General features: G+C 65.1%; 58 protein-coding genes and 1 tRNA gene (2 of these 59 cut by a window edge). 39 read left to right on the forward strand and 20 right to left on the reverse strand.

The genetic code is table 11. From position 1 onward, the window contains the following. The 11 genes from ACO06X_RS17510 to ACO06X_RS17560 all read right to left on the reverse strand — a co-directional run. Positions 1-138 carry the beginning of a DUF4402 domain-containing protein gene (locus ACO06X_RS17510; protein ID WP_421837463.1) on the reverse strand. The gene continues 360 nt to the left of window position 1, outside the view, so only the first 138 of its 498 coding nucleotides appear in the window; the start codon lies at positions 136-138; its stop codon lies beyond the left edge, outside the window. A gap of 452 nt (positions 139-590) precedes the next feature. Continuing rightward, entirely contained in the window at positions 591-1,121 is a 531-nt protein-coding gene (locus tag ACO06X_RS17515; RefSeq protein WP_421837464.1) for a DUF4402 domain-containing protein, read from the reverse strand. Between the two features lie 77 nt (positions 1,122-1,198). Then, the gene (locus ACO06X_RS17520; RefSeq protein ID WP_298169244.1) at positions 1,199-1,696 is read right to left on the reverse strand and encodes a DUF4402 domain-containing protein; all 498 of its coding nucleotides are present in this window, start codon (positions 1,694-1,696) and stop codon (positions 1,199-1,201) included. Between the two features lie 363 nt (positions 1,697-2,059). Continuing rightward, a complete protein-coding gene (locus tag ACO06X_RS17525; RefSeq protein ID WP_421837465.1) occupies positions 2,060-2,557 on the reverse strand; it encodes a DUF4402 domain-containing protein in 498 nt (165 codons plus the stop codon). Positions 2,558-2,716: 159 nt separating this feature from the next. Then, on the reverse strand, positions 2,717-3,241 hold the full coding sequence (locus ACO06X_RS17530) for a DUF4402 domain-containing protein (RefSeq protein ID WP_421837466.1): 525 nt from the start codon (positions 3,239-3,241) through the stop codon (positions 2,717-2,719). A 35-nt stretch (positions 3,242-3,276) separates the two neighbouring features. Continuing rightward, positions 3,277-3,846 carry a DUF4402 domain-containing protein gene (locus ACO06X_RS17535; RefSeq protein ID WP_421837467.1) on the reverse strand — a complete coding sequence of 190 codons (570 nt, stop codon included), beginning with the start codon at positions 3,844-3,846 and terminating at the stop codon, positions 3,277-3,279. 128 nt (positions 3,847-3,974) lie between these two features. After that, on the reverse strand, positions 3,975-9,062 hold the full coding sequence (locus ACO06X_RS17540; protein WP_421837468.1) for an isopeptide-forming domain-containing fimbrial protein: 5,088 nt from the start codon (positions 9,060-9,062) through the stop codon (positions 3,975-3,977). A 163-nt stretch (positions 9,063-9,225) separates the two neighbouring features. Next, positions 9,226-10,296: an isopeptide-forming domain-containing fimbrial protein gene (locus tag ACO06X_RS17545; RefSeq protein WP_421837469.1), complete on the reverse strand. Its 1,071-nt coding sequence runs from the start codon at positions 10,294-10,296 to the stop codon at positions 9,226-9,228. 74 nt (positions 10,297-10,370) lie between these two features. Next, a complete protein-coding gene (locus tag ACO06X_RS17550; RefSeq protein WP_421837470.1) occupies positions 10,371-10,862 on the reverse strand; it encodes a hypothetical protein in 492 nt (163 codons plus the stop codon). Between the two features lie 19 nt (positions 10,863-10,881). Then, positions 10,882-11,814, reverse strand: a complete 933-nt coding sequence (locus ACO06X_RS17555) for a hypothetical protein (RefSeq protein ID WP_421837471.1) — start codon at positions 11,812-11,814, stop codon at positions 10,882-10,884. Between the two features lie 283 nt (positions 11,815-12,097). Next, positions 12,098-12,403, reverse strand: a complete 306-nt coding sequence (locus ACO06X_RS17560; protein WP_421837472.1) for a hypothetical protein — start codon at positions 12,401-12,403, stop codon at positions 12,098-12,100. Positions 12,404-12,499: 96 nt separating this feature from the next. On the opposite strand from ACO06X_RS17560, the gene ACO06X_RS17565 reads away from it, so the two are divergent. Further along, the gene (locus ACO06X_RS17565) at positions 12,500-13,249 is read left to right on the forward strand and encodes a phosphatidylserine decarboxylase (protein WP_421837473.1); all 750 of its coding nucleotides are present in this window, start codon (positions 12,500-12,502) and stop codon (positions 13,247-13,249) included. Positions 13,250-13,335: 86 nt separating this feature from the next. Next, the gene (locus tag ACO06X_RS17570) at positions 13,336-14,100 is read left to right on the forward strand and encodes a CDP-alcohol phosphatidyltransferase family protein (RefSeq protein WP_421839941.1); all 765 of its coding nucleotides are present in this window, start codon (positions 13,336-13,338) and stop codon (positions 14,098-14,100) included. Here the strand turns inward: ACO06X_RS17570 and ACO06X_RS17575 are convergent. Next, on the reverse strand, positions 14,051-14,329 hold the full coding sequence (locus ACO06X_RS17575) for a hypothetical protein (protein WP_421837474.1): 279 nt from the start codon (positions 14,327-14,329) through the stop codon (positions 14,051-14,053). The two genes, ACO06X_RS17570 and ACO06X_RS17575, sit on opposite strands and share 50 nt — an antisense overlap. Before the next feature lie 891 nt (positions 14,330-15,220). On the opposite strand from ACO06X_RS17575, the gene rpsB reads away from it, so the two are divergent. The 23 genes from rpsB to ACO06X_RS17690 all read left to right on the forward strand — a co-directional run bounded on the left by rpsB (position 15,221) and on the right by ACO06X_RS17690 (position 37,768). Then, positions 15,221-15,988, forward strand: a complete 768-nt coding sequence (rpsB, locus tag ACO06X_RS17580) for a 30S ribosomal protein S2 (RefSeq protein WP_298168423.1) — start codon at positions 15,221-15,223, stop codon at positions 15,986-15,988. A gap of 136 nt (positions 15,989-16,124) precedes the next feature. Then, positions 16,125-17,051: a translation elongation factor Ts gene (gene tsf, locus ACO06X_RS17585; protein ID WP_298168420.1), complete on the forward strand. Its 927-nt coding sequence runs from the start codon at positions 16,125-16,127 to the stop codon at positions 17,049-17,051. A 140-nt stretch (positions 17,052-17,191) separates the two neighbouring features. After that, a complete protein-coding gene (pyrH, locus tag ACO06X_RS17590) occupies positions 17,192-17,917 on the forward strand; it encodes a UMP kinase (protein WP_421837475.1) in 726 nt (241 codons plus the stop codon). 16 nt (positions 17,918-17,933) lie between these two features. After that, positions 17,934-18,491 carry a ribosome recycling factor gene (frr, locus tag ACO06X_RS17595; RefSeq protein ID WP_298168414.1) on the forward strand — a complete coding sequence of 186 codons (558 nt, stop codon included), beginning with the start codon at positions 17,934-17,936 and terminating at the stop codon, positions 18,489-18,491. Positions 18,492-18,535: 44 nt separating this feature from the next. Continuing rightward, complete coding sequence (uppS, locus tag ACO06X_RS17600) at positions 18,536-19,225, forward strand: polyprenyl diphosphate synthase (RefSeq protein WP_421839942.1); 690 nt, start codon at positions 18,536-18,538, stop codon at positions 19,223-19,225. Next, positions 19,212-19,970 carry a phosphatidate cytidylyltransferase gene (locus ACO06X_RS17605; protein ID WP_421837476.1) on the forward strand — a complete coding sequence of 253 codons (759 nt, stop codon included), beginning with the start codon at positions 19,212-19,214 and terminating at the stop codon, positions 19,968-19,970. Before uppS ends, ACO06X_RS17605 begins: the two co-directional genes overlap by 14 nt. Continuing rightward, entirely contained in the window at positions 19,967-21,124 is a 1,158-nt protein-coding gene (locus ACO06X_RS17610; protein WP_298168408.1) for a 1-deoxy-D-xylulose-5-phosphate reductoisomerase, read from the forward strand. The genes ACO06X_RS17605 and ACO06X_RS17610 overlap by 4 nt, the downstream gene beginning before the upstream one ends. A gap of 8 nt (positions 21,125-21,132) precedes the next feature. Then, positions 21,133-22,245, forward strand: coding sequence for an RIP metalloprotease RseP (gene rseP, locus ACO06X_RS17615; protein WP_421837477.1), 1,113 nt, complete (start codon positions 21,133-21,135; stop codon positions 22,243-22,245). A 277-nt stretch (positions 22,246-22,522) separates the two neighbouring features. Continuing rightward, the gene (gene bamA / locus ACO06X_RS17620) at positions 22,523-25,141 is read left to right on the forward strand and encodes an outer membrane protein assembly factor BamA (protein ID WP_421837478.1); all 2,619 of its coding nucleotides are present in this window, start codon (positions 22,523-22,525) and stop codon (positions 25,139-25,141) included. Next, on the forward strand, positions 25,141-25,857 hold the full coding sequence (locus tag ACO06X_RS17625; protein ID WP_421837479.1) for an OmpH family outer membrane protein: 717 nt from the start codon (positions 25,141-25,143) through the stop codon (positions 25,855-25,857). The genes bamA and ACO06X_RS17625 overlap by 1 nt, the downstream gene beginning before the upstream one ends. 11 nt (positions 25,858-25,868) lie before the next feature. Further along, a complete protein-coding gene (fabZ, locus tag ACO06X_RS17630; protein WP_298168398.1) occupies positions 25,869-26,357 on the forward strand; it encodes a 3-hydroxyacyl-ACP dehydratase FabZ in 489 nt (162 codons plus the stop codon). Positions 26,358-26,619: 262 nt separating this feature from the next. Beyond that, complete coding sequence (gene rpmE / locus ACO06X_RS17635; protein ID WP_336896760.1) at positions 26,620-26,844, forward strand: 50S ribosomal protein L31; 225 nt, start codon at positions 26,620-26,622, stop codon at positions 26,842-26,844. A gap of 112 nt (positions 26,845-26,956) precedes the next feature. Continuing rightward, positions 26,957-27,409, forward strand: a complete 453-nt coding sequence (locus tag ACO06X_RS17640) for a MarR family winged helix-turn-helix transcriptional regulator (protein ID WP_421837480.1) — start codon at positions 26,957-26,959, stop codon at positions 27,407-27,409. A gap of 197 nt (positions 27,410-27,606) precedes the next feature. Continuing rightward, entirely contained in the window at positions 27,607-30,003 is a 2,397-nt protein-coding gene (locus ACO06X_RS17645; protein ID WP_421837481.1) for a TonB-dependent receptor, read from the forward strand. A gap of 216 nt (positions 30,004-30,219) precedes the next feature. Next, positions 30,220-30,296: transfer RNA gene (locus ACO06X_RS17650), tRNA-His, on the forward strand. 146 nt (positions 30,297-30,442) lie between these two features. Further along, entirely contained in the window at positions 30,443-31,171 is a 729-nt protein-coding gene (ccmC, locus tag ACO06X_RS17655; protein ID WP_298171115.1) for a heme ABC transporter permease CcmC, read from the forward strand. Positions 31,172-31,181: 10 nt separating this feature from the next. Further along, on the forward strand, positions 31,182-31,322 hold the full coding sequence (locus tag ACO06X_RS17660) for a hypothetical protein (protein ID WP_298171112.1): 141 nt from the start codon (positions 31,182-31,184) through the stop codon (positions 31,320-31,322). Further along, positions 31,319-31,789, forward strand: coding sequence for a cytochrome c maturation protein CcmE (gene ccmE, locus ACO06X_RS17665; protein WP_421837482.1), 471 nt, complete (start codon positions 31,319-31,321; stop codon positions 31,787-31,789). The genes ACO06X_RS17660 and ccmE overlap by 4 nt, the downstream gene beginning before the upstream one ends. A 97-nt stretch (positions 31,790-31,886) precedes the next feature. Next, positions 31,887-33,836, forward strand: a complete 1,950-nt coding sequence (locus tag ACO06X_RS17670; protein ID WP_421837483.1) for a heme lyase CcmF/NrfE family subunit — start codon at positions 31,887-31,889, stop codon at positions 33,834-33,836. Next, positions 33,833-34,390, forward strand: a complete 558-nt coding sequence (locus tag ACO06X_RS17675; RefSeq protein ID WP_421837484.1) for a DsbE family thiol:disulfide interchange protein — start codon at positions 33,833-33,835, stop codon at positions 34,388-34,390. The genes ACO06X_RS17670 and ACO06X_RS17675 overlap by 4 nt, the downstream gene beginning before the upstream one ends. Before the next feature lie 233 nt (positions 34,391-34,623). Then, positions 34,624-34,974: a cytochrome c-type biogenesis protein gene (locus ACO06X_RS17680; protein WP_421839943.1), complete on the forward strand. Its 351-nt coding sequence runs from the start codon at positions 34,624-34,626 to the stop codon at positions 34,972-34,974. Further along, positions 34,971-35,663 carry a tetratricopeptide repeat protein gene (locus ACO06X_RS17685; protein ID WP_421837485.1) on the forward strand — a complete coding sequence of 231 codons (693 nt, stop codon included), beginning with the start codon at positions 34,971-34,973 and terminating at the stop codon, positions 35,661-35,663. Before ACO06X_RS17680 ends, ACO06X_RS17685 begins: the two co-directional genes overlap by 4 nt. Positions 35,664-35,821: 158 nt before the next feature. Further along, positions 35,822-37,768, forward strand: coding sequence for a potassium transporter Kup (locus ACO06X_RS17690; RefSeq protein ID WP_421837486.1), 1,947 nt, complete (start codon positions 35,822-35,824; stop codon positions 37,766-37,768). Between the two features lie 36 nt (positions 37,769-37,804). Here ACO06X_RS17690 and ACO06X_RS17695 read toward each other — a convergent pair whose 3' ends face one another. From ACO06X_RS17695 to ACO06X_RS17725, 7 genes are all read right to left on the reverse strand, one after another. Beyond that, on the reverse strand, positions 37,805-38,110 hold the full coding sequence (locus ACO06X_RS17695) for a hypothetical protein (RefSeq protein ID WP_421837487.1): 306 nt from the start codon (positions 38,108-38,110) through the stop codon (positions 37,805-37,807). A 122-nt stretch (positions 38,111-38,232) separates the two neighbouring features. Continuing rightward, entirely contained in the window at positions 38,233-38,805 is a 573-nt protein-coding gene (locus ACO06X_RS17700; RefSeq protein ID WP_421837488.1) for a urate hydroxylase PuuD, read from the reverse strand. Between the two features lie 112 nt (positions 38,806-38,917). Then, the gene (locus tag ACO06X_RS17705; RefSeq protein WP_421837489.1) at positions 38,918-39,565 is read right to left on the reverse strand and encodes an inner membrane-spanning protein YciB; all 648 of its coding nucleotides are present in this window, start codon (positions 39,563-39,565) and stop codon (positions 38,918-38,920) included. Continuing rightward, a complete protein-coding gene (gene ftsY, locus ACO06X_RS17710; protein WP_421837490.1) occupies positions 39,562-40,515 on the reverse strand; it encodes a signal recognition particle-docking protein FtsY in 954 nt (317 codons plus the stop codon). The genes ACO06X_RS17705 and ftsY overlap by 4 nt, the downstream gene beginning before the upstream one ends. After that, positions 40,512-41,702 (reverse strand): MiaB/RimO family radical SAM methylthiotransferase, encoded by a 1,191-nt coding sequence (locus tag ACO06X_RS17715; RefSeq protein ID WP_421837491.1) that lies wholly within the window; start codon positions 41,700-41,702, stop codon positions 40,512-40,514. Before ACO06X_RS17715 ends, ftsY begins: the two co-directional genes overlap by 4 nt. A 10-nt stretch (positions 41,703-41,712) precedes the next feature. Continuing rightward, positions 41,713-42,522, reverse strand: coding sequence for a diaminopimelate epimerase (gene dapF / locus ACO06X_RS17720; RefSeq protein ID WP_421837492.1), 810 nt, complete (start codon positions 42,520-42,522; stop codon positions 41,713-41,715). Positions 42,523-42,569: 47 nt separating this feature from the next. Beyond that, a complete protein-coding gene (locus tag ACO06X_RS17725; RefSeq protein WP_421837493.1) occupies positions 42,570-44,225 on the reverse strand; it encodes a putative bifunctional diguanylate cyclase/phosphodiesterase in 1,656 nt (551 codons plus the stop codon). Positions 44,226-44,526: 301 nt separating this feature from the next. On the opposite strand from ACO06X_RS17725, the gene ffh reads away from it, so the two are divergent. Genes ffh through rimM form a run of 3 tightly spaced genes read left to right on the forward strand, consistent with a single transcriptional unit; the run spans position 44,527 to position 47,059 of the window. After that, the gene (ffh, locus tag ACO06X_RS17730; RefSeq protein ID WP_421837494.1) at positions 44,527-46,035 is read left to right on the forward strand and encodes a signal recognition particle protein; all 1,509 of its coding nucleotides are present in this window, start codon (positions 44,527-44,529) and stop codon (positions 46,033-46,035) included. A gap of 47 nt (positions 46,036-46,082) precedes the next feature. Then, entirely contained in the window at positions 46,083-46,547 is a 465-nt protein-coding gene (rpsP, locus tag ACO06X_RS17735; RefSeq protein ID WP_421837495.1) for a 30S ribosomal protein S16, read from the forward strand. A gap of 8 nt (positions 46,548-46,555) precedes the next feature. Continuing rightward, positions 46,556-47,059 carry a ribosome maturation factor RimM gene (rimM, locus tag ACO06X_RS17740; protein ID WP_421837496.1) on the forward strand — a complete coding sequence of 168 codons (504 nt, stop codon included), beginning with the start codon at positions 46,556-46,558 and terminating at the stop codon, positions 47,057-47,059. Here rimM and ACO06X_RS17745 read toward each other — a convergent pair. After that, entirely contained in the window at positions 47,044-47,250 is a 207-nt protein-coding gene (locus tag ACO06X_RS17745) for a hypothetical protein (protein ID WP_421837497.1), read from the reverse strand. The genes rimM and ACO06X_RS17745 overlap by 16 nt on opposite strands. A 99-nt stretch (positions 47,251-47,349) precedes the next feature. On the opposite strand from ACO06X_RS17745, the gene ACO06X_RS17750 reads away from it, so the two are divergent. The 11 genes from ACO06X_RS17750 to ACO06X_RS17800 form a co-directional block, all read left to right on the forward strand. After that, the gene (locus ACO06X_RS17750; protein ID WP_421837498.1) at positions 47,350-48,288 is read left to right on the forward strand and encodes a LysR substrate-binding domain-containing protein; all 939 of its coding nucleotides are present in this window, start codon (positions 47,350-47,352) and stop codon (positions 48,286-48,288) included. Positions 48,289-48,314: 26 nt separating this feature from the next. Continuing rightward, a complete protein-coding gene (locus ACO06X_RS17755; RefSeq protein WP_421837499.1) occupies positions 48,315-48,878 on the forward strand; it encodes a glycine-rich domain-containing protein in 564 nt (187 codons plus the stop codon). After that, positions 48,875-49,708: a TIGR04222 domain-containing membrane protein gene (locus ACO06X_RS17760; RefSeq protein WP_421837500.1), complete on the forward strand. Its 834-nt coding sequence runs from the start codon at positions 48,875-48,877 to the stop codon at positions 49,706-49,708. Before ACO06X_RS17755 ends, ACO06X_RS17760 begins: the two co-directional genes overlap by 4 nt. 92 nt (positions 49,709-49,800) lie before the next feature. Next, on the forward strand, positions 49,801-51,321 hold the full coding sequence (locus ACO06X_RS17765; protein WP_421837501.1) for a serine hydrolase domain-containing protein: 1,521 nt from the start codon (positions 49,801-49,803) through the stop codon (positions 51,319-51,321). A 47-nt stretch (positions 51,322-51,368) separates the two neighbouring features. Beyond that, complete coding sequence (locus ACO06X_RS17770) at positions 51,369-51,686, forward strand: hypothetical protein (RefSeq protein ID WP_421837502.1); 318 nt, start codon at positions 51,369-51,371, stop codon at positions 51,684-51,686. A 5-nt stretch (positions 51,687-51,691) separates the two neighbouring features. Further along, a complete protein-coding gene (locus ACO06X_RS17775; RefSeq protein WP_421837503.1) occupies positions 51,692-52,057 on the forward strand; it encodes a type II toxin-antitoxin system VapC family toxin in 366 nt (121 codons plus the stop codon). Continuing rightward, the gene (locus tag ACO06X_RS17780; protein ID WP_421837504.1) at positions 52,057-52,389 is read left to right on the forward strand and encodes a hypothetical protein; all 333 of its coding nucleotides are present in this window, start codon (positions 52,057-52,059) and stop codon (positions 52,387-52,389) included. Before ACO06X_RS17775 ends, ACO06X_RS17780 begins: the two co-directional genes overlap by 1 nt. A gap of 10 nt (positions 52,390-52,399) precedes the next feature. Further along, entirely contained in the window at positions 52,400-53,140 is a 741-nt protein-coding gene (trmD, locus tag ACO06X_RS17785) for a tRNA (guanosine(37)-N1)-methyltransferase TrmD (RefSeq protein WP_421837505.1), read from the forward strand. 2 nt (positions 53,141-53,142) lie between these two features. Beyond that, entirely contained in the window at positions 53,143-53,523 is a 381-nt protein-coding gene (gene rplS / locus ACO06X_RS17790) for a 50S ribosomal protein L19 (protein WP_292946215.1), read from the forward strand. A gap of 122 nt (positions 53,524-53,645) precedes the next feature. Continuing rightward, complete coding sequence (locus tag ACO06X_RS17795) at positions 53,646-55,919, forward strand: DPP IV N-terminal domain-containing protein (RefSeq protein ID WP_421837506.1); 2,274 nt, start codon at positions 53,646-53,648, stop codon at positions 55,917-55,919. Positions 55,920-55,957: 38 nt separating this feature from the next. After that, on the forward strand, positions 55,958-56,343 hold the beginning of the coding sequence (locus ACO06X_RS17800) for an aspartate-semialdehyde dehydrogenase (RefSeq protein ID WP_421837507.1). 640 nt of this gene lie beyond the right edge of the window; 386 of the gene's 1,026 nt are visible here — the first part of the coding sequence; its start codon is at positions 55,958-55,960; the stop codon falls past the right edge of the window.

Consider the following 56,343-nt stretch of genomic DNA (forward strand, 5'->3'; position numbering starts at 1 on the left):
TGAAGTGTGGGTGAGCACGATGGGTTCGACGACAGTGGCGGTGGCGCTGCCCGTGGCGCTCGAGGTGTTGCCCGAAGCCGCGAAAGCCGGGGTGGCCGAGATCAGGGCGATGGCCGAGGCGAGAATGATCTTCTTCACGTAAATGCTCCCGAATAGTGGCCGTGGCGCCTCCCCCCTGGGCTGCGACACGACCGCAAACTGCGGTACTGCGAATTCGGGCTGGATCGCCGTTATTCGGTACGTAGTCGTACGTATTCGGGGCGAGTTAATGGGTAGTTATTTGCATTTTTACTTAAAACCTGTCCCAGAATGAGAATGTACACCACTTGGTAATGTCTCTTTATTCGTAATTAACCAAGCAAGTGGCGGCTGTAAGTTGAATATCTGCATTTAGTCATGCATGCGCTGGCCATGCCGAGGCACCTCGTTGCGGCGTCCAGGTGACGGAAAAATTGAGAAATATTTTTTGCCGCCCGCGATTTTTGCGTAACCTGAACGCCCGGCGCGGCCTTCTTGCGGCGCCGGACACGCAAAAAAGCCCGCGGCCGATGCGGCGCGGGCGGTGGGAAGGCAGCGCGTTTCGCGCGGCGTCAGTTGTAGGAAGCGGTGATCTGATAGGTGCCGTTGTAGGTGCCGACAGTCTGCGCTGCGCCCACGGCAAGCGTGCCGCCTACCGCGATGTCGAGTGTGCCGACCGGCGATCCGGTCAGCGCGCCAACGGTGAACAGGGTGATCGTCATCGATCCGCCGCTGCGCGTCACGGTCGCGGCAGCCGGCAGGGTCACGAAGAACTGGCGGCCAGGTTCGCCGGTCACGCGGAACTTGCCGGCCTGGGGGCCCGAACTGCCTTGGGCGATGGCGGTGTTGCCCGCCATACCACCGCTGGTCGAGACCACTCCAGCCGTGCTCACGGTTACCGTGCCCGCCGCAGTGGGGCGGGCCATCACGCCAAAGCGCAGGGGCGCTGTGGCGACGATGCTGATCGGGGTGATCACCGTGGCGCTGGCCGTTCCGGTCATCGTCGCCGTTCCGCCAGGCGCCGCCAATGCCGGGTTCGCAGCCGGGAGCGGCGCGGCGAGCACGGTCAATGCGGTCAGAAAGGGTCGGATGCGAAGGGTCATGAACTGGCCTGGTCTGGACTTTGTGCGCCGAGAGTCCGGCTGCCGCCCTCAAGGCGACAGCCGGCGCAATCCCGGGCTCAGTTGTAGGTGACGGTCGCGGAGTAGGTGCCGGTATAGGCCCCTGCAGGCGCCGTGCCGGTCACGGTCAGCGTGCCGCCGACGGTGAAGCTGGCGGTGCCGGTGGTGCTGAGCGAAGCCGTCGCGGCCGAAGCCGTGGTGGTGAAGGCGAGGTTGGTGGCACCCGAGGTCACGTTGCCGCCAGTGGTCGTGATCGAGAACGAGCGGCTGGCATCGCCGGCAACGGTGAACTGGTCGGCCGAGTTGGTCGAGCCGGGCACGAAGGTCACATCGCTGCCGACCGAGCCGACGCCTGCGGCGGTGACGGTCACGCTGCCGCCGGTGCCGGTGGTGAAGCGGCCGAAGTTCAGGCTGGCCGAAGCCGGGTGGGTCAGCACGATCGGCGAAACGATGGTCGCAGTCGCGGTACCGGTGGCGGTCGACTGGTTGCCCGAACCGGCGAAGGCGGGGGTCGCCGTGGCGAGGATGCCGATAGTGGCGAGAATGATCTTCTTCACGTCGTATGCTCCTGATTTTCAGTTTCGCCCCGCAACGTCCCGGTCTTGGAGCTGGTAAACGCGGTTTCATCAGGGCTCTCGGTTTCCCGTGACCTGATAGGTAAATGTCCTAAGGAAAGATGGTTAACAAACCGTTTGCCTGCGAAACTCTTTGCAAAGAATTTGCGCTATCGACTTGAATTCCGCCGTCGCGCGTCGCTGGCTATTAAATTGAAAACAAATATGATTTGGCCGATCAAGTGCCGACCCTCGACGCAAATCAGACAGCTCCGCCACCGCGTGCCGCCTGGTAAGAAATGCCGATTTCGGGTTAACCCTTTGCGCGCCGTGCAGCCGCTTTCACAGCGGGCTGCCGCGCGGGGATCAGTTGTAGGCGACGGTCGCCGAATAGGTGCCGGTATAGGCGCCGGTCGGGGCCGTACCCGTGACGGTGAGCGTGCCGCCAACCGTGAAGCTGCCTGTGCCTGTGCCGCTGAGCGTGCCGGTCACGGCCGAGGGCGTGGTAGTAAAGGCAAGGTTTGTTCCGGCCGAGCTCACGGTGCCGCCGGTCGTGGCGATCGAGTACGAACGGTTCGCATCCCCCGCGACGGTGAAGCTGTCGGCCGCGGTGGTCGATCCGGGAACGAACGTCACGTCGCTACCGACAGAGCCGGTGCCGGTGGCCGTCACCGTTACCGTGCCGCCGGTGCCGCGCGTGAAGCGGCCAAAGTTGAGGCTGGCCGAAGCCGGATGGTTCAGCACGATCGGCGCGACGATCGTCGCGGTCGCCGTGCCGGTTGCTGTCGACGTGTTACCCGATCCGGCAAAGGCCGGATTCGCCGTGGCAATCGTGATCAGCGCTGCGGGAAAAACTCTCTTCACCGGTTAAACTCCTGGTCCCGTTGCCCCGCACCGGAGATACGGCGAGGCCTGAGGGGCCGGGGTTTCCCAGCGCCCTCATACGTACAAATCCTAAGTATGTATGGTTAATGAAAGGTAAGTGCCGGGAAAAGGGGTGCCGGTGGCCGCAACGGCGCGCGATCAGATGTAGGTGACCATGATCGTCAGGGTGGCGCGGTAGTGCGCCGGTGCCGTGCCGGCGGGCACGTTGAGCCGGCCGCCGACGCCGATGCGATCCTCGCCCTTGTCATCGAGCTGGCCGATGCTGGTCACGCTGCCGGCATGGCTGCCCAGATGCACGCTCAGCGCATCGATGGCGAGGGCGGGGGCGCTTCCGCCGCCCAGGAGCGTCCCGGTAGCCGTGATCGCGGCAGGCGCGCTGACGGTGTAGCTGCGGCCGGCCTCGCCACTGACAAGAAAGCGGGCCGGCGCGATTCCGGCGCAGGCACCGCCGCCTGCGCAGGCCGGCGATGTACCCCCGGCATACGTGGCACCGCCTTCGGCCCCCACGGTGATCGACCCGCTGGCCGTGCGCGAGGACGTGAGCGAGCCGAAATCGAGGTCATTCAGCGAAACGGCGATGATCGGCATGACGATCACTGCCTGTGCCTGCCCTAGTGCCGTGGCACTCTGCCCGGTTGCCGCCAGCGCCGGGGTTCCGATCACGGCAGCGAAAGCCGCGAGAAGGTGCCGGCCGCGCATCACAACTCGGCCAGCAGGGTCACGACAATCGGCACCGGAATCGCAAGCTGCGCGCCGCCTGAAGTGCGGGCGACCTGCAGCGTGCCGCCAACGCGGAACGTGCGGCTGCAGATCCGGCGCTGGCAGCCCGTCAGTGTCACTTGCGCCGTCTGGCCGGGGAGCAGGGCATTCACGCCCGGCAGGTCGGTATCGAAGCTGGCGATCGTGCCGGTTACCCCGCCGCTTACCTGGCTCGCCGTGCCGGGAACCAGCACCGCGATCAGCAGCGAATAGTTGGTGTTGGCATTGTTACCGCGATCGTAGGTGACGGTAAACTGCGCCGGGCCGGGTGAAGTTCCTGTAAGCGGAATGATGGCCGAACCTGTAACCGACCCGGTTGCAGAAACGGTGCGTGTGCCGGTCGTATCGGTAAAAAAGCTGCCAAAGCGCAAGGCCTGGTCTGCGCTGACCGTGACCGAAGGCGCAGCGGCGAGGGCAGGGGGCGAAAAACCCGCAAGGCCCGCGCCCAGAACGGCCGCCGCCATCCAGCGGATCGTTCGGTTCAGGGGGGCGATGCGAACGCGGTGCAAGCGAGCCAATCCTCCGCAAGACAAGGAGCGAGGCTATGGTTGATAAACTTGTACCGGCACGGCGGCAATACGCGGGAAGGCGCAGTCCCCGGTTGGAACATGCTAAGTTAGTTCATTAACGGAGATACTTACCGGCCGATCCCCAATGCGGCGAGGCTGTTCGAATCGAACTTCACCCGCATCGTCGCGAACAGGCCCTTGGTGGTGTTCCGCGCGGCGGCGAAATCGCGGTCGCGGAAGCCGGTCAGATTGTAGCCGATCACGACCATCACGTTGTCCGCCGGAACAATGCCGATCTGCGGGCCGATTGCATAGGAGGTCGTGCCATCGGAGAGGCTGCGGCGCACCGTGGCGCTGCCGCCAACCTCGATGCGCTTGCCGATGCCGATCCGCGCATCGACGCCGCCGAGCACGGTCGTGCCGGCAAGGTCAAAGCCCTGATAGCGATCGAGATTGTGCCGCGCGGCGACGAACACGCTGAGCTCCGTGCGCTGGACCATCTGCCCATCGACCCGGCCATTGGGTGCCCAATCGCCCGAGAAGCTCGCAACGATCCGGCGCGAGCGGGCATTGCCATCGACGGTGAGCGCGGTGCCGTCCGTCGCCGCGCCGGTGCCATTGCCGTTTGCGGCGGTCACGCCCGAAATGCGGTCGCTGCGGAATTCGAACTTGCTGAGGAATGCGAAGGCAGAGGTCGCCGGGCGGTGCGCGATCGAGATTGCCGCGCTGCCCACTTCGCTCGTCGCGCCGCTCGCATCGCGCATCGTCGAGTAGGTCACCGCGCCGCCCACCACACTGCCTTCGCCCATCTGGCGGATCATGCCGAAGGTGAGCCCCTTGCGCTTCGAAAGCTCGCCATTGCGCAGCTCGGCCCGCGCGGTCGCGCTCCAGCGGCCCGAGCGCCATGTCGCGCCAAGCGTGTAGGCGGTGAAGTCCTCGGCAATGGTGGTCTGGTTGCTCCCGCCGACCACCGCAGTGCCGCCATTGGTGGCGAGTGCGCTCTTGCCGCCGATCACCTTGTTGCCATCGATCGTCGCATCGAGCGTCAGGGCCTTGCTGATCGGCAGCGACTGCGCGAGGCCGTAGGCAGCGAAGGCGCGCCGCCCTTGCTCGGTGATCGCCTGCTGCTCGCCGGTCGCGGCCAGGCCCTTGGTCGCCTGCTGACCGATCACCGTGGCGATCTTTGCGCCCGTCCACGGCTGAACTTCCAGCCCGCCGCGCAGTGTGCGCGTCTCGCCCTGGCTGCCGCCTCCGATTTCGTAATCGCTGATCAGGCGCACATCGGGCGTGATCGCATAGCGCATACCGATCCGGTAGCGCGGCGCCTGATACGAGGTCGCGTCGCGGCTGCCGATCGAGATCGACCCGGCTGCGTTCAGTTCCAGCTTGTTGTCGAACATGCGCTTGGTGCTGCCAGCCTCGATCAGCGTAGTGCTGCCGCCCTTCGCGCCGGTGGGGCCGGCCGCGGCGCCCTCTGCCAGCGTTTCGCTGTAGTGCGCCACGCCGAGCCGCATTTCGGTGCCGGCCGAGTTCCACGTCGTGCCCACCTGGATCGCGCTGCGGTGCGAACCGTCGATCAACGACTGGTCGCGCCACGCCGCCATGCTCACCAGCCACTTCTGGGTCAGGCGGTAGCGGGTATCGAGCCCGATCTTGCGGCGGCCAAGCTCGCCGATGCTCACTTGCCCCACACCGAAATTGGCATCGAGCGAGCGGATATAGGCCAGCACGTCGAGCCGCGCGTCATGGCGCTCGGCCTCGATCAGCCATGCGGCCTTGGTGCTGCCGCCGGTCGCATGGCTCATCGCCGCTTCGGCGCGCACTTCGGTCTTGGTGCCGATGTAGACTTTGGCATCCACCGCGCCGAGATTGGTGCGCATCACCGCCGCGCCCGTGTTCGCCGACGCATCGCTGATCGCGGTCGCGCCGAGGCGCACCTTCTCCGACTTGTTGCGCCATTCCGTACGCGCGCCCGCATTCCACGCCCCGCCGTTCAGGGTGTCGATTTCATAGTCGACCACGATCTGCTGCGGATTGAGGTTGCCATCGCGGCTCAGCACCGGCTGCTTGAAGGTGATCGTGCCTGCCAGCAGGTCGATGTCGTAATCAAGGAAGCGCGTCATCACCTGGCTCGAAACCACGACTTCTGACCGGAAGCGGTCGCGCACTTCGATCGTCACCGTTTCGCTGTTGGGCACGATCGCACGACTGGAGAGGCGATAGGGCCCGCTGATGCCGCCGCCGGGGATCTGGTCGCGGCGGTGCGTGGTGGCGACCTTGGCGGCATAGGCTTCAGTGCGCATCTTGCCGAGGCGCGCCTCGGCCTTCACGCCGGTCATCGTGCGCTGATAGCGGCCGAGCTGGGTGTGCTCGAAGCCGGTGTCGAAATCGCCGAACATCGCGCGCACTTTGGCACTCTCGATGCGGACGTAGAGCTTGTTCACGCTGGCGGCATCGAAGCGGCGGTCCGATCCATCGGCGAAGACGGTGTAGTAGGCCCTGGGGTCGAGCCCGCCGAGCAGGCGCTGCTCTGCGCGCTGCTTGGCGCTGTCATAGGCCACGGTTGCCAGCCATTTGCCCTTGATCCGGCCCTTGGCATAGAACGCCACGCGGGCGTGATTGCCCAGATCGCTGTCGAACTTGCCGGTCCGCTGCATGTGATCTGCAATCGTCTTCGCACCCACAGCACCTTCGGCAAGGCCGACGAGCGTCCATTTCGCTTCGCCCGGCACGACCCAGGTTTCGAGCACCTGCTGGCGCTTCACTTCGCGGTCGGTGAACTGGAAGGTGAGGTCGAGGCTGCCGCTGACCATGGTCGGCGCCAGCTCGATCAGCGCAACGCCGTCATCGCCCTTGACGATCCACGTCGGCGGCGCGCGGTCCAGGCCGGACAGCACGCGGCTCTGCATGGCATCGAGCGCCGCCGCGCTTTCATAAGGCGCGGAGAGCGTGATCGGGCCGGAAATGCCCGCATGAACCGGGCGGCCGGTGCGATCGAGCACGCGCACCGCAACCACGGGCCGCGTTGCGCCGTCCGCGACAAGGTGGGTGCGTTCGAGCACCAGTTCGACTTTCGCCGGCGTCGCACCGAAGTGAACGGTACGTGTCAGCGTCTCCACCACCTTGCCGCTTGCATCGCGCACTTCGGCATCGAAGCGGGTGTCCTCGCCGGGCAGGGGCAAGCCGCGCCACACGCTCATCGCAAAGCCTTCGGGCGAGCTTTGCGCGCCGTCGAACGCGAGCTTGTCGACCGGCTTGCCGTCTATCTTCAGCGCCACCGTCTGCCCCTTGCGGTGGCGGATCACCACGCGCGTTGTCGGCGCGCGCGGGTTGTAGTCGGCCGTCGGGAAGACGAACTCGTTGGGGCCATCGCCCCTGGCAATCCAGTCGGTATCGCCGCCCGCTGCTGTGCGGTCGCTTTCCGCGACGGGCTTGGCAGCCGCTGCTGCTGCTGCCGCTGCGAGCGTCTCGGCAGGCACGGTGGCGGCGAAATTGGCCACGACGAGGCTCCCGCCCTGGCCGATCACAAAGCGGCTGGATGCGCTGCCGGCGCTGCGGGTGGAGCGCGTGCAGTCCACGAACTTGCCGCCCTTGGGCAGCGTAACCGCTTGTGCTTCAACGACATGCGTCCCGGGCATCAGCGCTTCGAAGTGATAGCGCCCTTCCGCATCGGTGACCGCGAAGCTGCCATCTTCGAGCACGAGGCGGACCCCGCCGATGCCGGGGCGCGGCGCGCTGCGCGTGTTCGGCACGTCGCAGCTGCCCAGCGTGATACGGCCGATCAGCGTCATCGTCGCAGCGAGGTTGTCGCGTTCGATGCGGACAGCAGCGCTCGCCGTTGCGGTTAATCCGCGAGCATCAACTGCGTCGATACGGTTAAGTGCATTGCCTGCGGAAGCTTCGGGCCGCACGGTCATGGCATAAGTCACGGTGCGGGTCGCGCCCGGCGCAATCGTGCCGATGGCGATTGTCATCGTGCGGCCGTCCGGCGCAACCGTCACGGCGTCCGTTGCGGCCTTCGCGCCATCGATGCGGATCGTGGCGACGCGCAGACGCAGGTTCGGGGACGGCGTGTCGCTCAGCACGACACCCCGCTTCGCCCGCCCAGTGTCGGTATTGCGCACGGAGATCGTGTAAAACACCGCATCGCCCGGTTGAGCGACCTGGCGCGAGGCGACTTTGCTGAGGCTGACCGCAACCGGTGGTCTGTCCACCGGTATGTCGACACGGACCGGCGCCGGGCTCGAAAGTGCCAGATTCTCACCATAGGATGCTGGCAGAATAACCAGATCGCCCCCATCGGGGCGCCTCAGGCCGGTAAAGTTCTTCGGAGTGAGCGACGATGGCGCTGTATAGGGTTCGGGCGGGATGACGACCAGCCGATAGGTCCCGAGCGGGGCGAGCGGGAAGCGGTATTCGCCTTCCGGCATCTGCCATGTGCGTCCGGCGCCATCGGTGATTACCGATCCGGTAACGATTGTCGAAGGCCAGCTGGTCACGCCGTCATCGGCAAAGACCCGCGCCGGCTGGCCGGTGGCGACATCGACCAGCGTGACCCGCGCGCCGTCGATCGGAGCGGCATCTTCGCTATCGAAAACAAGGCCATAGGGATCGGCAAGCACGTCGACATCGGTCTTGATGACCGAACCATCGCCGCTCGCGCCGTTGTAAGATACGGTCACCTTGTCACCGCCCGAGATGCTGAGGCGGCAATCGCCGTCCCTTGGCTGCGGCGGGATCGCACTGGTCGGAATGGCGCCATAAAACACGCCGCTGTCGGCGGCGGTTTCAGTGATGATAACCTGCTCGCGGTCGCCGCTCGCGGAAGTGATGGTCACGTTGACCGTATCGATCTGCGCGGGATTGAGCGACGCGCGATCCAGGACGAGGCGGAAAACCACAGGCTGGCCCACGATGATGCTCGAGATCGTGACCGGATCGCCCGGATTGGCGCCGGCAACGTCAACCTTGACGTCGGGAAGCGTTCCCGTGCCGCAATGGCCGCTGTTGATCGTGAAAGTGTCGCCGCCGCCGGGCAGGGGCAGGACCGAAATCTTGGGGTTGTCCTTCACCACATCGAATGAAACCGCGTTGGAATCGGCGGTCAGTTCGGCTTCGCCCTGATTCCATCGCGCATGGGCGGTGTTGGTGATGGTCTTCGCCGCGGCGGGAACGCTGGTCGCGATAAGCAGCGCTGCAAAAAGCAGCGCGGCCATCGCCCAGATCCTGTTCCGCAATGCCGACATGGCGTTTGTTCTTTATTTTCAAGACAAAAGGAGGGTGGGGCGGCGGCATACCCCCCAGGTTGCCCTGGGCTCTGCCGCCGCCTGAATGTCCTGCGTGCTCGATTTCTTGAGGGGGTGCCTTCCTAGGGCCCGCTCAATTAATCGTGGCTTGGAACACCACCGTCTTGGTTTCGCCGCCGGCAACCGACGCCAGCGTTCCGGCGACCGTGTTGGACGACATCGTCCCCGTGCCGGTCGTATCGGCAGCGCAGGTCGCCACGCCGCTGACGATCGTCGCGGTGCCGTTGGTCTTCACGCCGAACGCCGAATCGTAGGTCAGGTTCGCGGGAATGGGGTCGTTCACGGTGATTGAAGTCGCCGTGGCGCTGCCCGAGGCGTTGGTGATCGCGATGCAGTACTGGATCGTCGCGCCCGGGATCATCTTCGGGTTCGTTCCGCCGTTGATCGGATCGCTGATAATGCGCGAAGACTTGATCGCACTGAGTGTCGCAGCGGAAACGGTGTAGTCGTCCTTGGCCGCGAACGAGGCGTCACGCAGCGAGTCGCCCGCGCCTGCGCCATCGGCGAACACAGTATCCATGCCCGCCGTGTTGGCACCGCTGGTCTGAACAAGCGCCGCACCCTGGCTGCCTGCACCGCCGGCTTCGCGGCCGGTGGCGGTGAGCGTGACGGCGGCAACCGCACCATTGGCCTGGCCCAGCGGCACGTCGGAAACGACGAGCACCTGCACCGAACCATCGGCGGCCACTTCGTCGAGGTAGGTTACCGCAGTGTCGGTTCCGGCTTCGTAAGTGCCATTGCTGTTCACGTCGCGGAAGATGCGCACGTTGGTCACGTCGAACGTGTCGGTGTTCGTGTGCGCACCGGCGCCGCCCACCTGCTGGGCTGCGGTGAGCGCAAGATCGAGCGGGGCGTTCGAGGTGTTGACCACGGTGAACGCCGTCACCTGGTTGACCGCGCCGGGCGTGACCGTCGTCGTGGTCGTGCCCACTTCGGCAACGGTCATCTGGATACGGCGGTCGACCGTGAGCGTGTCGGAGGCTGTCGTGCCGGTCTGCGCGATGCTGTTGACCGTGAAGGTCACCGACACCGTGTTGGTGATCGTCGAACCGGCAATGGTACCGGCCGCGTGGGCTGGATTTGCGCCGAGAACGGCCAAGGCAAGAATGCCCGCCGCACCCAGCAGTCTGCTGCGATACGTCATATTGTTATGCTCCACTGGGTTGCCTGCGAATATTCTGGTCGCTCACAGGCATGGCGACCCCCCGTTCCGCCGATTTAGCGTACGATTCCATGATATTGGACTTCACCCGCGGCGCCCGGAGCGATCGACGGGATGGTCCAGCGAACGTGTGTCACGTCGCCCGCAGTCGCGGCGCGCTCGCCGCCCTCCGTTGCGGCGACCTTGAGGCTGCCGAGCTGGCCCCAGGTCTTGCCGCCATCGACCGAGACTTCGGTCCCCGGCGCCGCCTCGCTCGAAAGCGCAACGGCCGGAGGCAGCGGGTTGGTGACGACAAAATTGGTCACCGCCTGCGCGCCGTCGTTGTGATAACGCGTCGTGAACAGCAGATGATCGCCAGGAATGACGACCTTGGGCTCGACCAGTTGGACCTTGCTCACGCCGTTTTCGGTCACGGTCTTTTCGAGCATGACATCGCCCTTGAGCGAGACCGGAGACGGCGCCGACTGCGCCGTAGCGAGCGCCGGACCGGTCATGGCGACCATTGCCGCCGCACCTGCGAGAGACTTGACGAGGAATGAAAGCTTCATGGTTGGTCTTCCTGGCTAATCAGTTGATCTTGACGGAGAAGGCGACGGTGCGGGTGGTGCCGCCGGTGATCTTGCCGAGTGTGACGTCGATCCCGCTGGAGCTCCCGACGCCGGCATCGCCATCGGCTCCATCGGTGAGCGCGCTGGCATCGAGCTTGAGCGAACCCGGCACGTAGGTGGTTCCGTCGGGAATGGTGTCGACCACGTGCAGGCCGTCCAGCGTGCCGCTTCCGGTAACCTTGGCGGCAAGCGAGTAGGTGACGACGGCGCCCGGAACGGGCTTAGCGGTGCCGAAGGGATCGAGGATCGTGGCCGACTTCGTCAGCGTGATGTTGGCAAGGCTGGCGACAAGGGCGGCGAGCGAATTGGCCGAAGCCGTGGTGAGGCCGACGACGGCATCGCCGCCGCCTTCGCCCTTGCCGGCAAAGCTGGTGCCGGGGGTGCCGCTGCCGGTCTGCGACGTTGCGGTGAGGCGGACCTGGCTGGTCTGCGCATCGGTCGCGCCTGCCGGCAGATCGACGAGGACGAACACCTTCACGCTCTTGTCGGGGCTGAGCACTGGAGTGGCCAGCGCGCCGGCGGTGAGTACTGTATCGACACCGGGATCGTAAATGCCGTTGCTGTTGCTATCGAGCACGACCGACTTGATCGTGCCGTCGAAACCGTTGCCGGAAATCTTGGGGTCGGCGGCCAGGTTGAAGGCTTCGGGGCCGTTGCCGCTGTTGGTCACCGAGTAGATCAGCACCGCCGGTTCGCTGTTCGCGGTGGCGGGTGCGGTGCTCAGGGTCGCGACGGCCACATCGAGCAGCTCGTCGACCTTGACCGTCACCTTGTTCGACGTGACCGATCCGGTGGTTGAACCGGACTGGTAAGTCGCGGTGGCGGTGTTCTCGATCAGCGTGCCCGCGAGCACGCCCGTGGCATGCGCAGTGTTCGCGAAAGGAGCGGTCACGGAAAGGGCGACAAGCGAGCATCCAGCGATGCCTGCGGCCCGGCGAAGGGGGATGAGGTACGTATTCATACGTGGGCCTTTCCGCCCACTGTGGTTAACATCAGGTAAGAGCGGATCGGGCCTGAGCGGCGGAAGGCAGCCGGATGCGGCGTATTTCCTTTGCGGGGGCGTTAACCATCAATAGTTAGGTTGCTGACTGCGTGGCTTTAGTAACCTGTTATAAATTAGAGATATTTTGCAGGAGAGGTCCTTGATGGGATGCAAGGTGTTACCGCCTCAGTCGCTAAGGGGATGGCCGGATGCCTCTGAAAATATTTTTGAAAACGGTCCGAAACGGATTGGAAACCGGCTTTGTTACGGTGATTTTTACGACATCCACGTAGCCATCGGTTACCATGATGTGCCGAAAGGTAAGTGCTTGGGGCCCTGGCTGGTCTGCGGCAGGTTGGCATGCCTGCTGGCCGCTCCTTCGCTCCTTCGCCTGGGTAAGGTGGCTCGCCGATTCGGGATACTGCATCACCACGCTGGCGATTTTGGCTCCGGTGCGCAGGATAGCGAGCGGGCCATGATGAAGCGTGGCGATCGACAAGTGACCCGGCCGCTTTGCCCACTGTTTCCCACCTGCGAGGGCGCTGACATGACGACGACGCTTCCACCCGAACCCAACACGCTCTAGAGGGACGGCATGCCGGGAGAAATTCTAGACAATCGTGGGCGTGGTTCCGCCGGGTTCACTTGGCCCGCCATCCATCCGGAGGGGCGCAAGTTCGGGGCCATTGCCGCTGCGCTTTGCCTTGGCGGTGCGCTGCTGGGCGGATCGCTGCTGGGCTGGCCGCTGGCCGTGCTGACGCTTTGCGTGCTCGCGTTCTTCCGCGATCCCGAACGCGTGACGCCGCGCGATGACAGCATGATCGTCGCGCCTGCCGATGGCCTCGTCACGCTGATCTGCACGGTTGTCCCTCCGCGCGAGATGACCGCCGATGATGGTAGCGGCCAGCCGGCACTGGCCGATGTGCCGGTGACGCGCGTGTCGATATTCATGTCGGTGTTCGACGTCCACGTGAACCGCACCCCGATCGGCGGTACGATCCGGCGCGTTGTCTACATTCCGGGCAAGTTCCTCAACGCCGATCTCGACAAGGCGAGCGAAGAGAACGAGCGCCAGCACTTCGTGGTCGAGCGCAGCGACGGCGTGCGTGTGGGTTTCACCCAGATCGCGGGCCTTGTTGCACGGCGCATCGTGCCTTTCGTCAAGGCGGGGGACATTGTCGCGGGCGGCCAGCGTGTCGGTCTGATTCGGTTCGGCAGCCGCGTTGACGTCTATCTTCCTGCGGGCACCGAGCCGCGCGTCCTGATCGGACAGCGCATCGTTGCCGGGGAAACCGTGCTCGCCGTGCTGGGCCAGACGCCCATGATCGAGGGTGTGCGCCAGTGAACGAGGTGCCCCCGTCGGCCAAGCGCGGCGCGGCAAGGGACGGGGCTGGGGTTGCCTATTCGGGCGAAGACTTTGGCCGCCGCCGATTGCCGCGCGGCCTGACCCTGCGGGCATTGGTGCCCAATGCGATCACCTCGGCAGCGCTGTGCAGCGGACTTACCGGCATCCGCTTCGCGATCGGCGGAGATTTTCATTCGGCGGTGCTGGCCGTCATGCTGGCGGGGTTGCTCGACGGCATCGATGGCCGCGTGGCGCGGCTGATGAAGGCGCAGTCGCGCTTCGGCGCGGAGCTTGACAGCCTGTCGGATGCGATCGCCTTCGGGGTCGGCCCGGCGCTGATCCTGTACTTGTGGTCACTCAGTGCGGTGCCGCGCTACGGCTGGTTCGCGGCACTGGCGCTTGCGGTATCGTGTGCGCTGCGCCTTGCGCGCTTCAACGCGTCGATCGATCTGCCCGGCCAGCCTCACAAGTCTGCCGGGTTCATGACCGGCGTGCCCGCCCCCGTGGGCGCAGCCCTTGCGTTTTTGCCACTTTACCTGTGGTTTTCCAGCGGTCTGGATATCATGCGTGCGCCCGTTGTGGTCGGTCCCTGGGCGCTGCTCATCGCGTTCCTGATGATCTCGAACCTGCCAACGCTGGGCTGGGGAGCACTGCGTCCGCGCCGGGCAATCCGGCTCGAGGTGATCGCGCTCGCCGGAATGCTCACCGTGGCGCTCTTGACCGAACCGTGGCTGACACTGGTGGGGCTCTGTGCGATCTACCTCGCGCTGATGCCGGTGGGCGTGTGGCGCTATCGCCGGATCATGCAGCAGCGCGCAGGCGCGGGCCAGCCGAAGCCGGAACAGGCCTGACGATCCGCACCGGTGCCCGGCGCTGCCGCGCTGCCGCGCGCGGTGCGGCCGGCGCCGAAGTGGCCGTGATCTGCACGAGGAATTCCCGATCCGCCGCGAGCGCGCGCGAATCCGCCAGCAGCCTGCGCACGGCGGGAAGCTGGGCCCGCACGGTGACAGCGATTGCCGCAAAGGCCAGGCAGCCAGCGCCGGCCATCACGAGCGAGGCGAGGAGGGAGACCATGGACATGGAAACGCTGCCTTTCGAACCTGGGCGAACCGCTTGACAGGCGGTGGATACCCTGTGGATAACATGGGGAGAGAATCGGATGTTCCAAGTCTGTCCCGTCGATGGCTTGATTGTTCTCTTTTTGTTCCAACCCGTCAAGCCGATTCGACGCAGGTGGTTCAAAATTTCAGGACCGGCCAAAATTCCAGCAATGGTGTAGCAGGGCATGCGGCCGCGATCGGTGCGCCGGTTGTTATTCGCCCAAGCGATTGTTTGCGGTTACAGACAGATTGCCGTGAGGCGGTCCCCGCGCGCGGGGGGCGCGGGGACCGCTACGGCGGTCTGGGAGGGCGCCTGGTCCGGGCGCGACCGCCAAGGGCCGCTGGGTGTGCGGCCGGCATGGCCGCCTGGGTGTGCGGCCAATCTCGTAGAAATCAGGCAACCAAGCTGAGCTACGGACGTGTAGCTGGAAGTAACGGCATGGGCATTCCCGGTTGGGGGCCGGTCGGCACTCCGCAAGATCCGCTTGTCGGAGTTGTTGGCCAGATAAGCCACGATTGACCCGACGCGCCTTGAAAGCGCAGGATAATCTCGCGACTGGCGGTGTTGCCCGTCGCAAAAACTTATGTCGGTGTCCATTTACTTTGACAAGTAGTATTCACTACGTATTGGACAGTTGTCGGCCATTCTCGACGTCCGGTTAGCTGCATTCCAGCTTGGCGGTCTCGCACTTGGCTGTAGACGGCGGGCCCTCGCGGCGCTAACGGCCCCAACGCTACGTCACGATTCGGACACGGTGTTCGCAATCCGGCGCGGCAATCCACATGGAATGCGCACATACCGGTGCCGCACTGGGGTTTCTCCCGCCAGCGGTTCCTGCATTCCAGAGGTTCAACCGGAAAGGAACGTATTATGGCGGCTCCCGTCGTCACCATGTCGCAGCTCATCGAAGCCGGCGCGCACTTCGGTCACCAGACCCACCGCTGGAACCCGCGCATGAAGCCGTACATCTTCGGTGCCCGCAACGGCATCCACATCCTCGACCTTTCGCAGACCGTGCCGCTTTTCGCCCGCGCGCTCGAGTTCGTCTCGGCCACCGTGCAGGGCGGCGGCAAGGTCCTGTTCGTCGGCACCAAGCGCCAGGCGCAGGAGCCGATCGCCCAGGCCGCGCGCGCTTCGGGTCAGCACTATGTCAACCACCGCTGGCTGGGCGGCATGCTCACCAACTGGAAGACGATCTCGGGTTCGATCAAGCGCTTCAAGGCGCTCGAAGAGCAGCTCTCGGGCGACACTGCGGGCCTCACCAAGAAGGAAGTGCTCCAGCTCACGCGTGAGCGCGACAAGTTCGAGCTCTCGCTCGGCGGCATCCGCGACATGGGCGGCATTCCCGATGTGATGTTCGTGATCGACGCCAACAAGGAAGAACTGGCGATCAAGGAAGCCAACGTGCTGGGTATCCCGGTCGTGGCGATCCTCGATTCGAACGTTTCGCCCGATGGCATCGCGTTCCCGGTCCCGGCGAACGACGACGCCAGCCGCGCCATCCGCCTCTACTGCGAAGCGATCGCAGCTGCCGCCACCCGTGGCGGCCGCGATGCTGCAATCGCTTCGGGTGCCGATCTCGGCGCGATGGCTGAGCCGCTTCCGGAAGAAGCTGCGGCTGAGCCGGCAGAAGCCTGATCCTGTCAGGTTCGGTGGCGGCGCTGGACAAGGCGCCGTCACCGAACTGACCCGGACATTCACTACGGGCCGCGCCGGGTAGCTTTGACCGGGCTGCGGCCTAACCCATATTCACGAGACAAGAAGGATCACCGCGATGGCCTATACCGCCGCTGACGTGAAGAACCTGCGCGAGCGCACTGGCGCGGGCATGATGGATTGCAAGAGGGCGCTGGACGAAGCCGGCGGCGATATCGAGGTCGCGGTTGACGCGCTGCGTGCCAAGGGCCTTGCCGCCGTTGCCAAGAAGTCCAGCCGCACCGCGGCCGAGGGCCTTGTCGGCGTTGCCGTTTCGGGTACTCGCGGCGTTGCCGTCGAGGTCAACTCGGAAACCGACTTCGTGGCCAAGAACGAGCAGTTCCAGGATTTCGTGCGCAAGACCACTGCAGTCGCGCTCGACCTTTCGGCGGACGACGTCGAGGCGCTCAAGGCGGCGGCCTATCCCGATGGCGGCACGGTGGCCGACAAGCTGACCAACAACGTTGCCACGATCGGTGAGAACCAGCAGGTTCGCCGCATGAAGACCGTTGCGGTCTCGTCGGGCCTCGTCGTGCCCTACATGCACAATGCCGCCGCGCCGAGCCTCGGCAAGATCGGCGTGCTCGTCGCGCTGGAATCGGAAGCCGGTGCCGACGTGCTCGAGCCGCTGGGCAAGCAGATCGCGATGCACATCGCCGCCGCTTTCCCGCAGGCGCTGAACGCCGATGGCCTCGATCCCGAGATGATCGCGCGTGAGCGCAAGATCGCCGCGGAAAAGGCTGCCGAAAGCGGCAAGCCCGCCGAAGTGCAGGCGAAGATGGTCGATGGCGCGATCGCCAAGTTCGCCAAGGACAACGCGCTGCTTTCGCAGCTCTTCGTGATGGACAACAAGACCCCGGTCGCGCAGGTCGTCGAGGCGGCTGGCAAGGCTGCCGGCACCAAGATCACGCTGGTCGATTATGTCCGTTTCCAGCTCGGTGAAGGCATCGAGAAGGAAGCCACCGACTTCGCGGCCGAAGTGGCCGCGGCTGCCGGCATCAAGTAAGTCCGCTACGCGCAGCGCTCCCCGCAGGGCCGGGGGCGCTGCGCCGTATCGGCGCACAAACCTGTGCCCCATGCCCTTGGCATGCGCCGCCCCGTGCGTATAAGGGCGGCGCTTTCCTCTCTGACGAGTTCTCCCGGACGATGAGCCTTCCTCCCCTCAAGCGCGTGCTTCTCAAGCTTTCGGGCGAAGTGCTGATGGGAAGCCAGCCCTTCGGTATCGACACCGATTTCGTCGCGCAGATGGCCGAGGAACTGAAGGCAGCGCGCGATACCGGGCTCGAACTGTGCCTCGTCATCGGCGGGGGCAATATCTTCCGCGGCATGGCGGGTGCGGCCAAGGGGATGGACCGCGCGCAGGCCGATTACATGGGCATGCTCGCCACGATCATGAATGCGCTCGCAATGCAGAGCGCGCTGGAAAAGATCGGCGTCGAAACCCGCGTTCAGTCCGCCATCCAGATGGACGAAGTGTGCGAGCCGGTGATCCGCCGCCGCGCCGAACGGCACCTCCAGAAGGGCCGCGTGGTGATCTTTGCCGCAGGCGTCGGCGCCCCCTATTTCACCACCGATTCCGGTGCCGCCCTGCGCGCCGCCGAGATGAAGTGCGACGCCCTGTTCAAGGGCACCAGCGTCGACGGCGTCTATGATGACGATCCGAAGAAGAACGCCAACGCCAAGCGCTATGACGCGGTCGATTTCGACACGGTGCTGGCCGACAATCTCAAGGTGATGGACGCCTCTGCCGTGGCGCTGTGCCGCGACAACGCCATCCCCATCGTGGTGTTTTCCATCCGCGAACGCGGCAATCTTGCCCGCGTGCTGGCGGGTGAGGGGACCCAGACCATCGTTCAGAAGATGAGCGCTTAAGAAGGAAGACCGATCCATGGCCAAGTATGACAAGGCCGATCTCGAACGCCGGATGAAGGGCGCAGTCGAATCGCTCAAGAGCGATCTTTCGGGCTTGCGCACGGGCCGCGCCAACACTGCGCTGCTCGATCCGATCATGGTCACCGTCTACGGTGCGAACACCCCCCTCAACCAAGTGGCGACGGTTTCCGCGCCCGAGCCGCGCATGCTGACGGTGCAGGTGTGGGACAAGTCGAACATCGGCCCCGTCGAAAAGGCGATCCGCTCGGCCGGCCTCGGGCTCAACCCGATCAACGATGGCAACACGCTGCGCCTGCCGATCCCGGATCTCACCGAGGAGCGCCGCAAGGAGCTGGCCAAGCTCGCCTCGCAGTATTCGGAGAAGGCCAAGATCGCGATCCGCAACGTCCGGCGCGACGGGATGGATGCGCTCAAGGCCGATGAAAACAAGAAGGAAATCTCCGAAGACGATCGCAAGCGGCTCGAGACCGAGCTGCAGAAGCTGACCGACGAGCAGATCAAGGCTGCCGACGAGGCCAGCGCGCACAAGGAAAAGGAAATCCTGGGCAAGTGAGCTCGGCTGCGGCGCCTCAGGGGGACGAAGCGGTCGCCGGCCAGATGGACGGCGGCTACATCGGCCCCGCGCGCCATGTCGCGATCATCATGGACGGTAACGGGCGCTGGGCGAAGAAGCGCTTCATGCCCCGTGCTGTCGGCCACAAGCGCGGTGTCGATGCGGTCCGCGAAGTGGTGCGCGCGGCGCGCCACATGGGGCTCCAGGCGCTCACGCTCTATGCCTTCTCGTCCGAAAACTGGAAGCGGCCCGAGGACGAGATTTCAGACCTCATGGGCCTGCTGCGCGCCTTCATCCGCAGCGATATCGATGAATTCGCCGCCAACGATGTGCGGCTGAAGGTGATCGGTGACTACCGCATGCTGCCGGCCGATATCGTCAGCCTGATCGACGATGCGCTGGCCCGCACCGCACACAATTCGCGCACCACGCTGGCGATAGCGCTGAACTACGGCTCGCAGCAGGAAATCGCCCGTGCGGCGGCTGCGGCAGCTGCCAAGGGCGAGATAACCGTGGCGGCGATCGAGGCCGAACTTGATACGGCAGACCTGCCGCCGCTCGATCTCATCATCCGCACTTCGGGCGAGGTCCGCCTTTCGAATTTCCTGCTGTGGCAGGCGGCCTATGCTGAAATGTGGTTCACCGACGTGCTCTGGCCCGATTTTACCCCCGGCCACCTGCGCGAGGCGCTAGACCATTACGCTACCCGCGAGCGCCGCTATGGAGGGCGCTGAGCCCGCGCCGCTTGAGGCCGTGAAACCGCGCAGCGATCTGCCGGTGCGGGTGGCTTCGGCGGTTGTCATGCTCGGGATCGCAGGTTTTGCGCTGTGGCAGGGCGGCCTTGTGCTCAAGGGCTTCATCGCGCTGGTCGGCTTTGGCGTCTTTGCCGAATATGTTGCGCTCGCCGCGAAGATCGCACCCGATCCGGCGCGGATGGTGACGGCCGTGATGACCGGCGGGCTCTATATCGGTTGGGCGGCCTTTGCGCTCATCGTGATGCCTCCGGTCCTGCTGATCGCGGTGCTGGGCCTCGTCATCTGTACCGATACCGGCGCCTATTTCGCCGGACGCGCCATCGGCGGGCCGAAGATTGCGCCGAGCATCAGTCCTTCCAAGACCTGGGCCGGTCTTGCCGGCGGCATGGCGGCGGCGGCGCTCTGGTCCACGCTATTCATCCTGTTTGCCGCCTATATTCTCTCAGGCATGAGCCCCAACGGCCCCAGCCTGGCGGAAGCGGTGCGCACCACGCGCATTGGCATGGCGGCGCTGGCCGGGGCAGGCCTTGCCGTTGCCGCGCAGGCCGGGGATTTCTACGAAAGCTGGCTGAAGCGCCGCGCCGGGGTGAAGGACAGCGGCCGCCTCATTCCGGGCCACGGCGGCTTGTTCGACCGGGTTGACGGGCTGCTGCCGGTCGCCATCATAGCGGGTACGGCGTGGGCCGCCTCTGGGGCAGCAGGCGTGGGAGCAGGAGGCGCATGACGCGCACGATTACAATTCTGGGCGCAACGGGTTCAGTCGGTGCATCCACGCTCGATCTGGTGCGGCGCAATCGCGAGATGTTCCGCGTTGTCGCGCTCACCGCCAATGGCAATGCCGGGCAGCTTGCCGCTCTCGCGCGGGAATTTGGTGCAGAAGTGGCCGTTGTCGCCGATGAGGACGCGCTCCCCGAACTGCGTGGGGCGCTTTCGGGCAGCGGGATCGAAGCTGCGGGCGGTGCGGCGGCGGTGATCGAGGCGGCGGCGCGCGGGGCGGACATCACCATGGCCGCCATCGTCGGCTGTGCGGGCCTCGCGCCCACCATGGCCGCGATCGAATGCGGCAAGGCCGTCGCGCTTGCCAACAAGGAAGCGCTGGTATCGGCGGGCGAAGTGATGACGGCGGCGGTAAAGCGCACCGGCGCGACGCTGCTGCCCGTTGACAGCGAGCACAACGCGATCTTCCAGTGCCTTGCTGGCAACGATCCCGCGCACGTTCACGCAATCACGCTCACCGCCAGCGGCGGCCCCTTCCGCGAATGGGACATGGAGCGCATCCACCGCGCGACTCCGGCCGAAGCGGTCAAGCATCCCACCTGGTCGATGGGCGCCAAGATCAGCGTCGATTCGGCCACGATGATGAACAAGGGCCTTGAATTCATCGAGGCTTATCATCTGTTTCCGGTCGGCGTGGAACGCCTGCGCATTGTCATCCACCCGCAGTCGATCGTTCATTCGATGGTCGAATACCGCGATGGCTCGACACTGGCGCAGCTCGGCCCTTCCGATATGCGCGTGCCGATTGCCTCGGCGCTGGCCTGGCCCGCACGCATGCAGACGCCCTGTGCGCCGCTGGATCTCGCCGCCATCGGCAACCTGAGCTTCTTCAAGCCCGATGAGCAGCGTTTTCCCGCCACCCGCGTCGCGCGCGAAGCGGTTATGGCGGGCGGCGCGGCGCCGGCCGTGCTCAATGCGGCAAACGAGATCGCGGTCGCAGCATTCCTCGCTGGTCAGATCGCGTTCACCCGCATCGTGCAATGTGCCGAGGATGTGTTGGCAAGGGGCCTCCCCCGGGCACCCGCCAGCCTTGAAGAGGTCATTGCGGTAGACCGCGAAGCCCGCATCCGCGCTGCCGAAACGATGGAGACCGTGTCCTGAACGCTGCCGTGCAAAGCCCCGGGCTTCTGCTCACCGTGCTCGCCTTTTTGCTGGTGCTGGGGCCGCTTGTCTTCATCCATGAGCTTGGTCACTATCTCGTCGGCCGCTGGTTCGGCGTGAAGGCGGACAGTTTTTCGATCGGCTTCGGCAAGGAAGTGGCAGGCTGGACCGACAAGCGCGGCACCCGCTGGAAGCTCTCCGCGCTGCCGCTAGGCGGCTATGTCCAGTTTGCGGGCGACATGAACCCCGCCAGCACGCCGAGTGCGGAATGGCTGTCGCTCCCCGCTGAAGAGCGTGAGCAGACATTTCAGGCCAAGCCGGTGTGGCAGCGCGCCCTCATCGTGCTCGCCGGCCCGCTGACGAATCTGCTGCTCGCCGTGGCGATCCTCGCCGGCTTTTCCCTTGCTTACGGCAAGGTTGTCGTCCCGCCCGTGGTGGGCATGGTGCAGGAAGGCTCGGCAGCGGCAAAGGCCGGTGTCCAACTGGGCGACCGGGTCGTCTCGCTGCAGGGTTCCCCGATCGACAGTTTCCTGCAGATCCGCCTCGCCGTTGCGCAGCATCCGGGCGAACCGCTCGATCTCGTAATCGAGCGCGGCGGGCGGCGCGTCGCGCTCCCGGCCGTCGCGGCGTGGAAGGAAGTGAGCGACCGTTTCGGCAACACGCAGAAGATCGGCTACCTCGGCATCGGCCCGGCGACGGCTGAACGCGTGGCTGTCGGGCCGGTGGAAGCCGTCGGCGATGCAGTCGTGCAGACGCGCGATATCATGGGCATGATGATCACCGGTATCGGCCAGATCGTCACCGGCAAGCGCGAGATCAAGGAGCTTGGCGGGCCGATCAAGATCGCCAAATATTCGGGCGAACAGCTGGTTTCGGGCTGGGCCAACTACGTCTGGTTCATCGCGCTGATCTCGATTAACCTCGGGTTCATCAATCTCTTGCCAATTCCAGTACTCGATGGCGGCCACCTCGCGTTCTACGCGATCGAGGCGGTCAGCCGCCGGCCGGTCAGCCAGCGCGGGCAGGAATGGGCTTTCCGCACCGGCCTTGCCCTCGTTGCTGCACTAATGCTGTTCGTGACCTTCAATGACGTTGCATCGCTGCGCGTTTTCGGAGGGTGAGGAGACCTACGTCGGCCCGGTTTGCTTCCCGCTTCATCGCGGGACAGTTGGGGAAGCCGGATTTTCCACAAAATGCGGGGCAATTTCGGTCTGCTGCGGTGAGCTTGCTTGATTGGCGGGCCTGCATCGGGCAGGAGGCGGCATCGCGGGGCGTGACGGAGTATTGCCGTCGCGCACCATGGTGCGGGGCGAGGCGGCGGATGACGCTTCGCTGCACGAAGAAACGGGATGGCGCTTGGTGATGAATGCTTGCAACTTGCCCCGGACCGCTTTGCGCATGACCGGTCAACCTCGACTGGCTGCCACGCTTGCGGCACTCGCGGCAACGACTTGCCTTGCCGGCATGCCTGTGGTCGCCGCTGCGCAGACAGCGCCGGCTCCCGCCGCTCCGGTTGTCCCCGCCGCGGCTCCAGCTCCGGCGCCCGCCCCGGTCGAACTCGTCCGATCGATCACCATTTCCGGCGCCCAGCGCCTCGAAGCGGATACGATTCGCTCGTACATCCGTCTTAAGGAAGGCGACAAGTACACCCAGGCTGCGGCTGACCAGGTCCTCAAGGACCTCTACGCCACCGAGCTCTTCGCCGACGTTCAGGTCCGCGATAACGCCGGTGACGTGGTGATCGAGATCAAGGAAAACCCGGTCGTCAACCGGATCATCCTCGAAGGCAACAAGCGCCTGAAGGAGGACAAGATCCTGCCGGAGATCAAGCTCTCCGCGCGCCAGATCTTCACCCGGTCCAAGGTGCGTGCCGACGTTGCCCGCATCATCGAGCTCTACAAGCGCCAGGGCCGTTTCGCCGCCTCGATCGAGCCCAAGATGGTCATGCTCGATCAGAACCGTGTCGATATCGTGTTCGAGATCAGCGAAGGCCCGAAGTCGCGCGTTCGCCAGATCAACATCATCGGCAACGAGAAGTTCTCCGCCAGCCAGCTGCGCGGCGAGATGGTGACCAAGCAGGCGCGCGTGTTCCGCGTCTTCTCCAGCGGCACCAGCTACGATCCCGATCGCCTCGCCTTCGACCAGCAGAAGCTGCGCCAGTTCTATCTGACGAACGGCTATGCGGATTTCCGCGTCGTCTCGGCGGTCGCCGAACTCACGCCGGACAAGCGCGACTTCATCATCACCTACGTGGTCGAGGAAGGGCAGCGCTACAAGTTCGGCGACGTCAAGGTCGATAGCCAGCTGCGCGATTTCGATGGCGATGCGCTGGCCAAGCGTCTGCCGCTCAAGCCCCAGCAGTGGTACAACGCCAAGCTGGTCGAGGACACGGTCGACAGCCTGACCGAGACCGCGGGCAGCTTCGGTTACGCCTTCGCCGATGTGCGGCCGGACTTCAATCGCAACAAGGACGACCTGACGATGTCGGTCACCTTCCGCATCGCGGAAGCGCCGCGCGTCTATGTCGAACGGGTCGATGTCAACGGCAACACGCTGACGCAGGACAAGGTCGTCCGCCGCGAGTTCCGCGTGGCTGAGGGCGACGCATTCAACTCGTTCCAGATCAAGCGTTCGTCGAACCGCGTCAAATCCCTGGGCTACTTCCAGGAGAAGTTCGAGGTCGAGCAGAAGCCCGGCTCCGCGCAGGATCGCATCGTGCTCGAGGCCAACGTCGAGGAAAAGCCCACCGGGCAGCTCCAGCTTTCGGCCGGCTTCTCCAGCCTTGAAAGCTTCATCTTCCAGGCCTCGATCCAGCAGAACAACTTCCGCGGCCGGGGCCAGACGATCGGCACCAGCGTCGACTATTCGCGCTATTCGCGATCGGTGCAGGTCAGCTTCACCGAACCTTATCTGTTCGATCGCAACGTCTCGCTCGGCGTTGACGTGTATCGCCGCGATTTCAACAGCTTCAACTTCTTCAACGCCAACCGCAACACGACCTACAAGCAGTCGACCACCGGCTTTCAGGTGCGCGCCGGCCTGCCACTGACCGAGTACATGTCGCTGATCGGGCGCTACACGCTCAATCTCGAGAACGTGACGCTCGACAGGGACACCTATTACCTGCCCGATGCGAACGGCAACCTGCAGTGCTCGATCTACCTCGCGGGTCGCTACCTGTGCGATGCGATCGGCAAGCGGACCAGTTCGATCATCGGCGCCAGCGTGGTCTACGATACGCTCGACAACCGCCTGCGCCCGACCAGCGGTTCGCAGTTCGTGGTCGGCGTCGATTTAGCCGGTCTGGGCGGTTCGGTGCGCTATGCCCGCATCAACGCAAATGCCTCTCGCTACTTCGCGCTGGGCAAGGGCTTCGTGTTCTCGCTGCGCGGCGAGGGCGGGGCGATCAAGGCGCTCAGCAACCGCACCAATGATCCCACGATCGACGATGTGCGCCTGACCGACCGCTTCTTCCTCGGCCAACCGCAGCTTCGCGGCTTCGACATTCGCGGCGTCGGCCCGCGTGTTCTGCGCAAGTTCTACAGCGGGTTCGATCCCAAGGATGGCAGCGGCGGCGTGACCAGCACCGATCGCAACCAGTGGGTCGACGATGCGCTCGGCGGCAAGTTCTACTACCTCGGCCATGCCGAGCTCGAGATCCCGCTGGGCTCGGGCGCGCGCGAACTGGGCTTGCGGCCCTCGATCTTCGTGGACGCAGGCGCCGTGTTCAGCGTCGCCCGGCCTGCCGTGTTCGGCACCACCCTGCTGTACCAGGACAATGTCACCGGCCGCCTGACCACCTCGGCTGCCGACGCCACCGGCAAGTCCAACAACGTGGCCCAGAAGTTCGACGAGACCTTTGTTGGGGACAGCCCCAAGCCGCGCATTTCGATCGGCTTCGGTGTCAACTGGAACTCGCCGTTCGGACCGTTCCGCATCGACGTGGCGAAAGTCCTCAGCAAGGTCGATGGCGACGATCCCCAGACAGTCAACTTCAACGTAGGAACCCAGTTCTGATGCAAAACCGTATTATCGCGGCGCCTGTCGCCGTACTGGCTGCCGCCCTCGCGCTTGGCGCGGCGCCCAATGCCATGGCGCAGGCTGCGGCCGCTCCGGCTTCGAGCACACCCGGCGGCATTGTCGCCCCCGGCATTGCCTATGCCAACGCTCAGGCCGTTGTCGGCGCTTCGGCTGCCTACAAGACCGCGATGGTCCAGCTGCCGGTCACCTACAAGGCGCAGATCGATGCGGTGAACACCCGCCGCAACCAGATCACCGCGCAGCTCAAGCCGCTTTACGACAAGTTCGAGGCGGACCAGAAGGCCGCGAAGCCCGATCAGGCCTCGCTCCGCACGCAGGCTGCCCAGATCCAGCAGATCGAGCAGTCCGCCGAGCGCGAGATCCAGCAGATGGCCGAGCCGCTCAACGTGGCGCAGCAGTACATCATCGAGCAGATCAGCGACAAACTCACCGCCGCCACGCAGGCCGCGATGACCAAGCGCAAGATCACGCTCGTGCTCGATTCGCAGAGCGTGCTGAAAGCCGATGCGGTCTACAACCTCAACCAGGATATCCTGAACGAGCTCAACACGCTGGTCCCCAGCGTGCAACTCGTGCCGCCCGCCGGCTGGCTCCCGCGCGCACAGCGTGAAGCTGCTGCCCAGCAGGCTGCCCAGGGTGGTGCTGCTCCCGCCGCGCCCGCGCCTGCGGGCAAGGCGCCCGAAGGCCGCTGAGGCAAACGGGAATGAGCGAGGTTTCCGGAGACGCCGGCGCAGAGGCAAATGTCTCTGCGCCGCTCAGCCTGGACATTCGGGGGGTGATGGCGGCGCTGCCGCACCGCTATCCCCTCCTGCTCGTCGACCGCGTGGTCGAACTGGTGGTGGGGGAACGCATCCACGCCATCAAGGCGGTCTCGATGAACGAGCAGTTCTTCCAGGGCCACTTTCCGGGCCGTCCGATCATGCCGGGCGTTCTGCAGATCGAGGCGCTGGCGCAGGCCGCCGGCGTCCTCGCCGTGGAATCGCTCGGCCTTGCCGGCACCGGCAAGCTCGTCTATTTCATGGCGATCGAGGAAGCCAAGTTCCGCACGCCGGTGGAGCCGGGCTGCCTGCTCGACCTGCACGTGGAATTCACCCAGAAACGCGCGCGCGTTTGCAAGTTTGCCGGCAAGGCGATGCTTGGGGACAAGATCGCAACGGAAGTCAGCTTCACTGCGATGATCGCGGATAGCTGAGCTTCAGGTGGATTTGTTTCGCGCAGAGCCCGCAGAGTTCGCAGAGACGGCGTTTTGCGGCTTTGCCGCTTGGCTTTCTTGCTACTGAAGTGATGCAACAAGGCCTGCGGCGCGAAACCACGTTTTTGCGAACTCTGCGGGCTCTGCGCGAACCAATTCTCGGTTCACCCGTTGCCTTTCCGGCGCAAACCGCTTAAGGGCGCGCCTTTCCGAGATTCCCTGAGGCCGGTCGGAACCGGCTTCGCATTGTGGAGCGAGACCCATGAAGGCCAATATTCACCCCGATTACCACATGATCAAGGTGCAGATGACCGATGGCACCGTGTTCGAGACCCGCTCGACCTGGGGCAAGGAAGGCGACACCATGGCGCTCGAAATCGATCCGCTGTCGCACCCGGCGTGGACCGGCGGCACCCGTCAGCTCGATCAGGGCGGCCGCGTGGCGCAGTTCAACAAGCGCTTTGGCGGTCTCACGCTCAAGAAGTGAGCTTGCGGACCCGACGTATTCAGGAAGAAGGGCGGCCTCGGTCGCCCTTTTTTCGTGAAACAAGCCTGCGCCGACCCTTGCCATCGCGGCGCTGCCGGATGAAGGAGCGCGCATGGCTGTTCTGACCAACGCACTCGACAAGCTGCTTGGCTACCAGATGCGCCGCGCCACCGCGGTGCTCATGGCCGATTTCGTGCGCACCCTCTCGGATTTCGACATGCGGCCGGCCGAGGTGACCACGCTGCTGGTAATCGCCGAGAACCCGGATTGCTCGCAAAGCGAAGTGGGCGAGGCGATCGCCATCAAACGCGCCAACATGGTGCCGATCATTGCCCGCCTGATCGAACGCGGCCTCGTTGCCCGCACCCGCGTCGATGGTCGCAGTCTCGCCCTGAGGGTTACCGCCAAGGGCGCCGAGCATGCGGCCGAAGCCTGGCGCCGCATTGCCGAGCACGAAGCCCGCTTCCGCGACAGGCTTGCCCCTGAAGACCTCGAGACGGTGCTCGCCGCTTTGCCGGTCCTGCGGGTGGATGTGGAAGACAGTAGTTCCGGCAACGGGCAATAGTTCGTTACATCGAATTCCCGACTAACCATCGGTACTGTAACCTGAATACACAGGTACCGCAAATTCTGCCGAAAACTCTCATTTTTGTCGGTTTGTGGCTGTAAGGGCTGCTGTCACACCTTTCGCCGAAGCCGGGAACAAGCACTGCGGATCCAAGCTGCGGGCCCCGGCCGTCCACTGGATGAGAGGAGAATGCCATGCGGTATACGCGCGTTCTTGGCTGGTCGTCGCTCGCGGCGGTCGCAGTTTCCCTGGCAGTGCCTGCCCATGCGGCGGATGCAGCCGAAGCCGCTGATCAGGGTGGCGGTGCTGCCGAGGCAGCTGGCAAGGATGTGATCATCGTGACCGCCACGCGCCAGGCGACCGACAAGCAGAAGGTCGGTGTCGCACTCACCGCGCTCACCGTCGAAGATCTGGCTTTGCTCGCCCCGCGTTCGCTGCTCGATATTCAAGGCTCGGCTCCCAACGTGTTCATCGGCAGCGGCACCGCCGCGCCCGGGCAGAGCGCCATCTTCATCCGCGGCCAGGGCTATGCCGACGTGGAAAAGACGCAGAGCCCGCCGGTCGGCGTGATCCAGGACGGTGTGTTCTTCGGCAACAACACCGGCCAGCTGCTCGATATGTTCAACATCTGCTCGGTCGAGGTCGATCGCGGCCCGCAGGGCATTTTCTACGGCAAGAACACCACCGCTGGCCTCATCAATCTCACCCGCTGCGCACCCACCCGCAAACTGGGCCTCAGCCTTGAGGCGGGCTACGGCTCGTTCAACGAGTTCTACGGCCGCGGCGTGGTCAATGCTCCGCTGGGTGACAAGGGCGGCATCGCTTTTTCGGGCCAGTACCGCCGGATTGACGGCATTCTCAACAACGTCTTCACCAACAAGCGGGCGGGCAATTCGGATTACCGCGCGTTCAACCTCAAGGTGAACTACGACCTCACCGACTGGCTCAATGCGGATCTCAGCTACGATCACATCCACCAGACCGGCGGCGGCACCCCGGTGCAGTTCGGCAATATCCTGACTGCCAATATCCTCTCCGGCGGCAACCCTTCGGCGATCTGGCCCAAGTACAATCCGGAAACCGGCAGCCCCGATGGCCTGAAGCCGCGCGAGATCGGCAACAACCTTGGCGCGGACAAGGACCGGCTCAACACCAATATCGTCAGCCTCGCGCTCAAGGCCAAGACGCCCATCGGCGATCTCGTCTCGCAGACCTCGTACATGTCGTCAGCCGATACGGTGAACCAGGACTTCGACGGCACCTGCAGAGGCGCGACGGGCTGCACCAGCGTCGGCAACCCGCTGCTTGCGGCCACCGGCAGTGCGCTCCTCACCAATCGCGACCAGACCTACAAGCAGTTCACGCAGGAAGTGCGGCTGCAGGGCAAGGCGGCGAACGGCATGGTCGATTACATCGTCGGGGCGTTCTACTACGATCACAAGATCACGCTGCACCAGAACACGAACGGAGCGATCGACCAGTTCTCTGCTGAAAAGGATCACAGCTGGTCGTTCTTCGGCAACGTCGATCTCAACCCCACCGACACGATCAAGATCTCGGGCGGTGTGCGCAACATCTTCGAGGCCAAGCGCTTCGATACGCGCTATATCCTGCTCGGCTCGATCCCGCTGGTCGGCCCGATCAACGATCGCCGGAGCTGGCAGAAGCTGATTACGCGCTTCAACATCCAGTGGCAGGCGACCCCCGATGTGCTGCTCTACGTGAACCGGTCGGAAGGCTTCCGTTCGGGCGGTTTCTCGATCCGCGGCACCCTATCCGAACAGCAGGCTGGCCAGACCAACTGCGGTGCGGCGCCATCCGGCGGTGAGGGCCTGGTCGCGGCGGCTGCAGCTACCGGCTGCCCGAACAACAACTTCCTCTCGTTCCTGCCCGAGACGAACACGACTTATGAAGGCGGCATCAAGACCCGTTTCCTCAACCGTGCGATCACCTTCAACGCGTCCGGCTTCATCAACGATATCACCAACTTCCAGCAATCGCAGGTCGTCGTGACGCCGGGCTACGGCCCCGGCACCAATACTTATGTCGTGAGCTTCCCGAAGGTCCAGATCAAGGGTCTCGAGTTCGAGCTCGACTTCGACTTCGGCAAGATGACCGAATCGATGAAGGGCCTCTCGCTCTCCGGTACGCTGGGCATTCAGGATGCCAACGTGAAGAACGGCAAGGTCAACGGCCAGACCGCCTCGATCGGCCCGGCCGCACAGGCGGGTGCCCCCGGCACGACGGCTGACTTCACCGGCGTCCTCCTCCAGCGCGTGCCTGCCAACAACTTCACCGTGCGTGGCAGCTATGTCCGCGATCTTACGGATGATGCGAAGCTTTCGCTCACCGCCGGGTATTCGTGGATCGACAGCTTCTCGCTCGGCACCTTCGGCACGCTCAATGATATCCAGCCCAGCTACGGGCTGCTCGATGCCTCGGCCGCGCTCAACTACAAGGGCTACTTCCTGCGCGTGGCGGGCAAGAACCTGACCAACAAGGCCTATCGCACGCAGTCGCTGCCCACCGTGTTCTTCCAGGGCTGGGCCGCTCCGGCGACAGTCACCATCTCGGTCGGCGCGAAGTTCTGATCTTCGCACTGCAATGAACGAGACCCCGGCGGATGGCCTCCGCCGGGGTTTCCGTTTGGGTGCGTCCTCCGCCTTTTCCCCGTGTCGTCATTGCGAGAGCAGCGTTGCAATGACGAATGGAAGGTGATCGACTCAAGATTCCGCTTCCCAAATCGCGCTCATTCTGCAAAAGCGCGCCTCCGCGATGCCTGCACTGCAAGGCAGCGCGGTCGTGTGGCGATCATAGCTCAGTTGGTTAGAGCGCCGGTTTGTGGTACCGGAGGTCGTGGGTTCGAACCCCATTGGTCGCCCCATTTTCTCCCCATCTTGAAGCAGATGCCCTGCCTGCACCTAGGTTCAGGCGCGCTAAGCTCTTGCTCCCTATGCGGGCAGGTGGCAGAGGTAGAGCGCGCGGACAGGTTCGACTGTACCGCCAAGTTACGGACGTACCTGCCCGCTCATGCACGGCTTTGCCAATCCTGCCCGTTTCCTGCGCATGGCGCGCTGGCTGATGCCGTTGATGCTGGTGCCGGGGCTCATCCTCGCGTTCGGCGCGCTCGCGTGGGGCTTGTTCATGGTGCCGCCGGATCGGCTCATGGGCCAGACGGTACGCATTCTCTTCATCCATGTGCCTTCGGCGTGGCTCGGCATGGCCGGCTGGTCGACCATCGCGATCGCGAGCCTGGTCGAGCTCGTCTGGCGCCATCCGCTTGCCGGTATCGCGGCGCGCGCGGCCTCGGTACCCGGCGCAGCGTTTACCGCGATCTGCCTCGCTACCGGCTCGATCTGGGCGCGGCCGACCTGGGGCACATGGTGGGTGTGGGATGGCCGTTTGACGAGCTTCCTGATTCTCCTCTTCCTCTACTTCGGCTATATCGCGCTGGCTGGCGCGGCGCAGCGCGATGCCGCGGCGGGTGAGGGCGCAAGCCGCGTCACCGCGATCTTCGGCCTCGTTGGCGCGGTCAATATCCCGATCATCAACCGCTCGGTGGTGTGGTGGAACAGCCTGCATCAGCCGCCTTCGATCACCGCGGGCAAGTCGACCATCGATGCGGCGTTTCTCTACCCCCTGCTGATTGCCGCGCTGGGCTTTACCCTCATCTTTGGCGGAATAGTGCTGGCGCGCATGCGCATGCTGCTCGCCGATATCCAGACCGAGGCGCGCCTGCGCCGCAAGGCGATGGCATAAGCGACGCACAATGCACGAGAAGCTCGATCAGTGGCAATTCGTGATGGCGGCGCTCGCCATCGGCGTGATCGGCACCCTAGTCCTTGTGGGCTGGACCCTTTGGGCCATGAAGCGCTCCGAAAAGCGCCGCGATAAGGCGCGTGAGAAATGAACACGACGATGAAGCCCCCTGTGATCAAGGCCAAGCACCAGCGCCTTGTCCTGATCATTCTCGCGCTCGTCGCGCTGGTCGGCGCCGGGATGCTTGCCGCCTATGCATTGAGCAAGCAGGCAGCCTATTTCTACCTGCCGAGCGAGCTTGTTGCCAAACCGCCCGAAGCGGGCCGCGCCGTGCGCCTTGGCGGCATGGTCGAAAAGGGATCGATCAAGACCCTGCCCGATGGTGTGACGATCAACTTCATGGTCAAGGACGACAAGGCGCGCGTGCCTGTCCGCTTCTCCGGGATCACGCCGGACCTCTTCGTCGAAGGCTCGGGCGTCGTCGCCGAAGGGCGCATGGAGGGCACCACTTTCGTGGCCGACAATCTCCTTGCCAAGCATGACGAGAAATATGTGCCGCGTGAAATGAAGAACATGAGCACGGCTGAGGCCAAGGCCGTGATCGCGGAGACGAAATGATGGGGCGAAAAATAGGGACAGTCCCCATTTTCTGCACTCGCCACCCTTTCGGATCGGAAATTGGGGACTGTCCCTATTTTTCGCGCGGGTGCTGCGCATGATTGCCGAACTTGGCCTTGCGGTGCTCTGGATGGCGGCGGCGCTGGCCGTTCTGCAGCTGGTTGCCGGCGCGCTCGCTCTGCGCCCCGCCACCGCGCATCTTGCCGGTGTTGTCCGCCCCGTGGCGATGCTGCAGGGCGTACTGGTCGCCTTCGCCTTTGCCGCGCTGATCTGGCTGTTCCTCAGCACCGATCTTTCGGTCAAGCTGGTCGCGGAAAACAGCCATTCGGCCAAGCCCTTCATCTTCAAGCTCGCGGGCACCTGGGGCAACCACGAAGGCTCGATGCTGATGTGGGTGACGATCATGAGCCTTGGCGGCGGCTTCGTCGCGCTCATCGAAAAGCGCCTGCGCGAGGAAACGCTGACCGCGACGCTGGCGGGGCAAGCCTTCGTCAGCCTCGGCTTCTATGCCTTCCTCCTGCTCGCCTCGAACCCGTTCACACGCCTGCCCGAACCGGCGCCGGAAGGCGCCGGGCTCAATCCGCTGCTGCAGGATATCGGCCTCGCGTTCCATCCGCCCACGCTCTACGTCGGTTATGTCGGGCTCTCGATCGCGTTCAGCTTCGCGGTCGGCGCGCTCGTCACCCGCGATGTCGGCCCGGCCTTCGCCCGTGCAATGCGGCCGTGGGTGCTGGGCGCGTGGATCTTCCTGACGCTGGGCATCACCGCCGGTTCCTACTGGGCCTATTACACGCTCGGCTGGGGCGGCTGGTGGTTCTGGGACCCGGTCGAGAATGCCTCGCTGATGCCCTGGCTCGCGGCCACCGCGCTACTCCATTCGTGCAGCGTGCTCGCCGCGCGCAACGCGCTGCGCACCTGGACGGTGATGCTCGGCGTGATCGCCTTCTCAATGTCGATGGTCGGCACGTTCCTCGTGCGCTCGGGCATTCTCACGTCGGTCCACGCATTCGCGGTCGATCCCACGCGCGGCACGTTCATCCTCGCCCTGCTCGCGATCTACATCGGCGGCGCGCTGCTGCTGTTCGCCCTGCGCGCCAGCACGGTGACCGAAGGCGCTCGGTTTGCCGTGCTTAGCCGCGAATCCGCGCTGGTTTTCAACAACGTGATGCTTTGCGGCATCCTCGGTATCGTGCTGGTCGGCACGCTCTATCCGCTGCTGACCGAGGCGATGGGCGTAAAGGTCTCGGTGGGGCCTCCGTACTTCAACCCGGTCTCGGCGGTCTTCGCAATCCCGATGATGCTCGTCATGGTGGTCGGCCCCGTCCTGCGCTGGCGTGAGGACAAGGGCGGGCGGATCACCTGGCAGATCGCGGTGCCCGCAGTGGTGATGGCTGCCTCGCTGCTCGCGGTCGAAATGCTGTTTGCGCCGATCAATTTGCTGCCTGCGCTGGGCCTCGCCATCGCGCCGGGCCTTGCGGTCGCCTCGCTCCAGCCGCTCGTTGGCCGCAATCTGCGCCGCACGCCGCTGGCCACTTATGGCATGGTCGTCGGCCACCTCGGCATTGCCGTGGCGCTGTTCGGCATGGCAAGCGAGGGCGCTTTCTCTACCGAGCGGCTCGCCGCGATGAATCCCGGTGACAGCCAGCAGGTCGGCCCGTTCAAGGTCACGCTCTCCAGTATCGGCCCGGTTGCCGGGCCGAACTGGACCGCGCTCGAGGCGACCGTTGCGGCGAGCTACTCGGGCGCCGAACCGACGGTTCTCCACCCGCAGGCGCGCACTTTCGCCAATCCCCCCGGCAACCGCACCGAAAGCGCGCTGCTGACCCGCTGGAACGGCCAGCTCTATGCCGTGCTCGGCGAAGAGGGGGAGGACGGCCGCTGGCAGATGCGCTTCTGGTGGAAGCCGTTCGTGCCGATGATCTGGTATGGCGGCGCGCTCGTCGCACTGGGCGGACTCCTTGCGCTGCTCGGCCGGGTGGCGCGCGATGTGAAGCGGCTTGTGGCGACCGACAAGATCGCCTGGCGCCGCGAAAGGCAGGGCCGATGAGCGAAGCAACCGCCCCCGGAAAGCGCCCCGGCCTTGCCGTCTGGCTTCCACTCGGCCTGTTCGCCGCCTTCCTCGCGCTCGTTTTTGTCGGCCTCTACTGGCCGGCCGATCGCGAGGTTTCGAGCGCTTTCATCGGCAAGCCGCTTCCCGCCTTCGACCTGCCTCCCGCCTCCGATGAGCGCCCCGGCCTTGCCACCACGGTGTTCAAGCAAGCCGGCAAGCCGCGCCTCCTCAACGTCTTCGCCAGCTGGTGCGTGCCTTGCGCGGTGGAAGCGCCGCAACTGGCCGCGCTTGCCAAGCTGGGTGTCGAGATCGACGGTGTCGCCATCCGCGACCGCAAGGAAGATGTCGCCCGGTTCCTCGGCCAGTACGGCAATCCCTTCGCGCGTATCGGCAAGGACGATCTCAGCCAGGTCCAGCTCGCCATCGGCTCATCGGGCGTGCCCGAGACGTTCGTGGTCGATGGCAAGGGGATCATCCGCTACCAGCACATCGGCGATATCCGGCCAGAGGACGTGCCGCTGATCATGCGCAAGCTGGCGGAGGCTGAATGATGGGTACCACCCGGAAGCCTCGCCACGCCTCTCCTCGTCATCGCGACGTCCCAACCGTTCGTCATTCCCGCGAAGGCGGGAATCCAGAGCGGCTGGTGCTGCGTTTGCCGCTCTGGATTCCCGCCTTCGCGGGAATGACGAAGGTGTGGGGGGCTGTGACAAAGGTTTGGGTGGTGGTGCTGGTAACTGCCCTCGCTGCCTTCGCGCTTTCCGCCCCGCTCGCCGCGCAGGACATGCTCCCGCCCGCGCCTTATGCCTACAAGCAGCTTGCCGATCCGAAGCAGGAGGCCAAGGCGCAGGCGCTGATGGAGACACTGCGCTGCCTCAAGTGCCAGAGCCAGTCGATCGCCGATTCCGATGCGCCGATGGCGGGTGACATGCGCCATCAGGTGCGCACGCGCATCGCTGCGGGCGAGGATCCCGAGGCGATCCGCCAGTGGCTGATCGAGCGCTACGGCGATTACGTGAGCTACACGCCGCAGGTGAAGCCGCTCACCTGGCCGCTGTTTGCCGCGCCGCTCCTGTTCCTCGCGCTGGCAGCCTTTCTGCTGCGCGGACGTTTCCGCCGAGGTAAGCGCGCATGACCTGGGTATTCATCGTCGTGATCGCCGTTCTCGTGCTCGGCGTGATGGTCTTCGTGCTCAAGTTGCCGCGCTCGGGCTGGGAAATCACCGCCGCTGCGCTGCTGTTCGGCATTTCGGGCTATGCGCTGCAGGGCCACCCCGGACAGGCCGGTGCGCCGCAGGCCCCTGTCGAGAACGCCAAGCTCGCGGACCAGACGCTGATCAAGGAACGCCAGCAGATGGGCGCGGCCTTCGGGCAGGGGCAGTCGTGGCTGATCCTTGCCGATGCGCTGACCCGGCAGGGTCAGTTCGGCGCCGCGACCGAAGTGCTGCGCAAGGCGATCGCGAAGTCGCCGCAGGATGCAGACTTGTGGGTTGCGCTCGGCAATGCGCTGGTCGGCCACACCGATGGGGTGATCACGCCCGCTGCGCAGTTCGCGTTCCAGAAGGCGGCGAACATCGCGCCCGATCATCCCGGCCCGCCGTTCTTCATGGGCCTCGCGCTCGCGCAGTCGGGCCGTTTTGCCGAAGCGCGCGCCCTGTGGGCCGAACTGCTGGCCCGTTCACCCGCCGATGCACCCTACCGCGCCGACCTTCAGGCCCGGCTCGAACGGCTCGACTCGCTGATCGCCGAGCAGGCCCAGATGCAGGCCGGCATGGCAGGCGCACCGTCTGCCGCACCGCCCGGTGCCAAGCCAACACAGCAATGATCTGAAAATACAAGCTCTTATTGTCCATTTCCGGTGCTACTGACACCCATGTGCATGCCATTGCGGGGGGCAGGGCGCGGTGCTAAAGCGCCGCGCCGTCCGGGGCATTTCTGCTATGTTTCCGGTGGATTGGGCGAAGGCCCGGGGGCACCCTAGCGATGGACGAAGCCGTGGTTGACGCTGCACCGGAAAGCGGAGGGCAGAGCGCCCCCAGCGCTGCCGCAGCTGCGCCCACGGCGCGGCAGGCAGGCGGGCTCAGCCTCGCGGTCGGCGCGATCGGCGTCGTTTTCGGCGATATCGGCACCAGCCCGCTCTACGCGCTGCGCGATACCTTTGCGGGCCACCATCCGCTCCCGCTCGATCGGCTGCATGTCTACGGCATCGTCAGCCTGATGTTCTGGTCGATGATGCTGATCGTGACGCTGAAGTACGTCACCGTCATCATGCGTGCAGACAACAAGGGTTCGGGCGGCAGCCTCGCGCTGCTCGCGCTGATCAACCAGCAGGCCTCGGGCCGGCGCTGGGGCAAGGGGATCATCCTCCTGGGCGTGCTCGCCACCGCGCTTTTCTACAGCGATTCGATGCTCACCCCTGCGGTCTCGATCATGAGCGCGGTGGAGGGCATTTCGGTCTACAATCCCTCGCTTCACCGCTTTGTGGTCCCGCTCGTGGTCGCCATCGTGATCGGCCTGTTCGCGATCAAGAGCCAGACCACCGGCACGCGGCTCAACTGGGCCTCGCGCTGGGCGGGCCCTTTCATGCTGCTCTACTTCGCGACAATCTCGCTGCTTGGCCTGCGCAGCATCGCCGCCGATCCGCAGGTCATCTGGGCGCTGTCGCCGCAATGGGCGCTTGCGATGTTCATGGCCGATCCCTGGCACGGCTTCATCGCCATGGGTACCGCCGTGCTCGCGGTGACGGGGGCAGAGGCGCTCTATGCCGATATGGGCCAGTTCGGCCGCGTGCCGATCCGGGTATCGTGGCTGGTCTTCGTGCTGCCCGCGCTCGTGCTCAATTATCTCGGGCAGGCGAGCCTTCTGCTGCGCGACCCGCAGGCGATTCACAGCCCGTTCTTCCTGCTCGCGCCTCCGGGGTTCGAGTGGCCCCTGCTGGTGATCGCCACCACCGCCGCCGTGATCGCAGCCAAGGCGGTGATTTCGGGCGCGTTCCTCGTCACCCAGCAGGCGATCCAATTGGGCTTCATTCCGCGCATGACGATCCGCCACACTTCGACCAGCCTCGGGCAGATCTATATCCCGGCGATCAACTGGGCGCTGATGATCGCGGTGATCCTGCTTGTGCTGGTGTTCGAACGCTCGCGCAATCTCACTGCCGCCTATGGCATCGCGGTGACGGGCGCGATGCTCATCGACAATATCCTGCTCGCAGTGGTGCTGTTCAAGCTGTGGCGCTGGAAGCCGGTCTTCGCGCTGCCGCTGCTCGCGCTGTTCTTCACGATCGACGCGACCTACCTCGGTGCCAACCTCGCCAAGATCCCCGATGGCGGCTGGGTGCCGCTGCTGATGGGTCTCGCAATCTTCACGCTGCTGACGACATGGTCACGCGGCCGCGCGCTGATGCGCCAGAACATGGCCGAAGGCGCGCTGCCGCTCGAGGTGTTCACCCGTTCCGCCCACACCAGCGCCGCGCGCGTGCCGGGCACGGCGGTGTTCATGGCCTCTGCCGCAGCAGGCGTGCCCTCAGCATTGCTCCACAACATCAAGCACAACAAGGTGCTGCATGAACGCGTGGTGGTACTCACCGTGCAAATTGCGGACGTGCCCTCGGTCGAGCCGGCGGACCGCGCGGTGGTCAAGGATTTCGGGCAGGGTTTCTACCGCCTGATCCTGCGCTTCGGCTTCATGGAGGAGACCGACGTTCCGGCCGCGCTGTGCAGCGTTTCGGTCTGCGGCGAGCCGTTTGACATGATGCGCACGAGCTTCTTCCTCTCGCGCCAGACGCTGATCCCGGCGGACGTGCCCGGCATGGCGCTGTGGCGGGAGATGCTCTTCGCGTGGATGCTGCGCAATGCAGCGGATGCGATGGGCTTCTTCCGCCTGCCCACCAACCGCGTGGTCGAACTGGGCAGCCAGCTCAAGATCTAAGGGTGGGTTTGAGGGGGCACTATGGCCCCCTCCCGATCACTTCGGTGACGGTGACGGTGTCGGTGAAGGAGTGGGCTTCAAGGCGTCCTTCGCCTCGGCCGCGCCCTGCTTGATTCGCTTGCCCATGCGGTCGGCGGCTTCTTCCGCCTTGTCCATTGCAGCGTCGGCCTTGGCGCCGAGCGTGGCCGCGCCCGTGCTGGCGGCTTCGCTCGTATCGGTTGCGGCGGTTGAAATGTCCTCACCGGCGGAGGTGGCGGTATCTGCCGCGTTCTCCTTGGTCTTTTCCGAACAGGCGGAAAGCGCAAGGGCTGCGGCAAATGTCGCGAGAGTGACTGTACGCATGGCTGGGGGATACCTTTCTGGCGTGGACCTTCGTCCGGAGCGCGCGGTTCCCCCCCACAAACGCAAACGGCGCGGCGTCCACGTGGGACGCCGCGCCGCTCTGCGCGCTTAAACGCGGGTTATCAACCGAGATTCGCGCTAACCATGCAGTAAAGCATCGGAAGCGAGAGCAGCAGGTTGGTGCGGCTGGCGAAGAGTGCGCGGGGAGCGGCAGCAGCCTTCTCCTCGGCAGTCGCCTCGATGATGCCGAGGATCTTCTTCTGGGCCGGCCAGATGATGAACCACACGTTGAACGCCATGATGATGCCGAGCCACATGCCGACGCCGATCAGCTTGACGTTGCCTTCGCCGCTGAAGGTCAGCGCCTCGTGGCCATAGCCATCGATGATCGAAATGCCGAGGCCGGTGACCAGCGTGAGCAGCGCGCCGTAGCGGAAGAAGAAGAACACCTTGGGCGCGATATGCCCGGTGATTGCGCCCTTCTGCTCGGCTGGGATCTTGGGCATGGTCGGCACCTGCACGAAGTTCAGGTAGTAGAGCAGGCCAATCCACAGAATGCCGAAGAACGCGTGGCCCCAGCGGAACACTGAGTTGCCGTCAACCGGCGCGCTGGCATGGAAGGCGATCATCACGGCAATGGCGGCGGCAAGGCCGACCACCAGCACGAGATGCAGATTTCCAAAAAACTTTGCCATTTATGATTCCCCCGAAGAGATGGTTTTTGATGGCTTTCCGGCCACCCAGCCGGTCCGTAGCGTGTCATATGCGCGACAAGGCGCGCTTGTCATTGCATTTTAGGGCGATTCGTCAACCGGCGGGCGGGTTTTGCTCTACTTCCACTTCTGCTTCCTCGCCCAGCCCATGGCGCAGCAGCATGGGGATCTGCGCGAAGGTGAACAGGAACGAGAGCCCGCTCACGCCCCACAGCTTCACCAGCAGCCAGGTATCGAACGAAAGCGTATGGCGCAGCACTTCGTTGAGCACGGCGAGGAACAGGAAGAACCACGCCCAGTTGCGCGAAAGCTTGAGCCAGCCTTCGTCAGAAAGCCCGTCGAACGCGCTTTGCAGCAGCGTGCGCAGCATGGCCTTGCCGCGAAACAGCCCGCCGAACAGCACCCCGGCAAACAGCAGGTAGATCGCAGTCGGCTTGATCTGGATCCACACCGGATCACCGAGGAACACGGTGAGCGAGCCGAAGCCGATGATGAGAATCGTCGATAGCCACAGCATCGGCGAGATATGGCCCAGCCGCCATTTGGAGATCACCAGCGCCGCGACGGTGGCAATCATGAACACCACGGTCGATTTGGTCACGGCCACCACCGCACCAAGGCTCTGGCCGTCGGCATCCTTCGGGCTGAACCAGCGGTAGGCAAGGAAGAACACAAGCAGCGGGCCATAATCGACCGCGAGGTTCACCCAGGACGATTTGGGCTTGGCAGCAGGCTCGTTCACCGCACGACTCCCGCAATCACCCGCGCGACGAGATCGGGATCGAAGGGCCTGAGGTCATCGATCTTTTCGCCCACACCGATGGCGTGGATGGGCAGGCCATATTGCTCCGCTGCCGCCACCAGCACGCCGCCGCGTGCGGTGCCGTCGAGCTTGGTCATGATCAGGCCCGAAACGCCCGCCACTTCCTTGAAGGTTTCGATCTGCTGCAGCGCATTCTGCCCGTTGGTCGCATCGAGCACGAGCACCACGTCGTGCGGCGCTGCGGGATTGAGCCGGCCCAGCACGCGGCGCACTTTGGCAAGCTCGTCCATCAGCTCGCGCTTGTTTTGCAGGCGCCCGGCGGTATCGACGATCAGCGCGTCGATGCCCTTGTCGGTCGCGGCCTTCACCGCATCGAACACGATCGAAGCAGGATCGCCGCCTTCCGCGCCCGAGACGATCTCGATGCCCAGCCGGTCCGCCCAGACGCGCAGCTGGCCGATCGCGGCGGCGCGGAAGGTATCGCCCGCCGCCAGCATCACCGAATAGTCCTGCTCCTGAAACAAGTGCGCCAGCTTGGCGATTGTTGTCGTCTTGCCCGAACCGTTGACCCCAATCACCAGGATCACCTGCGGACGCGGGAAGGCCACGATTTCCAGGGGCCTCGCCACCGGGCGCAGGATGGCGGCGATTTCCTCGGCCACGGCTTCGGCAAGCGCGGCTTCGTCCACCCCCTTCTCGAAGCGCGCCGAGGCCAGCTTTGCGCGGATCCGCGAGGCGGCACGCGGGCCGAGATCGGAGAGGATCAGCGCGTCTTCAAGGTCGTCAAGCTGCGCATCGGTCAGGCGCGTGCCGCCAGAGAGGCCCGCAAGGTTCTCGGTCAGGCGTTCGGACGTCTTGCGCAGGCCGCCCATCAGGCGATCGGTCCAGCCGCCTGCCGCATCGGTGGTTGCGCTTGTCTCGGGGGTCATTCCAGCAGGCCTTCGCGGATACGGGTCGGAGTCAGCATCACAATCTGCCCTGGCGCGGTGCCGTTTGGCAGCCGGTAGGAGGCGAATTCGGGGGAATGGCCGGTTCCGTCGCGCTCGGCAAGCACTTCGCGCGTGACGCCGATCAGCCCTTCCAACCAGCGCGCCCGGGTGGCGGCAACGGCGGCGCGCACTTCGGCAGCGCGCTCGCGCACCACGGGCGGCGGTACTTGCGGCATGCGCGCAGCGGGCGTGCCGGGGCGGGGGGAGTAGGGAAACACGTGGCCGTGGACGATCCCGCAGTCTTCCACGATGGCGACGTTGGCCGCATGCATCACCGCGTCCTCGGTCGGGAAGCCCGCGATGAGGTCCGCCCCGATGGCGATGTCGGGCCGCCTGGCGCGCAGCCGCTCGCTCAGCGCCACAGCTTCGGCGCGAGTATGGCGGCGCTTCATGCGCTTTAGAGTGAGGTCATGCCCAGCCTGCAGCGAGAGATGGACGTGCGGCATCACCCGCGCCTCGCTGGTGATCAGCTCGAACAGCAGGCCGTCGATCTCAACCCCGTCGAGTGAGGACAAGCGCAGGCGGGGGAGGGCCGGAAAGGCCCGCAGGATCGCCGCCACCAGATCGCCGAGGCGAGGGTTCCCGGGCAGATCCGCACCCCAGCCAGTCACGTCCACGCCCGTCAGCACCACCTCGCGCGCGTCTGCCGCAAGATGCCCTTCGACCACACCCAGCACTTCGGCGATGGGCTGCGACACGCTTTTCCCGCGCCCCGCAGGGATAATGCAGAAGGTGCAGGCATGATCACATCCCGTCTGGACCGGCACGAAGGCGCGGGTGTGGCGGGCTGCGGGAGCGGGCAGGGGGGTGCGCATTGGCCTTGGCCGCGCCTGCCACGATCCCGGATCGAGCTTAGCTGCATTGGCCACCACGCCGTCCACTTCCGGCATGGCGGTGAAGTCCTCCGGCGCGATTGTCGCCGCGCAGCCGGTCACCAGCAGCCGCGCATCGGGATGGGCTGCGCGCAGCCGCCGCACCGCGCGCCGCGATTGCCTCACCGCCTCTGCGGTCACCGCGCAGGAATTGACCACGACCGTACGCTGCGGCGCTTCCCCCACCATTGCACGGATCGCCTCGCTCTCGGCCAGATTGAGCCGGCAGCCGAGCGTGACCACCGCCTCGCTCACAGTCTGATGCTCACAGCGGGTAGGCTTCCTCGTCGAAAGTCCCGGCAAAGCTGAAGGAAGCCGGGCCGGACATCAGGATCGTGCCGCCTTCGGCCCAGGCAATCTCCAGCTGCCCGCCGGGCAGGTCCACCCGCACTGGGCCCGTCACCAGTCGCCGCCGGATCGCCAGCACCGCCGCCGCGCAGGCCCCGGTTCCGCAAGCCCGTGTCAGCCCCACGCCGCGTTCCCACACGCGCAGCTTGATATGGCGCGGCCCCACGACAGATGCGACGCTGACGTTGACCTTTTCCGGAAACAGCGGGTCAGTTTCGATGATCGGTCCCAGCTGCGAGAGCATGACCGCATCGGCATCGGGCACGAAGAATACCACATGCGGATTGCCGACATTGACGGCCGCCGGGTTTTCCAGTTCCGCCCAGCCCACCGGCATGGACAGGGTATCCATCGCGTAGGCCAGCGGGATCTCGTCCCAACCGAACCGCGCCGGCCCCATGTCGACACTGGCGCCGCTCATCGTCGCGGTCGAGGCGATGGTTCCGCCCAGCGTTTCGATCTTCTGCTCGCCGCCGAGCAGCAGCCCGACCGCGCGCGCGGCATTGCCGCAGGCTTCCACTTCGCTGCCATCGGCGTTGAAGATGCGCATGCGCACGTCGGCGGTGGCGGCAGGTTCCAGCACGATGAGCTGATCGCAGCCGATCCCCGTGCGCCGTTCAGCGAGCGCGGCGGCGCGCGCCGCAGACATGGCGACGGGCACGTCACGCGCATCGATCACGATGAAATCGTTGCCGAGGCCGTGCATCTTGCGAAAAACGACAGACATGCCGCCCGTCTAGGAGCCAGCGCCGCCCGGTGCAATGATTTCAGATTTCAGGCCGAAAGGGCACTCGGCGGTGTGGAAGGTGTTTCGTCCTTCGGCGTGGCGACCAGCAGGCCTTGCTCGGCCAGTTCGCGCTTCACATCTTCCGCAGAGGCTGGCTGTCCATAGAGATAGCCCTGGCCCTTGAAGTTGCCAAAGCGGCGCAGGGCGGAGAGGACTTCCGCGCTCTCGATCCCTTCCGCCGTGATCGGCAGCGCCATCCCGCGGCCCAGAGAGGAGATGGCCTCCACGATCGAGGCGCTGTCCGCGCTGCGGGCGAGCGATGAAACGAAGCTGCGGTCGATCTTGATCCGGTCGAACGGCAGCGTGCGCAGCTGCGCAAGGCTCGAATAGCCGGTGCCGAAATCATCGAGGCTGATGCGGATGCCCTGATTCTTGAGACTGGTGATCAGCGAGCGCACCACTGCGATGTTTTCATGCAGGCATGTCTCGGTGATCTCGATTTCCAGCCGGGTCGGCGGAAAGTTCGCGGCGACCAGCATCTTGAGCAGCCGCTGCGCAAACCACGGATCGCGCAGCTGCAGCGGCGAGATGTTGACCGACAGCGTGAGGCTGGAATCCCACACCTTGGCGTCTTCCAGCGCCATCGTGATCAGCGCTTCGGAAAGTTCGGCAATCAGGCCGATTTCCTCGGCTACCGGAATGAACACTTCCGGGCTCACCATGCCGTGGCGCGGCGAAAGCCAGCGGGCCAGCATTTCGAAGCCGGTGATCTCGCCCGACTCGAGGTCGATCTGCTTTTCGTAATAGGGCACGAATTCGCCGCGCTTAAGCCCGTCGCGGATGCCCTGTTCGAGCTCGCTGCGGAAGCGCAGTTCCTTTTCCATGGTCGGCTCGAACCATGCGAAGCGGTTCCGTCCGCGCCGCTTGGCCTGATACATGGCAAGGTCGGCGCGGTGGAGCAGGTCCTGCGCGACCTGGTTCGCGCTGTGCAGCGCGCTGCTTGCACCCACGGCGATACCAATCGAGGCGGTGACTTCCGCGCGCAGTCCGCCCGAGATGATCGGCTCGGCAAGGCCATCGTTGATCCGCACCGCCAGCCGCTCGACGGCGCTCTCGCCGCCCGGCGCGAAGATCAAGGCACAGACGAATTCATCGCCGCCCAGCCGCGCAACCACGGAGCGGGTCGGCATCAGCGCCTCGATGCGCCGCGCGGTCTCCACCAGCACCGCATCGCCCACCTTGTGGCCGAGCAGGTCGTTCGATCGCTTGAACTTGTCGAGGTCGATCATCATCACCGCGACCGCTTCGCTGCACTGTGCCGCCGCATCGACCAGCTGCGCGATGGCGTCGTCGAGGCTGCGGCGATTGAGGCAACCGGTCAGCGCATCGGTGCGCGCGAGCCGCGTGGCGCTTTCCTCAGCCTTGCGGCGCTCGGCGATCTCGGTCTGCAATTCGGCATAGCGGCGCCAGCCGAAGATCAGCAGCGCGATGTTGAGGATGAGGGCATTCGTCAGCAGTACGTCCGGGCTGCCGACCCCGTAGATCCAGCTGCGGGCAATGCCGGTGAGCACGGTCGATCCGGTGCCGACGAACAGGAAAATGGCCGCGACCAGGATCCCGAGCGCGACGAGATCACGCTCGGCGCGCTGGAGCGGCGGCTCGTGGCCCACCGCTTCGGTCCTGTCATGTTCAGCCTTCGCCATGATCGGCTTGCCCATTCCTTTCGGGTCCTATCCGGCAAATTAGCCACATGGGCTGAAGTTTTGGTTAAGACCGCCTTGCCGCTGCGGCATGCTGCCGGGAGATGGGGCGCTCCGGCGTTGGGACTTGCGCCGCAGCCCCGTTTCGCGTAGGCGCGCGGCTCTGATCGGAAGCTTCGGCAGCCGTTTCAGGATAGTTTGATCCCGGTTTCCGTGTTGGACGCCATACGCTGGTCGGCGAGGTTTCGCCCACCGGCGTTTTTCGCGTTTCGCTGCGTTTCACCGGGAAAAAGGAGCGTAACGCGTGTTCGATAGTCTGTCAGACCGGCTTGGAGGCGTCTTCGATCGCCTGCGTGGTCGCGGCGCGCTGCGCGAGGAAGACGTCCAGGCCGCCATGCGCGAGGTGCGCATCGCGCTTCTCGAAGCCGACGTCGCGCTCCCCGTGGTCCGCCGCTTCATCGATTCGGTGACCGAACAGGCCACCGGCCAGCAAGTCCTCAAATCGGTCACGCCCGGCCAGCAGGTCGTCAAGATCGTCAACGACGCGCTGGTCGAGATGCTGGGGTCGGAAACCGCCGAACTCGATCTCGCCGCCACGCCGCCCGTTGTCATCATGATGGTCGGCCTCCAGGGCTCGGGCAAGACGACGACGACCGCCAAGATCGGCAAGCTGCTTAAGGAAAAGCAGGGCAAGAAGGTCCTGATGGCCTCGCTGGACGTCAATCGTCCGGCGGCGCAGGAACAGCTTGCGGTGCTGGGCGAGCAGGCGGGCGTTGCCACGCTGCCGATCGTGCCCGGCCAGTCGCCGGTCGAGATCGCCCGCCGCGCGGTGAATGCCGCGAAGCTTCAGGCGGTCGACGTGCTGATGCTCGATACCGCGGGCCGCCTCCACGTCGATCAGGCCCTGATGGACGAGATGAAGGCCGTCGCTGAAGTCTCGGCCCCGCGCGAAACGCTGCTGGTGGTGGATTCGCTCACCGGTCAGGACGCGGTCAACGTCGCGCAGAACTTTGCGGGAGAGGTCGATCTCACCGGCGTCGTGCTGACCCGCATGGACGGCGATGCACGCGGCGGTGCGGCGCTTTCGATGCGCGCCGTCACCGGCAAGCCGATCAAGTTTGCCGCCACCGGTGAAAAGCTCGATGCGATCGAGCAGTTCAATCCGGAGCGTGTTGCCGGCCGCATCCTCGGCATGGGCGATATCGTCTCGATCGTCGAGAAGGCGGCTGCCACGGTCAAGGCCGACGAGGCCGAAAAGCTTGCGCAGCGCATGGCCAAGGGCCAGTTCGACATGAACGACCTGCGCACGCAGCTGCAGCAGATGCAGCGCATGGGCGGACTTGGCGTGCTGGCGGGCCTCATGCCCGGCATGAAGAAGGCCAAGCAGGCCATGGCCAACTCGGGCATGGACGACCGCGTGCTGCTCCACATGGATGCGATCATCGGCTCGATGACCCCCAAGGAGCGCGAGCGGCCCGAACTGCTCAACGCCAAGCGCAAGATCCGCATCGCGAAGGGCTCCGGCACGCAAGTGCAGGACGTCAACAAGCTCATCAAGATGCACATGGAAATGGCGAAAGCCATGAAGCAGATCCGCAAGATGGGCGGGCTCAAGGGCCTCGCTGCGATGTTTGGCGCCGGTGGTTCTGGGGGCGGGATGGGCGGCGCTCTCGGCGGCGGCGATGGCGGGGCTGGCCCCGGCCAGCTTCCCGGCGGCGGCATGGGCGCTGGCATGGGCGGCATGCCCGGGCTCCCCGGCCTTGGTGGCGGCAACATGCCCGCCAACCTCGGCGATCTGCTCCGCAAGAAGTGATTTCAAGTTCAGTTTCAGTTTCAGTTTTACTCGGAAAGGTTTGAAGTATGTCGGTTTCCCTTCGTCTCTCGCGCGGTGGCTCAAAGAAGCGCCCCTACTACAAGGTCGTGGTCGCCAACAGCCGTTCGCCGCGTGACGGCGCCTATCTCGAGCAGGTCGGCACCTACAACCCGCTCCTCGCCAAGGATGACGCGAACCGCGTCCGCCTGACCGAGGACCGCGTGCGCTACTGGCTCGGCGTCGGCGCCCAGCCGACCGACCGCGTTGCCCGCATGCTCGACAAGGCCGGCATCAAGGAGCGCACCGCGACGGTGAACCCGGCCAAGGGCGAGCCGGGCAAGAAGGCCAAGGAGCGCGCTGAAGACCGCGCCAAGAAGATCGCCGAGGCCGAAGAAGCCAAGCGTGAGGCCGAAGAGGCCGCCGCTGCCGCTGCTGCTGCTCCGGCCGCTGAAGAACCGGCCGCCGAAGAGGCGCCGGCTGAAGAAGCTGCTGCCGAGCAGGCCGAAGGCTAAGTCGGAAAATGCACGGCCGCCCCGTTACGCTCGCTGCGATCAGCGGCGCGCATGGCGTGGGCGGCGAAGTGCGGCTGAAGCTGTTCGGGGAAGGGGTTGAAAGCCTCAAGCCCCACCGCAGCTTTAATGACGGCGCGCTCACGCTCACCAAGCTGCGGGATGACGGGAAGGGCGGCGCCATCGCCCGCTTCTCGGAAATCGCCGATCGCACTGCGGCTGAAAAGCTGCGCGGCACCGTGCTGACGGTGCCGCGCGCCAGCCTCCCGCCGCTGGCGGAAGGCGAATACTACTACACTGATCTGATCGGCCTACCTGCGGTCTCGACCGGGGGCGAGCTGCTTGGCACCTGCATCGCGGTCGAGAATTTCGGCGCGGGCGATGTGCTCGAGATCGAACGGCCTGCCGAAGAGGGCAAGCCGTCCAAGCGCTTCATGGTGCCGATGCGCGCGCAGTCCGTTCCCGAATGGAACAGCGAGCGGCTGGTGATCGAAGCGGCCTACGCGGCCGACTGACAGGTCTGCGTGTCGCAGCAGGGCTCGCTGCGCTCCACTTTCACCGCCGGCGAGATCAGTTCGCGCACCAGCATGCGCAGTTCGCTCCACAGCGTCGGCACGGGCTGACCACTGCGCTGGCTCACTTCGCGGGCCTGCAAGGCTGCCTTGTGGGCTTCCATCCAGCCCCGGCTCCACACTTCATCCATCATCGCTCGTCTCCTCTGCTGATGGCTGCATTGTGCCCGCCCGGCGCGGACAGAGCCAACAAATGCTCTGGCGTATCCCATAAGGTGACCTTATCATGAGGCATGCCTGATCTGCCGCCCCTGTCCGCCGTCCGCGTGTTCGAAGCCGCAGCCAGGCTCGAAAACTTCAGCCGCGCGGCGGAAGAATTGGGGATGACCCAGGCCGCCGTCAGCTATCAGGTGCGCCAATTGGAAGACCGCGTCGGTCGCCCCTTGTTCCTGCGCGAGAAAGGCCGCGTGCGCCTCTCCGAGGCCGGGCGGCGGCTTGCTCCTGCGGTATCCGCCGCACTCGCCGATATCGCCGCCGCCTTCGCCAATCTCAGCGCGGATGACAGCGGCGTTCTTGCGATCAGCACGATCCCTTCGTTCGGCGGCACCTGGCTGAGCACGCGGATCGGCAAGTTTCAGATCGCTGTGCCCGATCTCGCGCTGCGGCTGGAGACGACCGGGCGGATCACCGATTTCGCGCGCGAGCAGATCGACGTGACCATCCGCTCCGGCCTCGGGCCCTGGCCCGGACACACCGCCGAATTCCTCATGCGCTATCATGTCACGCCGATCTGTTCGCCGGCCTTCATCGAGGAGAACGCGATCCGCACGCCGGAAGACTTGCTGCGGGTGCCGCGGCTTGCGCAGGATGATCCGTGGTGGGCCGGCTGGTTTGGCGCGGCAGGGCTTGAACTGCCGCCTGCGCAACCTGTGGCCAGCATCCTGTTCGACAGCCAGCTCGAAGAAGCGCGCATGGCAGGTGCCGGCTTCGGCGCCGCGCTGATGACGCCTGTGTTCTGGGCTGAGGAGATTGCCGCCGGACGGCTCGTCCAGCCGTTCCCCACTTTGTACTTCCCGCCGTTCTCGCTCTGGCTGGTCCGCCCCGAAGGCCGCCACGGTGTGCGCAAGATCGAGCGTTTTCGCGAATGGCTGCTGGCGGAAATGGCCGCGGAGCGTGCCCGCGGAATGGCGCCGCAAGAAGTCTGGATTCCGCCGCCAGTAACAATCCGGTAATGGAGTTGCGCTATAGACGGTGACAGATGAACGCGCCTTTCGCTTCGTCATTTTCGGCAACAGCAAGCCCGCTGTGGCAGACCCTTTCGGCCTACGAGGTCGGACCGGTCGATGCCGATCTCTCCTTCACGCAGCGCCTCGCCCGCGAGAACGGTTGGAGCGACGCGCACGCCGCGCGCGTGTTCGAGGAATACCGCCGCTTCCTCTACCTTGCAGCCACCGCCCCGCATGCGGTCACCCCGTCCGACGCTGTCGATCAGGCCTGGCACCTTCACCTCACTTTCACGCGCGATTACTGGGAGCGGCTCTGCCCCGACGTGCTTGGCCGCGCGATGCACCACGGCCCCACCAAGGGTGGCCGCGCCGAGGGTGAGCGGTTCTTCGAGCAATATGCGCTGACCCTGCGCAGCTACGAAGCCGCGTTCGGCCCCGCACCCGCTGATATCTGGCCCGATGCGCGCCGCCGCCTCTGGGTCGATCCCCAGGCCCGCCGCGTCCATCCGCGCGAGGTGCTGATCATTCCGCGCCGCCTCGCGTGGCTGGCGCTCCTGTTCCTTGCCGTTGGTTTCGTGCTCTGGAGGCTTTTGTGACCGGTCTTGGCCCGCTCGATCTGCATGGCCCTGAATTCCTGATGCTTTACCTGGAGCTGGCGCTGATCGCGCTGGCTGCCGCTTTCGTCATCCCGCGCTATCTGCGCCCCGCAGGGCACGGCGGCCGCCAGCCGGATGAAGACGAGCTCGCGCTGCTTGCCGGAGGGCGCGAACGCCTTGCCGAAGCGGTGACGGTGCGGCTCCTCGCCGAAGGCACGGCAATCGTGCAAACCGGCGGTGCGCTGGCCATCCGCAATCCGCACGGCGGGCGCACGCCAGCGGAGCGCCGCGTCGCAAGGCTGACTTCGCCCGCCCAGTGGCGCGATGTCCACCGCGCGCTGTCGGCCCCCGCCGAAGCGATCGAGCGCCAGCTGGAAGGCAAGGGCCTGTGGATTGGCCGCGATGCCGCCCGCCAGCTCCGCCTGATCCAGACCGCACCGCTGGCGCTGCTGTTCCTGTTTGGCCTCGCCAAGTGGATCGTCGGCGCGATGCGGGATCGCCCGGTTGGCCTGCTCACCGCCCTGCTGTTCGTCACCGCCGTCGTCGCGGTGCTGCGCTATGCCGCGCTCGATCGCCGCACCGGAGCCGGCAAGGCCGCGCTGGCGCAGGCGCGCTTCGAAGCCGCCCGCCTGCGCCGCGCTGCGCCGACCGACGAGGCCCCCCTCGCGGTCGCGCTGTTCGGCACGGCGGTGCTGACGGGTTCGTGGCTCTCAGACTTTCACCGCATGCGCAGCGCCGGTTCCGGCGGCGATGGCTCCGGCAGCAGCGGCTGCAGCGGCGGGGGAGGGGGCTGCGGCGGAGGAGGAGGCTGCGGCGGTTGCGGAAGCTGAGCCAGCACCCAAGTCCTCCCGACCCCCATCGCCAAGCTCGCAATGGCGAGAATTTGGTGCCACTCTCCCCGCTTCTGACTGGGAGGCATGGCATGCGGTTCAAGGGTATCCTTCTGGCGATCATGGCAAGCGCCATGCCGGTTCCGCTTCTCGCCCAAACTGCCGAGCCAGCCGCAGCCAACGATCCCGCCGCATTTGATACCGAGATAAATGCCATCCTCACCAAATGGATGGCCGAAAACCACATCCCCGGCATGGTCTTCGGCATGGTGAAGGACGGCCGTCTTGCCTACGTCAAAGGCGAGGGCGTGCAGGACCTCTTCGCCAAGCGCCCCGTCACGCCCGATACGCTGTTCCGCATCGCCTCGATGACCAAGGCATTCACGGCCATGTCGATCCTCAAGCTGCGCGACGAGGGCCGCCTCGCGCTCGATGATCCGGCGGACCGCTATGTACCCGAGCTGCGCGGCTGGACGTATCCCACGAGCGATTCGCCGCGCATTACGATCCGCGATCTGCTTACCCATAGCGCCGGCTTCGTGACGGACGATCCGTGGGGCGACCGCCAGCAAGTGCTCTCGCAAACGGCCTTCACGGCGATCCTCAAGGCTGGCGTTCCCTTCACCCGCGCGCCCGAAATGCGCCACGAATATGCCAATCTCGGCTATGCGATCCTCGGGCGGGTGATCGCCAACATCACGAAGGCCCCCTACCGCAGTTTCGTCGAACAGCGCCTGCTGACCCCGCTGGGCATGACCGCCAGCGGGTTCGACGTCCTGGCTCACCCCAAAGACAAGCGCGCCGTGGGCTACCGTTGGGAGAATGATGCGTGGGCCGAAGAGCCCACGATGAAGGACGGCGCCTTCAATGCGATGGGCGGCCTCGAAGTCAGCGCCACGGACTATGCCAAGTGGCTCGCCTTCATCGTCTCCGCATGGCCCCCGCGCGACGGCGCGGATACCGGCCCGGCCAAGCGCGCCACTGTGCGGCAGGTCATGCGCGGCGTGAACAATGCCGCCGTGTTCCACCGCTATGCCACCGATGGCGACAAGCAGTGCCCCGGCACCGTCTCCTACGGCATGGGCTGGCGGATCATCGGCGATTGCGACTACGGCACCGTCCTCGCCCACGGCGGCGGCTATCCGGGCTATGGCAGCCATGTCATGGTTCTGCCCGAATACGGCGTCGCCTTCTTTGCGCTGACCAATCGTACCTATTCCGGCCCCAGCCAGCCGGTTTGGGACATCGCAGCCCTGCTGCGCGCGAAGGGCGTGATCGCGCGGCGTGCCGAGCCGGTCTCACGGGACCTCGCCACCTTCTATACCGCCGCGCAGACAGTCTGGTCCGCAGGCACGGTGGACGCGTTGCAGGGCCGCGTCGCGATGAACTTCCCGATGGACCGCACCGCCGCCAACTGGGCCAAAGTGCTGGCGGAAACCAAGGCCAAGTCGGGCGCATGCGAGACAACAGCGCCCATCACCGCAGAAGAGGCAATGAGCGGCACTTTCACGTGGAAGTGCGAGAAGGGCAGCATCGAGGGCACTGTTCTGCTTGCGCCGACGAAGCCGATCACGCTGCAGGCGCTGGGGTTTGCGTTCGAGGGGAAGGATTGAATTCGGTAAGGGGGTTGTATATACATGACGTATATACGGAGGCGCTCATGGGCAAGCAATACAATACCAAGAGCTTCAAGTCCGGCAATTCGGTGGCGATCCGGATGCCAGCGATTCTGGGTGTTGAACCCGATCGCGAATGGAGCGTCGAGGAAAAAGACGGCGAACTGATCCTGCGTCCGAAGGACAAGCCCAAGCGCAAGTTCAATATCGACAAGGTTTGGGGCATCGGACGTGGGCTTGGCCTGCGCGTGCTTGAGCCGGAAGATCGCGTGTTTGAGCACAGCCCTCGTCTCTGGGATGACCCCGACTGGCGTGCCCGACACGGTTGGCCTGAGACTGGCCCGGACGGCAGCGACGCGTGAAGTACATGTTCGACACCAATGCTGTCATCGTCGCTTTGGAGGGTGATGATCCAGTGTTCCGTGCACGGCTGGCAGATGTCGAGGAGGGCGACATCGTGATGTCGTCAGTGGTTCTCGCCGAAGTTGCCCTTGGCATGGAACATGGCAAACCTCCGCTGGCTCGAGTCCTTGATATCTTCCTGGAGGAAGTGCCGGTCCTTACTTTCGACGAGAAGGCGGCAAGGGCCTATGCCAAGATCCCGTTCAAGCGTGCCAGCTATGACCGCCTCATCGCGGCGCACGCTTTGTCGCTTGGCCTGACGGTGATCACCGGCAACGTGAAGCACTTCGCCGATGTGCCGGGGCTCAAGATCGAGAACTGGACGGTGTGATGTTCACTGATCCATGTTTGGTCTCAAACTTCGAGACCGCCCTGTTCCTTGCGCTCGCCACAACTTTCGGCCTGTCAATCGGCGTTGGCCTTGGATGGCTAGTTAGGACGAGGTTGTCCGAGCAAGGTACAAAGGTTGGTTGCCTCGCCATGCCTGTGACTGCTCTCGCAGCCGGCTACCTTGCGGCCGTTCTTCTTCCCGGCCGTGGAGCGCGCGAAAATTGTGGCTTTACCCCGGAAATCGCTTTCTTCCCCGGATACGCGTTCATTGTTGCGCCGTTGGCGATGCTGGCGACGCTAATTCTCTTTCATCTGGTGGGGCGACGCGGCTAGGCCCCCGAACATGACCTTCCACACCACCGTCCTCACGCTCTACCCGGAGATGTTCCCCGGCCCCCTCGGCATCAGCCTTGCGGGGCGCGCCATGGCGGAAGGCAAGTGGGGCATCGATACCGTTCAGATCCGCGACTTCGCGGCAGACAAGCATCGCACCGTCGATGATACGCCCGCAGGCGGCGGTGCGGGAATGGTGCTGCGCGTCGATGTGCTCGCCAAGGCTATCGACCATGCGCGGGAAGGGGGCGTAGACCGCCCCGTCATCGCGCTCACCCCGCGCGGAAAGCCGCTCACGCAGGCCCGTGTGCGCGAACTGGCGGCTGGCCCCGGCGTCATCCTCTTGTGTGGCCGGTTCGAAGGTTTCGACGAGCGGATTTTCGAGGGAAGGGGCGTGGAGGAAGTCTCCATCGGCGATATCGTGCTTTCGGGCGGCGAACCTGCGGCGCTGATGCTCCTCGACGCTTGCATTCGGCTGCTTCCCGGCGTAATGGGCGCGCCTTCCAGTGGGTCAGAAGAGTCGTTCGAGAACGGCCTCCTCGAGTACCCGCACTATACCCGACCCCAGGAATGGGAAGGGCGCACGATCCCTGAAGTGCTGCGATCGGGGGATCATGCGAAAATCGCTTCATGGCGGAAACGCCGGTCTGAAGACGATACCCGGTCACGCAGGCCGGACCTTTGGGAGCGCCACACCGGCGTTCGGGTCCAGTCTGCCTCTGGCGCGCAGCGTGAAGTGCAGGACGATTAGTCATGAACATCATTCAGCAGCTCGAAGCTGAAGCCATCGCCGAATTCAAGGCGAAGAAGACCATCCCCGAATTCCGCGCCGGCGATACGCTGCGCGTGGGCGTGCGCGTCGTCGAAGGTGAGCGCACCCGCGTTCAGGCTTACGAAGGCGTGTGCATCGCGCGTTCGAACCGCGGCCTCGGCTCGAACTTCACCGTTCGCAAGATCTCGTTCGGCGAAGGCGTGGAGCGCGTGTTCCCGCTCTACTCGCCCAACATCGACAGCATCACCGTGGTCCGCCGCGGCGTCGTGCGTCGTGCCAAGCTCTATTACCTGCGCGGTCGCACCGGCAAGTCGGCGCGTATTGCCGAGCGCAAGACGATTAAAACCACTACGGAAAGCTGACCAGGGAGGGCCCATAAGCCCATCGCCCGGGCACCGTAGCGTGCTTCAAGAGGCGCCCTGGCAAGACCGCCGGGGCGCCTCTTTTCGTTTTGCCATACCCTTAGCCAAGGACCATCGCACTCATGCGATTGCTGACTTCTCTGCTTGCCGCCAGCGCGCTTGTCGCTGCGATGCCCGTCCATGCCGCCGAGACGAAGGATAGTGCCGTGACCGCACCCCAAGCCGCGCCTGCGCTCACGCTCGAGCGCGTCTTTGCCAGCCCCAGCCTTGCCGGGCCGGTGCCGCGCGCGGTGAAGCTCTCGCCCGATGGCCGATATGTCACCGTGCTGCGCGGCCGGCCTGACGACCGCGAGCGCTATGATCTGTGGGGCTTCGACCGGAAGGCCGGCGAGTGGCGCATGCTGGTTGATTCCAAAAAGCTCTCCTCGGGCCGCGAGCTTTCCGAAGCGGAAAAAATGCAGCGCGAGCGCCAGCGCATTGGCGACCTCAAGGGTATCGTCAGCTACGAATGGACGGCGGATAGCCAAGCCGTGCTCGTGCCCATCGATGGCGATCTCATCCTCGCCGGGCTGGATGGCTCGGTGCGCAAGATCGCGGGCACCAAGGGCGGCGAGCTTGATCCCTCGCTCAGCCCCAAGGGCGGCCATATCGCCTTCGTGCGCGATCAGCGGCTCTTCGTGGGGGCGGTTGACGGCAAGACCGAACCGCAAGCCGTAACCCCCGCCGAAACCGCCGCCACTGTCCACTGGGGCGAGGCCGAATTCGTCGCGCAGGAGGAAATGAACCGCTTCAAGGGCTACTGGTGGTCGCCCGATGGCAGCCGCCTTGCGGTCGAGCGTTTCGATGAAGCGGGCGTCGGCACCGTCACCCGCGCCGCCATCGGCGCGGAGGGCACCAAGACCTTCGAGCAGCGCTATCCCGTGGCAGGCAGCGCCAATGCCGAAGTCTCGCTCTGGGTGATCGGCGCCGATGGCCAGAGCCCAAATGGCCCAAGCAAAGTGCAGGTCGATCTGGGGCCGGAGAAGGACATCTACCTCGCCCGCGTCGAATGGGCGCCCGATGGCAAGGCGCTCTACGTGCAGCGCGAAAACCGCGCGCAGTCGAAGCTCGACATGCTCAAGGTCGATCCGGCCACCGGCAAGGCCGAAGTGCTGTTCACCGAAACCGCCGCCAAGGGCAGCTGGATCAACCTCTCGGATGCTTACCGCTTCCTCGCCGATGGCAGCCTGATCTGGCTCTCGGAGCGCGACGGCTTTGCGCACCTCTATCACTTCAAGGCTGGTGCCTGGACGCAGCTCACCAAAGGGTCCTGGGTCGTCACCGATCTGCTCGGCGTCGATCAGAAGACTGGCCGCGTCACCTTCGTCGGCACCAAGGACGATGTCCTCGCGCCGCAGGTCTATGCCTTCGATCTCAAAAACCCGGCGAAGCTCGACCGGCTGACCGATCTCGCCTTCCACAACAGCGCCGCGATGGACCGCAAGGGCCAGACGCTCGTCGTCACCCGCAGCGCCGATGCGCAGCCGCCGCAGTCTTACCTCGCGGACGCATCGGGCAAGCGCCTCGCGTGGATCGAGGAAAACCGCGTTGAAGGGCTGCACCCCTACGCGCCCTACCTCGCCAGCCACCGTGCAGCCGAGTTCGGCACGATCCCGGCGGAAGACGGCACCCCGCTCCACTGGATGATGATCACCCCGCCGCTGGAGCCAGGCAAACGCTACCCGGTGTTCTCCTACCACTACGGCGGCCCGCACGCGCAGGTCGTCAGCAAGGGCTGGCAGGGCGCGCTGGCGCAGGCGATTGTCGACAAGGGCTATATCTACTTCGCCATCGACGGGCGCGGGTCCGATAATCGCGGCGTGGCCTTCGAAAGCGCGATCAATCGCGCGATGGGCACGGTCGAAGTGGCCGACCAGCTGGCAGGCGCACGCTACTTGAAGTCGCCCGCTTTCGTCGATCCGGCGCGGGTCAGCACGTTCGGCTGGTCCTATGGCGGCTACATGACGCTCAAGATGCTGGAAGAGCACCCTGGCGAATGGGCTGCCGGCATCGCGGTTGCCCCCGTCACGCGCTGGGAGCTTTACGATACGCACTACACCGAGCGCTATCTTGGCGATCCGAACAAGGAGCCCAAGGTCTACGAAGCCTCGGGCGCGCTGGCGGAGGCCGCGAAGATCCGCGATCCGCTGATGCTGATCCACGGTATGGCTGACGACAACGTCGTGTTCGAAAACTCGACCGCGCTCATCGCCAAGTTGCAGGGTGAGGCTGTGCCGTTCGAAATGATGCTCTACCCCGGCTACACCCACCGCATCGGCGGGCCCAAGGTCAGCAAGCATCTCTACGAAACCGTATTCCGCTTCCTCGACCGGCACGGCGTGGGTAGCGGGCAATAAGCCAATTGGGGCCGCAAGGCCGCCGCAAGGAGAGTATAATGGGTTACCGGGTAGTGGTCGCAGGCGCGACCGGCAATGTCGGGCGCGAGATGCTCAATATCCTCGCCGAGCGCGAGTTCCCGATTGACGAGATCGCGGCGGTTGCCTCGTCGCGCTCGCAGGGCTCCGAGATCGAGTTCGGTGAGACCGGGCGCATGATCAAGGTCCAGAACATCGATAACTTCGATTTCACGGGCTGGGATATCGCGCTGTTCGCCATCGGCTCGAGCGCGACCAAGGTCCACGCCCCGCGCGCGGCGGCAGCGGGCTGCGTGGTGATCGACAACTCCTCGCTCTATCGCATGGACCCGGACGTGCCGCTGATCGTGCCCGAGGTGAACCCCGACGCGATCGACGGCTACAAGGTGCGCAATATCATCGCCAA

The organism is Novosphingobium sp., from assembly GCF_965229225.1.
Lineage (GTDB): Bacteria > Pseudomonadota > Alphaproteobacteria > Sphingomonadales > Sphingomonadaceae > Novosphingobium.

Coding starts and splice junctions, on each gene's coding strand:
- ACO06X_RS17765 (WP_421837501.1), top strand. CDS start 49,801: ATGCGGTTCAAGGGTATCCTTCTGGCGATCATGGCAAGCGCCATGCCG.
- ACO06X_RS17610 (WP_298168408.1), top strand. CDS start 19,967: ATGACGCGCACGATTACAATTCTGGGCGCAACGGGTTCAGTCGGTGCA.
- ACO06X_RS17605 (WP_421837476.1), top strand. CDS start 19,212: ATGGAGGGCGCTGAGCCCGCGCCGCTTGAGGCCGTGAAACCGCGCAGC.
- trmD (WP_421837505.1), top strand. CDS start 52,400: ATGACCTTCCACACCACCGTCCTCACGCTCTACCCGGAGATGTTCCCC.
- ACO06X_RS17780 (WP_421837504.1), top strand. CDS start 52,057: ATGTTCACTGATCCATGTTTGGTCTCAAACTTCGAGACCGCCCTGTTC.
- fabZ (WP_298168398.1), top strand. CDS start 25,869: ATGAGCGAGGTTTCCGGAGACGCCGGCGCAGAGGCAAATGTCTCTGCG.
- ACO06X_RS17675 (WP_421837484.1), top strand. CDS start 33,833: ATGAGCGAAGCAACCGCCCCCGGAAAGCGCCCCGGCCTTGCCGTCTGG.
- ACO06X_RS17685 (WP_421837485.1), top strand. CDS start 34,971: ATGACCTGGGTATTCATCGTCGTGATCGCCGTTCTCGTGCTCGGCGTG.
- ACO06X_RS17540 (WP_421837468.1), bottom strand. CDS start 9,062: ATGGCCGCGCTGCTTTTTGCAGCGCTGCTTATCGCGACCAGCGTTCCC.
- ACO06X_RS17755 (WP_421837499.1), top strand. CDS start 48,315: ATGAACGCGCCTTTCGCTTCGTCATTTTCGGCAACAGCAAGCCCGCTG.
- ccmC (WP_298171115.1), top strand. CDS start 30,443: ATGCACGGCTTTGCCAATCCTGCCCGTTTCCTGCGCATGGCGCGCTGG.
- ACO06X_RS17745 (WP_421837497.1), bottom strand. CDS start 47,250: ATGATGGATGAAGTGTGGAGCCGGGGCTGGATGGAAGCCCACAAGGCA.
- ACO06X_RS17750 (WP_421837498.1), top strand. CDS start 47,350: ATGCCTGATCTGCCGCCCCTGTCCGCCGTCCGCGTGTTCGAAGCCGCA.
- rplS (WP_292946215.1), top strand. CDS start 53,143: ATGAACATCATTCAGCAGCTCGAAGCTGAAGCCATCGCCGAATTCAAG.
- ccmE (WP_421837482.1), top strand. CDS start 31,319: ATGAACACGACGATGAAGCCCCCTGTGATCAAGGCCAAGCACCAGCGC.
- uppS (WP_421839942.1), top strand. CDS start 18,536: ATGGACGGCGGCTACATCGGCCCCGCGCGCCATGTCGCGATCATCATG.
- rpsB (WP_298168423.1), top strand. CDS start 15,221: ATGGCGGCTCCCGTCGTCACCATGTCGCAGCTCATCGAAGCCGGCGCG.
- ACO06X_RS17770 (WP_421837502.1), top strand. CDS start 51,369: ATGGGCAAGCAATACAATACCAAGAGCTTCAAGTCCGGCAATTCGGTG.
- pyrH (WP_421837475.1), top strand. CDS start 17,192: ATGAGCCTTCCTCCCCTCAAGCGCGTGCTTCTCAAGCTTTCGGGCGAA.
- ACO06X_RS17545 (WP_421837469.1), bottom strand. CDS start 10,296: ATGACGTATCGCAGCAGACTGCTGGGTGCGGCGGGCATTCTTGCCTTG.
- ACO06X_RS17725 (WP_421837493.1), bottom strand. CDS start 44,225: ATGGCGAAGGCTGAACATGACAGGACCGAAGCGGTGGGCCACGAGCCG.
- ftsY (WP_421837490.1), bottom strand. CDS start 40,515: ATGACCCCCGAGACAAGCGCAACCACCGATGCGGCAGGCGGCTGGACC.
- ACO06X_RS17695 (WP_421837487.1), bottom strand. CDS start 38,110: ATGCGTACAGTCACTCTCGCGACATTTGCCGCAGCCCTTGCGCTTTCC.
- ACO06X_RS17795 (WP_421837506.1), top strand. CDS start 53,646: ATGCGATTGCTGACTTCTCTGCTTGCCGCCAGCGCGCTTGTCGCTGCG.
- ACO06X_RS17550 (WP_421837470.1), bottom strand. CDS start 10,862: ATGAAGCTTTCATTCCTCGTCAAGTCTCTCGCAGGTGCGGCGGCAATG.
- ACO06X_RS17640 (WP_421837480.1), top strand. CDS start 26,957: ATGGCTGTTCTGACCAACGCACTCGACAAGCTGCTTGGCTACCAGATG.
- ACO06X_RS17700 (WP_421837488.1), bottom strand. CDS start 38,805: ATGGCAAAGTTTTTTGGAAATCTGCATCTCGTGCTGGTGGTCGGCCTT.
- ACO06X_RS17645 (WP_421837481.1), top strand. CDS start 27,607: ATGCGGTATACGCGCGTTCTTGGCTGGTCGTCGCTCGCGGCGGTCGCA.
- ACO06X_RS17575 (WP_421837474.1), bottom strand. CDS start 14,329: ATGTCCATGGTCTCCCTCCTCGCCTCGCTCGTGATGGCCGGCGCTGGC.
- rimM (WP_421837496.1), top strand. CDS start 46,556: ATGCACGGCCGCCCCGTTACGCTCGCTGCGATCAGCGGCGCGCATGGC.
- ACO06X_RS17680 (WP_421839943.1), top strand. CDS start 34,624: ATGCTCCCGCCCGCGCCTTATGCCTACAAGCAGCTTGCCGATCCGAAG.
- ACO06X_RS17775 (WP_421837503.1), top strand. CDS start 51,692: ATGTTCGACACCAATGCTGTCATCGTCGCTTTGGAGGGTGATGATCCA.
- ACO06X_RS17670 (WP_421837483.1), top strand. CDS start 31,887: ATGATTGCCGAACTTGGCCTTGCGGTGCTCTGGATGGCGGCGGCGCTG.
- ACO06X_RS17565 (WP_421837473.1), top strand. CDS start 12,500: ATGCCGGGAGAAATTCTAGACAATCGTGGGCGTGGTTCCGCCGGGTTC.
- bamA (WP_421837478.1), top strand. CDS start 22,523: ATGACCGGTCAACCTCGACTGGCTGCCACGCTTGCGGCACTCGCGGCA.
- frr (WP_298168414.1), top strand. CDS start 17,934: ATGGCCAAGTATGACAAGGCCGATCTCGAACGCCGGATGAAGGGCGCA.
- rpsP (WP_421837495.1), top strand. CDS start 46,083: ATGTCGGTTTCCCTTCGTCTCTCGCGCGGTGGCTCAAAGAAGCGCCCC.
- rpmE (WP_336896760.1), top strand. CDS start 26,620: ATGAAGGCCAATATTCACCCCGATTACCACATGATCAAGGTGCAGATG.
- tsf (WP_298168420.1), top strand. CDS start 16,125: ATGGCCTATACCGCCGCTGACGTGAAGAACCTGCGCGAGCGCACTGGC.
- ACO06X_RS17690 (WP_421837486.1), top strand. CDS start 35,822: ATGGACGAAGCCGTGGTTGACGCTGCACCGGAAAGCGGAGGGCAGAGC.
- ACO06X_RS17515 (WP_421837464.1), bottom strand. CDS start 1,121: ATGACCCTTCGCATCCGACCCTTTCTGACCGCATTGACCGTGCTCGCC.
- dapF (WP_421837492.1), bottom strand. CDS start 42,522: ATGTCTGTCGTTTTTCGCAAGATGCACGGCCTCGGCAACGATTTCATC.
- ACO06X_RS17625 (WP_421837479.1), top strand. CDS start 25,141: ATGCAAAACCGTATTATCGCGGCGCCTGTCGCCGTACTGGCTGCCGCC.
- ACO06X_RS17660 (WP_298171112.1), top strand. CDS start 31,182: ATGCACGAGAAGCTCGATCAGTGGCAATTCGTGATGGCGGCGCTCGCC.